48 protein-coding genes and 2 tRNA genes (2 of these 50 running past the window's edge) are annotated in these 57,671 nt (G+C 56.5%); 17 read left to right on the top strand and 33 right to left on the bottom strand.

From position 1 onward, the window contains the following. Both RQ935_RS01015 and RQ935_RS01010 read left to right on the top strand, forming a co-directional pair. On the top strand, positions 1–338 hold the 3' end of the coding sequence (locus tag RQ935_RS01015; RefSeq protein WP_311496817.1) for a DUF3320 domain-containing protein. It extends 4,762 nt beyond the left edge of the window; 338 of the gene's 5,100 nt are visible here — the last part of the coding sequence; its start codon lies off the left edge, out of view; it ends in the stop codon at positions 336–338. Between the two features lie 65 nt (positions 339–403). Beyond that, a complete protein-coding gene (locus RQ935_RS01010; protein ID WP_311496816.1) occupies positions 404–1,264 on the top strand; it encodes a hypothetical protein in 861 nt (286 codons plus the stop codon). A gap of 84 nt (positions 1,265–1,348) precedes the next feature. On the opposite strand, the gene msrB is transcribed toward RQ935_RS01010, so the two are convergent. Together msrB and uvrA are read right to left on the bottom strand one after the other, a co-directional pair. Continuing rightward, the gene (gene msrB / locus RQ935_RS01005; protein ID WP_311496815.1) at positions 1,349–1,741 is read right to left on the bottom strand and encodes a peptide-methionine (R)-S-oxide reductase MsrB; all 393 of its coding nucleotides are present in this window, start codon (positions 1,739–1,741) and stop codon (positions 1,349–1,351) included. Further along, positions 1,738–4,587, bottom strand: a complete 2,850-nt coding sequence (gene uvrA / locus RQ935_RS01000; RefSeq protein WP_311496814.1) for an excinuclease ABC subunit UvrA — start codon at positions 4,585–4,587, stop codon at positions 1,738–1,740. Before uvrA ends, msrB begins: the two co-directional genes overlap by 4 nt. 82 nt (positions 4,588–4,669) lie before the next feature. Here uvrA and RQ935_RS00995 point away from each other — a divergent pair, with 82 nt between their 5' ends. Both RQ935_RS00995 and RQ935_RS00990 read left to right on the top strand, forming a co-directional pair. Continuing rightward, a complete protein-coding gene (locus RQ935_RS00995) occupies positions 4,670–4,954 on the top strand; it encodes a YciI family protein (RefSeq protein ID WP_311496813.1) in 285 nt (94 codons plus the stop codon). Positions 4,955–4,988: 34 nt separating this feature from the next. Next, complete coding sequence (locus RQ935_RS00990) at positions 4,989–5,978, top strand: bile acid:sodium symporter family protein (protein ID WP_311496812.1); 990 nt, start codon at positions 4,989–4,991, stop codon at positions 5,976–5,978. A 6-nt stretch (positions 5,979–5,984) separates the two neighbouring features. On the opposite strand, the gene RQ935_RS00985 is transcribed toward RQ935_RS00990, so the two are convergent. Both RQ935_RS00985 and RQ935_RS00980 read right to left on the bottom strand, forming a co-directional pair. Beyond that, positions 5,985–7,700 (bottom strand): cell wall-binding repeat-containing protein, encoded by a 1,716-nt coding sequence (locus tag RQ935_RS00985; RefSeq protein WP_311496811.1) that lies wholly within the window; start codon positions 7,698–7,700, stop codon positions 5,985–5,987. Positions 7,701–7,732: 32 nt separating this feature from the next. Continuing rightward, positions 7,733–8,755, bottom strand: a complete 1,023-nt coding sequence (locus tag RQ935_RS00980) for a TerC family protein (RefSeq protein WP_311496810.1) — start codon at positions 8,753–8,755, stop codon at positions 7,733–7,735. A 289-nt stretch (positions 8,756–9,044) separates the two neighbouring features. On the opposite strand from RQ935_RS00980, the gene putP reads away from it, so the two are divergent. Both putP and RQ935_RS00970 read left to right on the top strand, forming a co-directional pair. Then, positions 9,045–10,700: a sodium/proline symporter PutP gene (gene putP / locus RQ935_RS00975; RefSeq protein ID WP_311496809.1), complete on the top strand. Its 1,656-nt coding sequence runs from the start codon at positions 9,045–9,047 to the stop codon at positions 10,698–10,700. 126 nt (positions 10,701–10,826) lie between these two features. Beyond that, positions 10,827–14,336 carry a bifunctional proline dehydrogenase/L-glutamate gamma-semialdehyde dehydrogenase gene (locus RQ935_RS00970; protein ID WP_311496808.1) on the top strand — a complete coding sequence of 1,170 codons (3,510 nt, stop codon included), beginning with the start codon at positions 10,827–10,829 and terminating at the stop codon, positions 14,334–14,336. Positions 14,337–14,523: 187 nt separating this feature from the next. Here the strand turns inward: RQ935_RS00970 and uvrB are convergent, their stop codons facing one another. From uvrB to rpsA, 4 genes are all read right to left on the bottom strand, one after another. Continuing rightward, positions 14,524–16,695, bottom strand: a complete 2,172-nt coding sequence (gene uvrB, locus RQ935_RS00965; RefSeq protein ID WP_311496807.1) for an excinuclease ABC subunit UvrB — start codon at positions 16,693–16,695, stop codon at positions 14,524–14,526. Continuing rightward, entirely contained in the window at positions 16,692–17,387 is a 696-nt protein-coding gene (gene coaE, locus RQ935_RS00960) for a dephospho-CoA kinase (protein ID WP_311496806.1), read from the bottom strand. The genes uvrB and coaE overlap by 4 nt, the downstream gene beginning before the upstream one ends. After that, positions 17,380–18,555, bottom strand: coding sequence for a glycerate kinase (locus RQ935_RS00955; protein ID WP_311496805.1), 1,176 nt, complete (start codon positions 18,553–18,555; stop codon positions 17,380–17,382). Before RQ935_RS00955 ends, coaE begins: the two co-directional genes overlap by 8 nt. A gap of 224 nt (positions 18,556–18,779) precedes the next feature. Further along, the gene (gene rpsA, locus RQ935_RS00950) at positions 18,780–20,252 is read right to left on the bottom strand and encodes a 30S ribosomal protein S1 (RefSeq protein ID WP_296179783.1); all 1,473 of its coding nucleotides are present in this window, start codon (positions 20,250–20,252) and stop codon (positions 18,780–18,782) included. Between the two features lie 286 nt (positions 20,253–20,538). Between rpsA and RQ935_RS00945 the strand changes: the two genes are divergently transcribed. Then, positions 20,539–21,801 carry a dicarboxylate/amino acid:cation symporter gene (locus tag RQ935_RS00945; protein WP_311496804.1) on the top strand — a complete coding sequence of 421 codons (1,263 nt, stop codon included), beginning with the start codon at positions 20,539–20,541 and terminating at the stop codon, positions 21,799–21,801. A gap of 56 nt (positions 21,802–21,857) precedes the next feature. Here RQ935_RS00945 and polA read toward each other — a convergent pair whose 3' ends face one another. Further along, a complete protein-coding gene (polA, locus tag RQ935_RS00940; RefSeq protein WP_311496803.1) occupies positions 21,858–24,653 on the bottom strand; it encodes a DNA polymerase I in 2,796 nt (931 codons plus the stop codon). A 33-nt stretch (positions 24,654–24,686) separates the two neighbouring features. Between polA and RQ935_RS00935 the strand changes: the two genes are divergently transcribed. Next, positions 24,687–25,082 carry a PaaI family thioesterase gene (locus tag RQ935_RS00935; RefSeq protein ID WP_311496802.1) on the top strand — a complete coding sequence of 132 codons (396 nt, stop codon included), beginning with the start codon at positions 24,687–24,689 and terminating at the stop codon, positions 25,080–25,082. A 39-nt stretch (positions 25,083–25,121) separates the two neighbouring features. Here the strand turns inward: RQ935_RS00935 and RQ935_RS00930 are convergent, their stop codons facing one another. Then, positions 25,122–25,730 carry a response regulator gene (locus tag RQ935_RS00930; RefSeq protein ID WP_311496801.1) on the bottom strand — a complete coding sequence of 203 codons (609 nt, stop codon included), beginning with the start codon at positions 25,728–25,730 and terminating at the stop codon, positions 25,122–25,124. 107 nt (positions 25,731–25,837) lie between these two features. On the opposite strand from RQ935_RS00930, the gene RQ935_RS00925 reads away from it, so the two are divergent. From RQ935_RS00925 to RQ935_RS00910, 4 genes are all read left to right on the top strand, one after another. After that, positions 25,838–25,914, top strand: a tRNA-Leu gene (locus RQ935_RS00925). 142 nt (positions 25,915–26,056) lie between these two features. Continuing rightward, positions 26,057–26,995 carry an ABC transporter ATP-binding protein gene (locus tag RQ935_RS00920; protein WP_311496800.1) on the top strand — a complete coding sequence of 313 codons (939 nt, stop codon included), beginning with the start codon at positions 26,057–26,059 and terminating at the stop codon, positions 26,993–26,995. A gap of 1 nt (position 26,996) precedes the next feature. After that, positions 26,997–28,271 carry an ABC transporter permease gene (locus RQ935_RS00915; RefSeq protein WP_311496964.1) on the top strand — a complete coding sequence of 425 codons (1,275 nt, stop codon included), beginning with the start codon at positions 26,997–26,999 and terminating at the stop codon, positions 28,269–28,271. Beyond that, entirely contained in the window at positions 28,258–29,406 is a 1,149-nt protein-coding gene (locus tag RQ935_RS00910) for an ABC transporter permease (protein ID WP_311496799.1), read from the top strand. Before RQ935_RS00915 ends, RQ935_RS00910 begins: the two co-directional genes overlap by 14 nt. A gap of 75 nt (positions 29,407–29,481) precedes the next feature. On the opposite strand, the gene RQ935_RS00905 is transcribed toward RQ935_RS00910, so the two are convergent. Next, entirely contained in the window at positions 29,482–30,699 is a 1,218-nt protein-coding gene (locus RQ935_RS00905) for a DUF4032 domain-containing protein (RefSeq protein ID WP_311496798.1), read from the bottom strand. Between the two features lie 72 nt (positions 30,700–30,771). On the opposite strand from RQ935_RS00905, the gene RQ935_RS00900 reads away from it, so the two are divergent. Continuing rightward, positions 30,772–32,265 (top strand): DUF1846 domain-containing protein, encoded by a 1,494-nt coding sequence (locus RQ935_RS00900; RefSeq protein WP_311496797.1) that lies wholly within the window; start codon positions 30,772–30,774, stop codon positions 32,263–32,265. A 99-nt stretch (positions 32,266–32,364) separates the two neighbouring features. Here the strand turns inward: RQ935_RS00900 and RQ935_RS00895 are convergent, their stop codons facing one another. The 14 genes from RQ935_RS00895 to RQ935_RS00830 all read right to left on the bottom strand — a co-directional run bounded on the left by RQ935_RS00895 (position 32,365) and on the right by RQ935_RS00830 (position 46,770). Further along, the gene (locus tag RQ935_RS00895; protein WP_311496796.1) at positions 32,365–33,480 is read right to left on the bottom strand and encodes a Zn-dependent alcohol dehydrogenase; all 1,116 of its coding nucleotides are present in this window, start codon (positions 33,478–33,480) and stop codon (positions 32,365–32,367) included. Between the two features lie 178 nt (positions 33,481–33,658). Beyond that, positions 33,659–35,029: a Y-family DNA polymerase gene (locus RQ935_RS00890; RefSeq protein WP_311496795.1), complete on the bottom strand. Its 1,371-nt coding sequence runs from the start codon at positions 35,027–35,029 to the stop codon at positions 33,659–33,661. After that, a complete protein-coding gene (locus RQ935_RS00885; protein WP_311496794.1) occupies positions 35,011–35,451 on the bottom strand; it encodes a translesion error-prone DNA polymerase V autoproteolytic subunit in 441 nt (146 codons plus the stop codon). The genes RQ935_RS00890 and RQ935_RS00885 overlap by 19 nt, the downstream gene beginning before the upstream one ends. Before the next feature lie 100 nt (positions 35,452–35,551). Next, on the bottom strand, positions 35,552–35,791 hold the full coding sequence (locus tag RQ935_RS00880) for a hypothetical protein (protein ID WP_299294144.1): 240 nt from the start codon (positions 35,789–35,791) through the stop codon (positions 35,552–35,554). 162 nt (positions 35,792–35,953) lie between these two features. After that, a complete protein-coding gene (lgt, locus tag RQ935_RS00875; RefSeq protein ID WP_311496793.1) occupies positions 35,954–37,036 on the bottom strand; it encodes a prolipoprotein diacylglyceryl transferase in 1,083 nt (360 codons plus the stop codon). Then, complete coding sequence (locus tag RQ935_RS00870; RefSeq protein ID WP_311496792.1) at positions 37,036–37,884, bottom strand: indole-3-glycerol-phosphate synthase; 849 nt, start codon at positions 37,882–37,884, stop codon at positions 37,036–37,038. The genes lgt and RQ935_RS00870 overlap by 1 nt, the downstream gene beginning before the upstream one ends. After that, complete coding sequence (gene hisI / locus RQ935_RS00865) at positions 37,884–38,306, bottom strand: phosphoribosyl-AMP cyclohydrolase (RefSeq protein ID WP_311496791.1); 423 nt, start codon at positions 38,304–38,306, stop codon at positions 37,884–37,886. The genes RQ935_RS00870 and hisI overlap by 1 nt, the downstream gene beginning before the upstream one ends. 127 nt (positions 38,307–38,433) lie before the next feature. Beyond that, positions 38,434–39,225: an imidazole glycerol phosphate synthase subunit HisF gene (gene hisF / locus RQ935_RS00860; protein WP_311496790.1), complete on the bottom strand. Its 792-nt coding sequence runs from the start codon at positions 39,223–39,225 to the stop codon at positions 38,434–38,436. A gap of 9 nt (positions 39,226–39,234) precedes the next feature. Beyond that, positions 39,235–40,896, bottom strand: coding sequence for a hypothetical protein (locus RQ935_RS00855; protein WP_311496789.1), 1,662 nt, complete (start codon positions 40,894–40,896; stop codon positions 39,235–39,237). Beyond that, entirely contained in the window at positions 40,893–42,296 is a 1,404-nt protein-coding gene (locus RQ935_RS00850) for a proteasome accessory factor PafA2 family protein (RefSeq protein WP_311496788.1), read from the bottom strand. The genes RQ935_RS00855 and RQ935_RS00850 overlap by 4 nt, the downstream gene beginning before the upstream one ends. 3 nt (positions 42,297–42,299) lie before the next feature. Beyond that, on the bottom strand, positions 42,300–42,497 hold the full coding sequence (locus RQ935_RS00845; protein ID WP_311496787.1) for a ubiquitin-like protein Pup: 198 nt from the start codon (positions 42,495–42,497) through the stop codon (positions 42,300–42,302). 45 nt (positions 42,498–42,542) lie between these two features. Next, a complete protein-coding gene (locus RQ935_RS00840; protein WP_311496786.1) occupies positions 42,543–44,126 on the bottom strand; it encodes a proteasome accessory factor PafA2 family protein in 1,584 nt (527 codons plus the stop codon). 12 nt (positions 44,127–44,138) lie between these two features. Then, positions 44,139–45,722 carry a proteasome ATPase gene (gene arc / locus RQ935_RS00835; RefSeq protein ID WP_311496785.1) on the bottom strand — a complete coding sequence of 528 codons (1,584 nt, stop codon included), beginning with the start codon at positions 45,720–45,722 and terminating at the stop codon, positions 44,139–44,141. Then, a complete protein-coding gene (locus RQ935_RS00830; protein WP_311496784.1) occupies positions 45,715–46,770 on the bottom strand; it encodes a tRNA (adenine-N1)-methyltransferase in 1,056 nt (351 codons plus the stop codon). Before RQ935_RS00830 ends, arc begins: the two co-directional genes overlap by 8 nt. A 90-nt stretch (positions 46,771–46,860) precedes the next feature. Between RQ935_RS00830 and RQ935_RS00825 the strand changes: the two genes are divergently transcribed. Together RQ935_RS00825 and RQ935_RS00820 are read left to right on the top strand one after the other, a co-directional pair. Continuing rightward, positions 46,861–47,718, top strand: coding sequence for a PD-(D/E)XK nuclease family protein (locus tag RQ935_RS00825; RefSeq protein WP_311496783.1), 858 nt, complete (start codon positions 46,861–46,863; stop codon positions 47,716–47,718). Positions 47,719–47,754: 36 nt separating this feature from the next. Next, complete coding sequence (locus RQ935_RS00820; RefSeq protein ID WP_311496782.1) at positions 47,755–48,762, top strand: aldo/keto reductase; 1,008 nt, start codon at positions 47,755–47,757, stop codon at positions 48,760–48,762. Between the two features lie 59 nt (positions 48,763–48,821). On the opposite strand, the gene RQ935_RS00815 is transcribed toward RQ935_RS00820, so the two are convergent. The 7 genes from RQ935_RS00815 to RQ935_RS00785 all read right to left on the bottom strand — a co-directional run bounded on the left by RQ935_RS00815 (position 48,822) and on the right by RQ935_RS00785 (position 55,433). Further along, positions 48,822–49,190 (bottom strand): DNA primase, encoded by a 369-nt coding sequence (locus tag RQ935_RS00815; RefSeq protein WP_311496781.1) that lies wholly within the window; start codon positions 49,188–49,190, stop codon positions 48,822–48,824. Between the two features lie 157 nt (positions 49,191–49,347). Continuing rightward, positions 49,348–50,442, bottom strand: coding sequence for an FAD-dependent oxidoreductase (locus RQ935_RS00810; protein WP_311496780.1), 1,095 nt, complete (start codon positions 50,440–50,442; stop codon positions 49,348–49,350). A gap of 126 nt (positions 50,443–50,568) precedes the next feature. Then, positions 50,569–51,057: a nucleoside triphosphate pyrophosphohydrolase family protein gene (locus tag RQ935_RS00805; RefSeq protein WP_311496779.1), complete on the bottom strand. Its 489-nt coding sequence runs from the start codon at positions 51,055–51,057 to the stop codon at positions 50,569–50,571. Between the two features lie 16 nt (positions 51,058–51,073). Beyond that, positions 51,074–51,757 carry a GNAT family protein gene (locus tag RQ935_RS00800; protein WP_311496778.1) on the bottom strand — a complete coding sequence of 228 codons (684 nt, stop codon included), beginning with the start codon at positions 51,755–51,757 and terminating at the stop codon, positions 51,074–51,076. A 49-nt stretch (positions 51,758–51,806) separates the two neighbouring features. Continuing rightward, positions 51,807–51,891 (bottom strand) — tRNA-Leu (locus RQ935_RS00795). A 130-nt stretch (positions 51,892–52,021) separates the two neighbouring features. Beyond that, positions 52,022–52,384: a hypothetical protein gene (locus tag RQ935_RS00790; protein WP_282921536.1), complete on the bottom strand. Its 363-nt coding sequence runs from the start codon at positions 52,382–52,384 to the stop codon at positions 52,022–52,024. Between the two features lie 88 nt (positions 52,385–52,472). Further along, on the bottom strand, positions 52,473–55,433 hold the full coding sequence (locus RQ935_RS00785) for a DEAD/DEAH box helicase (protein ID WP_311496777.1): 2,961 nt from the start codon (positions 55,431–55,433) through the stop codon (positions 52,473–52,475). A 71-nt stretch (positions 55,434–55,504) separates the two neighbouring features. On the opposite strand from RQ935_RS00785, the gene RQ935_RS00780 reads away from it, so the two are divergent. Together RQ935_RS00780 and RQ935_RS00775 are read left to right on the top strand one after the other, a co-directional pair. Then, complete coding sequence (locus tag RQ935_RS00780) at positions 55,505–55,969, top strand: tRNA (cytidine(34)-2'-O)-methyltransferase (protein WP_311496776.1); 465 nt, start codon at positions 55,505–55,507, stop codon at positions 55,967–55,969. Between the two features lie 103 nt (positions 55,970–56,072). Next, positions 56,073–57,179 (top strand): DNA adenine methylase, encoded by a 1,107-nt coding sequence (locus RQ935_RS00775; RefSeq protein ID WP_311496775.1) that lies wholly within the window; start codon positions 56,073–56,075, stop codon positions 57,177–57,179. Positions 57,180–57,266: 87 nt separating this feature from the next. Here RQ935_RS00775 and RQ935_RS00770 read toward each other — a convergent pair whose 3' ends face one another. After that, a protein-coding gene (locus tag RQ935_RS00770; RefSeq protein ID WP_295026639.1) for a transposase family protein crosses the window boundary here: on the bottom strand, positions 57,267–57,671 show its 3' portion. It continues 51 nt past the right edge of the window; 405 of the gene's 456 nt are visible here — the last part of the coding sequence; the start codon falls outside the window, past its right edge; it ends in the stop codon at positions 57,267–57,269.

Genomic DNA, 57,671 nt, shown 5'->3' with positions numbered 1-57,671 from the left:
AACTGCTCGATTCCGAAGTTAATCAAACAGTCACGAAATTCGGTACCTTCGTTTGGCCAGCCGGAACTTCGGTTCAGGATTTCACCGTTTTTAGAACCGGATCGATTTATGGCCAACGCGCCCTGATAGACATCTGTGATGAGGAATTCAATAACGCATTGACCTGGGTTATTGACACGCAACATCCCCTTGAAGAGGAAACCTCAGAAGCGGTGGCGCGCGTGTTGGATTTGACTCCGGCTCGCACCGATATTCGTCAACGTATGCAAGCCGGACTGAAATCTTTGGAGCAGGCCGGTCGTCTGCGGCGTCAGGCGGGTCACCTGTACCTGCAATAATTTGCAAATGTTGAAACGTTGTCGCCTCTCAGGGTTTAATGGCTGTAAGTGATTGGAGTTCACAGATGTCAAAACAGAAAAAAGGATCATCTAAGCCGAATCTGACGGTGTCCAAGCCCAGTAATCGTTCCGGCGCCGTTCTGGCTATCGTATTGGTTGCCATTGTGCTGGCTTTGGTTATCGTCTTTATTAAGATTGCGACCACGAAACACGAGCTAGAGGCTCAGCCTACGGACACAATCGCCGGCACGAAAACAATGATTGGCTTCGCCGAACCCCAAACCTACGAGACCGGACGGGGGATTTGGCTCAAAGGCGGCAAAGTCTTGACGAACGAAGAAATTACCGACGAAGCGAAAAAAGGTACCAAAGTCCTCGAACTGTACTATGACTACTTGTGCAACATCTGTAATGACGTCGAAGCCCAGCTCAATCAGGGTCAACAGCTGAACGATTTGGTAGAGGGCGGGAAGGCGATTGTAGTATTGCGCCCGACCCTGACCCATGCCCAGCAGTTGAAGTTCCCCAACATTGCTTATTCCGCTAATAACCTGATGTACTGGACAGCTGAAAATCAGCCCGACAAACTGTGGGAGCTCAGCAAAGATTTGACCGGGTTCGCGATGGACAACTACAAGTCGGCCGATTACGACAAGAACCAGAACAATACCGAATGGGCGCAGACTATCCGCGAACCTGACGCCGAGCTGGCTAAAATCGCTGCCGCACACGGCATCGATTACAAGTCCGTTCCTCCAGCTACTCCCGAATCCGGCTTAGAGTCGATTAATATTCTGGCCGAACAGCGGGTCAAGAGTCTCGGACGTGACAGTGCCGGAACCCCGCTTTACATTGCGAACGGTCGGGTCGTGGACCTCACTGGTCTGGGGTCAGATGATAAGTTGCTAGAAAAAGCGACCCTTTAAAGTCTTCCCGCGGATTTCGGGAGGGATTTAGTACACGTTTCGCCTTTTTGGTCAGATACGCCAATAAGCAGTCTGCGGGCGAGGTTATTCCTGTGGTTGGAAACTCAATGCCACCGAATTCATGCAAAACCGGTTGCCGGTTGGAGTTTGGGGCGCATCGGGAAACACGTGTCCCAAATGGGAACCGCAGTTGGCGCAGCGAACTTCGGTGCGCACCATACCGTGGGAGGTATCAGTGACTTCGCACACCGCCCCCGGTTTCGCCTCGAAGAAACTCGGCCATCCGCACCCGGAATCAAACTTTGTATCGGCATCGAACAGCGGCTCACCACACGCGCCACAACTGTAGATTCCAGAACGCGATTCATAGAGCAGTTTCCCGGTGCCCGGTCGTTCTGTAGCGGCTTGCCGTAATACTGCATAAGCGCGGGGGGTCAGCCGTTCTTTCCATTCCTCGTCGCTGACGTTGATAGTCATTTTTTGCCTTTCGGTTTCAGGATTTTTGCCAGGTATTGCCCGGTAAACGAACCGGGCACTTTCGCCACGGCCTCAGGAGTGCCCTCAGCCACGACCGTACCGCCGCCTTTGCCTCCCTCAGGGCCAAGGTCTATTACCCAATCGGCACACTTGATGACATCTAGATTGTGTTCGATGACCACAACGGTATTGCCTTTCTCGACCAGTCCCTGCAGGATGGCCATAAGTTTGCGGATGTCGTCGACGTGCAGTCCGGTAGTCGGTTCGTCGAGGACGTAAATGGCGCGGCCATTCGTCCGTTTATGCAGTTCACTGGCCAGTTTGACCCGTTGGGCTTCCCCGCCAGACAGCGTAGTCGCGCTCTGGCCAAGTTTCACGTATCCCAAGCCGACCGCGGTCAAAGTGTCCAGGTAGCGTGACACGCTGGGAATAGCGGAAAAGAACTCGGCAGCCTGAGAAATCGGCATGTCCAGGACATCACGTACATTTTTGCCGTGATAGAACACCTCCAAAGTTTCCCGGTTATAGCGCGCTCCGCCGCAAACCTCGCAGGGCACATAGACGTCGGGCAGGAAGTTCATCTCGATTTTCAGGGTACCGTCGCCGCGGCAGGCTTCACAGCGCCCGCCTTTGACGTTAAAGGAAAACCGACCCGGTCCATACCCGCGAATCCGCGCTTCTTCGGTCTGTGCGAACAGTTTTCGGATGGCATCCCAAACGCCGGTATAAGTTGCTGGATTGGAGCGCGGAGTGCGGCCGATGGGCGATTGGTCCACGTGAATAATCTTGTCCAGCAGAGCGGTGCCCTCAATCTGCTTGTGACGTCCCGGAACCACGTGGGCACGGTTCAAATCTCGGGCTAAGGCCTGGTACAGAATGGAGTTGACTAGGGTCGATTTTCCGGATCCTGACACCCCGGTAACCGCGATGAGACACCCCAGAGGGAACGACACGTCGATGTTTTGCAGGTTATTTTCTCGCGCGCCACGTACCGTCAGAATACGCTGGGGGTCAGGTTTGCGGCGTTGACGTGGGATTGCAATAGATTTTCGTCCAGCTAGATAGTCCGCAGTCAGCGAGGACTGGTTTTTCAGCAGATCCTTCACCGTCCCGGAATGGACGATTTGTCCGCCGGACTCACCCGCTCCGGGACCGATGTCCACCACCCAGTCCGCCGACCGGATAGTGTCCTCATCGTGTTCCACCACGATGAGGGTGTTGCCCAAGTCGCGCAGACCTTTCAAGGTGTCGATGAGACGTTGGTTGTCGCGTTGGTGCAGACCAATGGAAGGCTCATCCAACACATAGAGTACTCCTACCAGTCCGGATCCAATCTGGGTAGCTAAACGAATGCGCTGAGCCTCACCCCCGGAGAGGGTATTTGCCGCTCGCGATAAAGTCAGATAGTTCAACCCGACATCAATGAGGAAGGACAAACGCGCCCGCACCTCTTGCAAAATCGGCGTAGCTATTTGAGCTTTCATACCAGATAAAGGAATATCTCTTAAATAGGATTGAACTTCATCGATGGCTAAATCGGTGAGTTCAGAGATATTAAGTTTCCCGATACGAACCGCTAAAACTTCCGGCTTCAAACGCCGCCCCTGACACGTCGGACAGGGCACCTCCCGCATATAACCTTCATATTTAGCTTTGGAAAAATCAGAGTCAGTTTCATCGTAACGACGCTGAATATAGTTTGCAGCTCCTTCAAAGCCCGTGGTGTAGACCCGTTCACGTCCCCACCGGTTGCGATACTTCACCCGTACCTTATAGTTTTTGCCCCACATCAGGTAGTCACGCACCTGCTCGGACAGATCCTGCCACGGAGTGTCGAGGTCGAACCCAACCTCGTCTCCCAGTCCCTTTAGGATGCGTTGCATGGTGTCTTTGGAACTCGTCCAGGGGCTGACAGCACCTTCACGCAGGGTCAATTCAGGGTTTGGCACCACCAGCTCCGGGTCAATGACCAGCCGGGAACCAATCCCCGAACAGTCGGGACAGGCTCCGTAAGGCGCATTAAAGGAAAACGTGCGCGGTTCGATTTCTTCCAAAGCCAGCGGATGATTATTCGGACAGGCTCGTTTTTCCGAAAATCGACGGCTACGTTGGGGATCCTCCGGGTCGCGGTCGACGAAATCGACGACCACCAGCCCTTCTGCCAAACTCAATGCAGTCTCGATAGAATCCGCCACTCGCGAACGGGAACCCTCCCGGATGACCACCCGGTCAACGGACACCGAAATATCATGTTTCAGCTGTTTTTCCAGTGTTGGGGGTTCTTCCAGGCGATGATTTTCGCCGTCCACTCGCATCCGGGTAAAGCCTTTGGCGGCCAGCTGCGCAAACAGTTCCGAGTACTCGCCTTTTCGTCCGCGGACCACCGGGGCCAAAACCTCTAACCGCGTCCCTTCCCCCAAAGTGAACAGCCAGTTCACGATCTGTTCGGCGGACTGGGCAGTAATTTCCTCGCCGCACACCGGACAGTACTGGGTCCCGGCTCGCGCAAACAGCAGGCGCAGGTAGTCATAAATCTCGGTAATAGTACCCACCGTGGAGCGCGGGTTGTGAGAGGTGGACTTTTGGTCAATCGACACCGCGGGAGACAGGCCTTCAATGAAGTCCACCACGGGTTTATCCATCCGCCCTAGAAACTGCCGAGCATAGGAAGATAGGGACTCCACGTAGCGGCGCTGCCCTTCGGCAAAAATCGTGTCAAAAGCGAGCGATGACTTGCCAGAGCCGGACAATCCGGTGAACACCACTAAAGCATTCCGAGGGATTTCAACGTTGACAGCCTTGAGGTTATGTTCGCGCGCTCCGTGGACTTTCAAAGTTTCATGCACCTGTTCAGTTTAATGCCCAAGTGTGTTTCTGACGATTCGGGGTCGGTTTTCGTTGCACGTGACGCGCGCCTAGAATCGACCTATGAGTAAAGTTGTCGTTATCTACCACTATGACCCCACCCGTGAAGCCGACCGGGCCACGATTCGCCCCGAGCATCTGGCTTACTTGGGGAACTTAGAAAAATCCGGGAAACTTCAGGCCGCTGGTGCCTGGATGAACGAAACCGAAAAACCCGGCGCGCTGATACTGATGAACGTCGAGACCCCGGAAGAAGCGTTGACGTATCTGAAACACGATCCGAACCAGGTTCACGGCATAGTGCAGGAAATCGAGACGCATCAGTGGGGACCGGCTATTGGTTCCTAACTGCTGAATTGCTATAGCTGGCTGGCACGGTCCCATGTCTTTCATTCGTTGGTTCTTTACCTACGTAGACTGGTTTGTTTTCACCCTGTTGTTGATTATGATTGCGGGGATTTTTATCCCTCTGCCCGCCGCGGTAGTAACCTTCGTGGGTGCCGTCAGCCACTACGCCATCGCCGTACTGTTCTTTGTTTATGGAGCGCGCCTAAAAACCGCCGAGGTCATGGGCGGACTAAAGAACTACCGCCTGCAGCTGGTCATTTTGGCCTCCACTTTTGTGCTTTATCCCCTGCTGGGAATGTTGAACTATCAAGTCTCCGGGTGGTTTTTGGGACCGAGTTTCGCACTGGGGATGTATTACACCTGCCTGCTGCCTTCCACGGTGCAATCCTCTATCGGCTTTACGTCCATCGCCGGGGGTAATGTCGCCGGAGCGGTCACCGCCGCCACCATCTCTAACTTGGTAGGGACGTTCGCAACTCCCCTGCTGGTCCTGTTTCTGCTGGGCAAGGCCGGTACCGTCTCGTTGACGACGTTGCGCGATATTGCCGTGCTGATTCTGTTACCTTTCGTGCTGGGCCAGCTCAGCGGGCGATGGACCCGCACGTGGTTGAACGCCCACCCCATCATCACGAAAACGGTGGATAAAGGCACGATTTATCTGGTGGTCGTCTCGGCGGTTTCCAGTGCGAAACTGCACGGCTTGTGGGATACCGTGGGGGCTTTAGACTTTGTGCTGATAGGCGCCGATGCCTTGGTCGTTGTCGGTATCATGCTCATCTTGACCTGGTTCGGGTGGGGGAAGCTCTGCGCTTTGAATCGCGCTGACCGCATCGCCGCCATGATGTGCGGTTCGAAAAAATCCCTCGCTACCGGTCTGCCGATGGCGATGATTATTTTTCCGACTTCCCTGTTCGGCGCTATCGCGGTGCCCATCATGCTGCTGCACTTAGAGCAGCTCATCATGTGTTCAGTCATTGCGTCGCAGCTGGGACGCGCAGCTGGTTCTCGCCAGGCTGATTTCTAAAAATCCCTAGCCGCGCACACCCCAAGCTACGGCCTCGCTGACCGCTCCCGGCCCTCCCATAACCACGGAAAAACCACGGTTGGGTAGCTGTGCCAATCGGGCTGCGGTAGGTGCGGACAGGACATTGGGATTGGTCAGCAGCAGACAGGCGTTGCGGTGCGCGGCCAAAGCTGCGCCGGCCAGACCATCGGGAAAGTTCACACCGCTAGCCACCACGGCCGAAGTTGCCGCGGGAGAAAATGCTTGTGCCACCAGCTGAGCGGTTTGATAGCGATCCAAGCCTTGAATGGGTTGCGACTTAAAAGCAGCTAATCCTGCCTGGTTCCACGCCTGCACCGCCGGCCCACCGATGGGAAATATACTTCCCCCCGAGTGGGCTTGGTGGTTTTCAATAAAACCAACCGTTTCTGGCGGAAGGGAAGCTCCGGCGTTCAGCACCACTACGCCATGTGCGAACGCAGCGCCCGCTCCCGAACTCAGCGCATCAGCAAATGAAAGACCGCCTGCCAAGAAAATCGGTGTTTGGACGATACCCCGTTGATTCCATTCCGCAATAGTTTGACCGGCAACCGCCGTCGCAGTTCCGTAGCGATTCATGCCGTAAATGTGACTGACCTGGACCCCACGTGCTTGTAAGGCTCCTAACGTGGCAGAATCAAAAGCCACCTGACCTCCCACCAATCGCACGTCACGAATTCCCCTGGCCTGGATTTCGGCGACCGTACCGGGTTCCACAAAAGGACCGTTAGACAGAACCAGCGGAGCACCCAAAGCCGCGGCCAAGGGGCCGGCGCTCAAAGCATCGGGTGCCGCTCTACCGGTGGCGATGACCAGGGAAGGCCCGGTAAACCCGCCTTGTCGCCAGGCGGCAATAGAGGTGGCGACCCGGTCGGGTCCGAAAACGCGACCCGGCGCGGGGTTGGCGGGTAGCGCTGCTTGGGGCCGCTGGTTGGGAACCTGATTTTGGCCGGGATTGGCAGAAGGATTCGGTTGCGCCGGCACTATCCAAGGCGTGCCTTCCCAGGGAACCGCTTTGATTGACTCAAAAATCCACCTGGCGAAAGCAGCGCTAGGGACAAATTTGTAGTCCTCAGGCTGCAAGTATCCCCGCGGCGCTTGCACCGCCGCGGACAACACACCATAGACCACCCCACTGCTGACCAGAGGACCGCCAGAATCCCCGACTTCTGAAATATTTCCGCTCCCGGAACGAGCGTAAAGAAACCCATCCCCCGGGGAACCCAAGGAACTCAACTGCCCGACTTTCAAATCCACCCCGGTACCAAAACCGTAAAATTGGGACGGGGAACCAGAACTCAGGTTTTGGACGCTAAAAGGCAAGGTAGCTTTACCAGGAGCATTGAGTTTCACCAAAGCTACGTCAAGATAAGGGTGACCCACGATATTGGTGACTTGGTAAGGCCAGTTGTAGTTCACGTGCGCGCCTACGGAAGCATAGGCGTGCTGAAGATCCGCGTTGGCCACACAGTGTCTAGCAGTCAGCACCCAGTATGGGGCGACAAACGTACCGCTGCACTTCATCCACCCGGAATCTATACGGTTCACCATCTGGAGAGCCACAGCCCAATCTGTGCTAGAGCCCCCGGCTAGGTTGCCCCCCTTGATGGCTTGAGCAGGAACCGGAACAGTGAGGAGACTGGCAGAAAAGAAAAAGACAGCAAGCGCGGTCCACAAGTGATGAAGGTTTAGATATCTGCTCACAAAGATAATTTATCGGCGAGTTTGTGAAGTTTTTAGATTTCCGTACTGTTCGGCGGCAAATCACGGCATTCTTTTTTCACGCGATGTCTGCTGACCAGCAGAGAAACTACCGTGGTAATAATTAATACCCCGACGATATAGCCTAAAGACACCGGGATGGTCGCTTCGGGCAGTCCCGTAAAGGGCTGGCCGCCGTTGATGAACGGAATTTCGTTCGTACTCAAAGCATGGACTATAAGTTTGCCCCCGATGAAAGCCAGAATGGCAGCTAAACCGTAATGCAGGAAAATCAGGCGTTCCATCAGACTTTCAATCAGGAAGTACAGCTGCCGCAGGCCCATCAGCGCGAAAGCGTTGGCGGCGAACACGATGAAAGCTTCTTTAGTCAGACCGAAAATGGCGGGAATGGAGTCTACTGCAAACATCACGTCTGCCGTCCCCACCGCCACGACGACCAACAGAAAGGGCGTAATGTGACGTTTGCCATCAATCTTGGCAAAGTATTGATGGCCGACGTAATCGGGCGTAACCGGGAAAATCCGGCGAACCCAGGAAACAAAAAAGTTTTCTTTGTACTCTTCATCCTCATCGGAGCCGGCGCTCCCTTCGCGAACCTGTTGAAAAGCTGTAAACAGCAGGAACACCCCAAAGATATAGAAAATCCAGCTGAAATGTTCGATGAGGGCGGCCCCCAGGAGGATGAAAATCAGACGGAACACCAGCGCCAAAGTGATGCCGACCGCAATAATTTTTTGCTGAACCTCACGCGGCGCTTTAAAGGCAGAAATGATGATGACAAACACGAACAAATTATCCAGAGACAGCGACCACTCGGTGACCCAACCGGCGAAGTACTGTCCTCCTAAGTCCCAGCCCAAAGTTAGGCCGATGACCAGTCCTGCCACCACCGCTATGGAAATGTAGATGGCAGTCCACGTCGCAGATTCCTTCATGGAAGGGAAATGGTCTTTGCGGACGTGGGCGAAAAAATCAAAGGTCAAGATGCCGATAATAACGACAAACAGAATTATCCAGGCCAGTAGGGGAATATGCATACGTAAACGTTCCTCCGGTACGAAAATAGTCGGGTACCGAAGGTCTCTCCCCGCCTGACGGTTCGCAGGCCGGTGGCACCGAGTTTCGCGGTTCCGCGGCATGTGCGGCGGACGGCTTCACTGTGATGACGATGCCCTCGTTAGTGGGAATACTCCCCCTCGTACCTGCGATTCTATCAGGAGTCAGGACACGTTTCTTAAATGTGGGACTTAAGTACTATGATGTCGCTTGTCGATGTACTCGGCTCGCATCGTTGCAGGCCGAATTATTTTCAGAAAGGTTCAGTTTATGAGCATAACTACAGTTGTACCCGCAGGAGCCGCTGGAACCACGGCTAATCCCGCAGGCATCGCTATCGCGATGATTATCTATTTCGTAGCCATGATTATGATTGGTATCTATGGCTATACCCGTTCCAAGAGCCTGGACGACTATATGCTGGGCGGGCGTGATCTGCCCCCCTTTGTAGCCGCCCTTTCCGCTGGTGCGGCTGATATGTCCGGCTGGTTGATGATGGGTCTGCCCGGCGCCATGTACCTCAGCGGGATTTTCAACGGCTGGATTGCGATTGGTCTGACCGTCGGAGCCTGGATTAACTGGCTGGTTACTGCGCCGCGCTTGCGCGCTTACACGGAAGTCGCCGGCGACTCGATTACGGTCCCGTCGTTCTTTTCCAACCGTACTCACGATAAGTCAAAGATCATCCGCTACGTAGCGGGCATTATCATCGTGGTGTTCTTTACCCTGTACGTGTCCTCCGGCATGGTGGCCGGTGGAACTTTCTTCCATTCGACCTTTGGCTGGGACTACCACGTCGGCATGGTGTTTGTGGCCGGCATCGTGATTCTCTATACCCTGGTCGGCGGCTTCCTGGCCGTGTCTTGGACAGATATGGTGCAAGGTCTCATCATGATGGTGGCCTTGATAGCGGTGCCGATCATGGGCCTAGTGGTGATTGGCGGATTTAGCGGTGTCGCCGAAGGTTTGTCGACCACCGGAGATAACTCCCTGCTGAACCCCATGGGCACCGGACTTGACGCAGTAGGGTGGATGGACTGGATTTCCAATGTGGCATGGGGCTTTGGTTACTTCGGAATGCCCCACATCATTGTGCGTTTCATGGCGTTGCGTTCCCCGCGCCAAGCCACTCCCGCCCGGCGCTTCTGGCTGGGTTGGATGGTATTCTGCCTGCTCGGCACCGGCATGACCGCAATTATCGGCCGTGCCATGAGCGAAAAGGGCATCATTCCCGACCTGATGCCGAAAGAGGGCGTGGAGGGCAACCCCCAGGAGACCGTGTTCCTGGTTATGGGTACCAGACTGTTCCCGGCTATTCTGGCTGGCTTTATGTTGGCCGCTATCCTAGCCGCGATTATGTCTACCGTGTCCTCGCAACTGTTGGTGACGTCTTCAGCCATGGTGGAAGACATCTACCACGGGGCCACTAAGAAAGAACTCAGCGACTACAAGGGCGTGCTGTTGGGTCGTATCACGGTTCTGTTGGTGTCTGTGGTGGCTGCTGTGCTGGCCATAGATCCGTCAAACTCCGTACTGGGACTGGTGTCCTTCGCTTGGGCAGGTTTCGGGGCCGCCTTCGGTCCCATCGTCATCTTGTCGCTGTATTGGAAGCGACTGACCTGGCAAGGAGCGGCTTCCGGCATGGCCGTGGGTGCCGTGGTCGCGATACTGTGGAACAAGGCGTTCAACAACGGCGATGCTTCGTGGATCGCTTATACACACCTGTATGAAATCGTGCCGGGATTCCTGCTGTGTCTGCTGGTGGCTTGGCTAGTTTCCAAAGCGACCTGGCGAGACGACCCCGTTATTCTCGAGGAGTTTGAACGTGCGGTGGCCATCGCTAAGGGGCAGCCCGATCCGAAAGGTCTGATTAAGACTCTTGAGGAAAAACAGTCTGAATCCGCGGCTGAGAAACAGAATTCCTGATTTCTTCGCAAAATAGACAGTTAAAGACTCTGCAAAACGTGTCAGTAAATGATAGGTAAAAGGTGACGGAATTGCTCTGGTGAGCAACGAGTACCCCGAGCGAAAACACAACCCAAAGGAGACAAGTTGAAACCGCTCAATGAACAAGAATTAGCTGAACTGAGGGAAGTCGGTCAGCTGGCTGTAAAACGAGCTCAGAAGTGGATTGAGGCCTCAAAGAAATACCCGGTCGATTACGCTTCTAAGCTGCTGTCACGCACTTTAAAAGATCCGCGTGGCTTGGACTTCACCGTGGCGTTCGTCGATGAAGTCGTGCGTCCGGAGGATATCAAGATTGCCGGCGAGAATCTGGCAGCATTGGTGAAAGAAAATAAGCCGTCTTTCCTGCCTCCCTACCTGAAGTTGCCGGCTGTGTACGGCGGGGCTTTGGGTACGGTCATCCCCGATATTGCGGTTCCGGCGGCCCGGCGAGTGTTCCGTGAACTGGTGGGCGACTTGGCTATCGATGTCACCAACAAGTCCTTGGGGCGGGCTATTGCGAAGCTACGCGCGGACGGATCCCGGCTGAACATGAACCTTTTGGGTGAAGCGGTGCTGGGCAACAAGGAAGCCTCTCGACGTCTGAGTGACGTGGTGGAACTGCTGCAGCGTGACGATGTGGACTACGTGTCTATCAAAGTGTCCGCGGTAACCGGCCCCCACATCGCTTGGGACTACCAAAAGATGGTGGCATACGCGGTCGAGAACCTGGTGCCGCTGTACCGGGAAGCCAACAAGTTCAGCCCCAAGAAGTTCATTAACTTGGACATGGAGGAATACCACGACCTGCACATGACCATCGATGTGTTCAAGCAGTTGCTGGACCGCGAGGAATTCAAGGACCTGGAGGCGGGTATCGTACTCCAGGCTTACCTGCCGGATTCGCTGGGAGCCATGCAAGACTTGCAGGCTTGGGCGGCGAAACGTGTCGAAAGCGGTGGAGCGCGAGTCAAGGTGCGTGTGGTCAAAGGCGCGAACCTGTCTATGGAGCACGTCGACGCCATGATGCACGGCTGGCCGATGACCCCGCAGCCCTCGAAACAGCACACCGACGCAAACTATATGCGCATCCTCAACTATGCGTTGACACCTGAACATACTCGGAACATCCGTATCGGCGTGGCTGGCATGAACGTGTTTACCGCCGGTTTCGCTTACGAGTTGGCGAACAAGCGCGGGGTGTTCCAGTCCCACGGCTGCGAGTTTGAGATGCTGACGGGCATGAACAGCTCCATGGCTCGCGCAGTCATGGGAGACACTGGCCCGCTGCTGTACTACGTTCCGGTGGTTCACCCTGAGGAGTTTGACGTCGCCATCAGCTACCTGGTGCGTCGTCTGGAAGAAATCGCCGCGGAAGAAAACTTCATGAGCGCGGCTTTTGAGTTGACCACGAACCAGGCTATGTACGAACGGGAACGCAACCGTTTCGAGAAAGCCATTTCTATGGTCAACGACCTGGAGTTCGGGCCGCGCCGTCACCAGGATCGCAATAACGAAACCGCTGAGGAACTGGCCAAACTCGTCCAGGACGACTCCGGTAAGTGGGCGTTCCGCAACGTTCCGGATTCCGATCCGTCCCTGCCGGCTAACTTGGCTTGGGGCGAAGCGATTGCCGCCAAGATGCAGGATTCTCAGATTGGTAAGGACACAGTAGAGGCCTCCAAGATTAATAACGAAGACGAACTGCAGGGTGTACTGCATCGTGCTGAGGAAGGCGGTGCGAAGTGGTGGGCACTCAGCCCGGAGGAACGCGGCGAAATTCTGCACCGCGCCGGTGTCATCATGAGCCAACATCGCGCCGAGTTTATCGAAGTGATGGGTTCCGAGGCCGGTAAAGCCATCGACCAGGGCGACGTGGAAGTTTCCGAGGCTGTTGATTACGCTCACTACTACGCCGAAGAAGCTGTGGCGATGTCTCAGGTGGCGGGTGCCAAGTTTACTCCCGCCAAGATTACCGTGGTGACTCCGCCGTGGAACTTCCCGGTGGCGATTCCCGGTGGTTCGACCATTGCCGGTCTGGCGGCAGGTTCTCCGGTTATTTTGAAGCCGGCCTCCCCCGCTCGCCGCTGCGGAGCGTTGCTCGCAGAATGCCTGTGGGAAGCGGGCGTTCCCAAGGACGTGTTGCAGCTGGTGACGCTGGCCAACCACGGCTTGGGCAAGATTTTGGTCACCGATCCGCGGGTGGAACGCGTTATTCTGACCGGCGGTATCGAAACCGCGCAAATGTTCCGCTCCTGGCGTCCCGACCTGGGTCTGCTGGCTGAGACTTCTGGCAAGAACGCCATCATCGTCACTCCTTCGGCCGACCTTGACTTGGCGGTAAAGGACGTTGTCACCAGTGCGTTCGGTCACGCGGGGCAGAAGTGTTCGGCCGCGTCTCTGGTCATTTTGGTGGGTACGGTTGGTACCTCCAAGCGTTTCCACAACCAGTTGATTGACGCGGTGCAGTCGCTGAAAGTTGGTTACCCGTGGGATTTGGGTATCCAGATGGGGCCGGTCGTGGAAAAGCCCGGCGAAAAGCTGCTGCGCGGCTTGACCCAGTTGGAGCCTGGCCAGAGCTGGGCGGTGAAGCCGAAGGAACTTGACGATTCCGGACTGTTGTGGAGCCCGGGCGTGCGCGCCAATGTGAAACCCGGCAGCGAATACCACATGACTGAGTACTTCGGCCCGATTTTGGGTGTGATGCGTTGCGACACTTTGGAAGAAGCCGTCGAGCTGCAAAATCAGGTCGAATACGGCTTGACCGGCGGTATTCACTCCCTGAATCCGGACGAAATCAAGTACTGGCTGGATCATGTTCAGGTCGGTAACGCTTACATCAACCGTGGTATTACCGGTGCCATCGTGCGGCGTCAGCCGTTCGGCGGCTGGAAGCGTTCCGTAGTGGGTGCCGGTTCCAAGGCCGGTGGCCCCTCCTACCTGTACGCTTTGGGCGAATGGAGCCCGGATGACGCGACCTTAGGTAGCATTGCCGGTTCGGCTTCTGGCGATTTGGCACGGGAATTGACCGCGCTGGCCGATGAAATCGGAGACAATGACAAACTCGAAAAGTCTTTGGCTGGCGATGAAACCGCTTATGCCCAGGAATTCCAGGTCAATCGCGATCCATCCCAGCTTGGTGTGGAACGTAACATCTTCCGTTGCCTGCCGGTTCCGGTGGTCGTGCGGATCGGTGAAAACGTCAAGAACTGGGAGATTGCCCACGTGTTGCACTCCGGCTTGCTGGTGGGTTCCAAGATTACGGTTTCTACCGTTAAGCCGTTGACCCCCGGTTTGGCTGGTTTTGCCTCCAAGCACGGTGTCAGCGTGATGGTTCAAGATGAAGCCGCCTGGTTGAACTGGGCCAAGAGCTGGGCCGCTCACGATGCCGGCTTTGACGGGCGGATTCGTATCATCGGTGAAAGCCGTACCAAGGTCGCTGAAGCTATCGACGGTTCTGTTGATGTTGCCATCTGGGATCACCCGGTCACCTATTCCGGTCGGGTCGAAATGATCCCGTTCCTCCACGAACAGGCGGTTGCTTTGACGAACCACCGCTTTGGCGATCCCACGCCAATCACCAACGGCATTCTCGAGGACCACGTGGTGGACTACTAATCCGCCCATTGGGCTTTGAGCTCATAACTTAATCCATCCGGTGGCTGCTGAAACACAGCAGCCACCGGTGTTTATCGTGCATTTGCAAACTTAGACTCCGCAATTCCGAGTGCGCCAAAGCGGGCGAAACCAAGCCAACCCAGCCGCCCTTGTGCGCATGCTTTGACCTGAAACACAACCCGAAACGCTAGTTGCCCAAGGCTTTCCCGCGGCGGATTTCTTTCTTTAGGTCAGCGATTTCATCGCGCAGCCGAGCCGCCAGCTCAAACCGCAACTCGCTGGCGGCCGCGTGCATCTGTTCGGTCAGTTCCGTGACCAGCGAAACCAAGTCCACGGTATCGTCGTGCTCGCCAGCCTGAGCTGACTGGTCATCTGCTGCATTGGCTCGCGCTCGATTGATGACCTCCAGAGCCGCGCGGGCTGCTGCCGCGTCCTGAGCCGCGCTCCGGGCGGCGGGGGAAGGCTTTTGGTCAGGCTGACGATACCCGGTTCCCAACAATTCTGCGGTGTCGATGTCCTCGCGTGCCAACATATCGGTCACGTCAGAGATTTTCTTGCGCAGCGGCTGCGGATCAATACCGTGGGCTTCGTTATAGGCAATCTGCTTTTGGCGGCGCCGCTCAGTTTCGTCGATGGCTTCGCGCATCGCGTCGGAAATCGCGTCGGCGTACATATGAACTTCCCCGTGGACATTTCGGGCGGCGCGCCCAATCGTTTGAATGAGCGACTTCGCGGAACGCAAAAAACCTTGCTTGTCGGCATCCAAAATCGAAACCAGCGACACTTCGGGCAAATCCAACCCCTCGCGCAGCAGGTTGATGCCCACCAGCACGTCGAACTCACCTTGACGCAACGATCGTAGCAGCTCCACCCGACGCAGGGTATCTACATCCGAGTGCAGGTATTCAACCCTAATCCCGCGCTGAGCCAGGTATTTGGTCAAGTCCTCCGCCATGCGTTTGGTCAGGGTAGTCACCAATACCCGCTCATCCGCTTCGGTGCGCAGGCGAATCTGTTCCATCAGGTCGTCAATCTGACCCTCTACCGGTTTCACCACAATCTTGGGGTCAACCAGGCCGGTGGGGCGAATGATCTGTTCCACTACCCCATCGCTCAGACCCAGTTCATAATCCCCCGGTGTCGCGGACAGATACACCGTTTGCCCGATACGGTCTTGGAACTCCTCCCACTTTAGAGGACGATTATCCATCGCGGAAGGCAACCGGAACCCAAAGTCCACCAGCGTGCGTTTGCGCGACATGTCGCCTTCAAACATGCCCCCAATCTGGGGCACCGTGACGTGAGACTCGTCAATGACCAGCAGAAAATCCTCCGGAAAGTAATCCAGCAAGGTGTGCGGCGGTTCGCCGGGCTGCCGGCCGTCAATATGCAGGGAATAATTCTCAATGCCCGCACACAACCCAATCTGGCGCAGCATCTCTAAGTCGTAGGTGGTGCGCATCCTGAGGCGCTGTTCTTCCAACAGTTTGCCCTGGTCATGAAACCACTTGCAGCGTTCCTCTAGTTCGCGCTCGATTCCGGCCAAAGCGCGTTCCATGCGTTCGGGACCGGCGACGTAGTGCGAGGCGGGGAACACATAGATTTCGTTCACTTCGTGCAAAGTCGCCCCGGTCACGGGGTGCAGCAAGGCCAGGGCGTCAATCTCGTCGCCAAACATTTCCACCCGCACCCCGAGTTCTTCATACATGGGAATGATGTCAATAGTGTCCCCGCGCACCCGAAAATTGCCGCGCGTGAAATCCACGTCATTGCGGTTGTACTGCATCTGCACGAATCGCTTGATGAGGTCTTGACGTCCAATCTGCATCCCTCGAGTCAGGTGAATGCCGCGCGACACGTACTCTTCCGGTGTGCCCAAACCATAGATGCAGGATACCGAGGAAACGACCACCACATCGCGGCGTGTCAGCAGGGAGTTTGTCGCCGAGTGCCGCAGACGTTCCACTTCATCGTTGATAGAGGAATCCTTTTCGATGTAGGTATCGGTTTGCGGCACGTAGGCTTCGGGCTGGTAGTAGTCGTAATAAGACACGAAGTATTCCACGGCGTTTTTCGGCAGCAGTTCCCGAAACTCGGCGGTCAGCTGGGCCGCCAACGTTTTGTTTGGTTCCAGCACAAGGGTGGGGCGCTGCAGTTTTTCGATGAGCCAAGCGGTGGTGGCGGTCTTGCCGGTGCCGGTCGCCCCCAACAGCACGACATCTTTTTCACCAGCATTGATTCTCTCAGCAAGCTCCGCGATGGCTTCCGGCTGGTCCCCGGAAGGGGTGTATTCGCTGACGACTTCCAGCGGAATCGGATTTTCCACCAAATCGCGAGGCAGCGCCTTTGTTTCAGTCATAGTCCCAGTGTAGGCAAATCCGAGTCACCGTGCTTTGCAAAGTTTGAAAGCTCCGGCACCGAGCGGGCGGACAGAATCTTCCACAGCGCTGCCGCGTCCGCTTCCAGATCCTCGCGCGTACCGCAGTTTTCCACCCAAAACGTCGCGATGGCTTCCCGCTGGTCACGGCTGGCTTGTGCGTCAATCCGCTCGCAAGCTTGCGCCTCGGTCAGCTGACGATCCCGGGTGAGGCGCGCCAAGCGCACTTCCAGGGGGGCATCCACCATGACACAGCAGTCAAAACGGGTGTGGTTACCGGTTTCGGTTAACAGAGGTATCTCGGCCACCAGCACGTCTTGCGCTCCCAATTGAGCTAACAACCGGTCCATTTCCTGCCAGACGAGGGGGTGCAAGATGCCTTCCAAGCGGGCTTTCGCGGCGGGGTCAGAAAAAATGAGCTGTGCCAGGGCGGCCCGATTCAGCTGTCCCCCCGATTCCCACACCTCCGTGCCAAAAGCTTCTCGGATTTGTGCCGTGGCACATCCCTGCGGACCGGTGGCAGCGCGCAACACTTCATCGGCATCAAAACGAACTCCGCCGAGAGCAGCCAAACAGTTGGTGAACTCCGTCTTTCCCGAACCGATGCCACCGCTGATAGCAACTTTTAGAGCGCGATTATCCGGAACGGAAAACGCACGCAGCTGTTTAATCATCAAGCGCTTTCAGCAAGATGTCGCTGATGGCGGGATTCGCCCCCACCGTCATCAGCTGCAAAGTCAAAGTTACCGCGTCCTCCAACAAGATAGATGCTTTGTCGATGGCAGCTTTTTCACCGGTCATAGCCTGGTGCATGATGGGAATAATCGCGGTGAATCCGTCCTGCAGCAAAATCTCATGTCCCAAGCCCAGGCGCGCGGTGAATGCCAAAACTGGAATGTCGTGTTGGCGAGCCAGTTGGGCCACTCCCCAGGGTGTCTTGCCGCGTTGGGTTTGGCGATCGAGCTGACCTTCGCCGGTTAGCACCAGGTCGGCGCCTGCCATAGCTGCGTTGAGATTCGTCGCTTCAGCCACGACCTCGAAACCGCGACGATTTTCCGCGCCCAAAGCGAGGAAAGCGGCTCCCATACCTCCGGCGGCACCGGCCCCTTCCACGTCCGTCACTTTGACGCCGGTGGTTTCCTCCAACAGTCGGCCCCAGTTCTTAAGGCAGCGATCGAGCTTACCCAACTGCAACGGTTTGGCGCCTTTTTGCGGACCAAACGAGGCCGAAGCCCCGCTGGGGCCGGTCAGGGGGTTACGCACATCGTTTGCGGCGACAATTTTTACTTTACTCAAACGCGGATCCAACCCCGACAAATCCAGCCGAGCGGCGTTAGCCAGAACGTGAACTTTCGGTTCGAGCTCGTGACCAGCCTCGTCAAACAGTTTTGCACCGAGATTGTGCATCATGCCCCAGCCGCCATCATTGGTCGTCGAACCACCCAAACCGACCACTATAGTCTCGGGCTCCAAGTCCAAAGCGGCTTTCAGCAACATCCCCACACCTTCGGTGTTGGAATCCATAATGTTGCGTTCCAGCATGGAAATGTACATAATTCCGCAGGCCTCGGCGGTGTCCAAGACGACCATCCGTCGCGCGGGAATCCAAGTAAATTCGCCCTGACGTTCACGACCCAGGGCATCTACTGTCTGAGCAGTTTTCACTTCCCCGCCATAAGCATTGAGCATGACCGCGGCGGTCCCCTCCCCACCGTCAGCCACCGGCACCGCGACCGTTTCGGCGTCAGGGAATATGGCCTCAACGCCGCGCTTCATCGCAGCTACTGCTTCCTCGGCGGATAAAGAACCCTTGAACGAATCCGGGGCAATGACAATTTTCACGGCAGTTACCTCTCTATGCTGCGCTCAAAAATCTGGCGGTGCTAAATATTTCATCCGGTCATCGAAAACCGCGGTATTTCTCAGCTTAAGCCACCCCGCAGGGAAATGTGGCTGAATGCCGGAGCAAAAATTCGGGCATAAAAGTGATGCGGAAACCAGTTCGTTTCCGCATCACTATTAAAATTGTTGCCGGCTCTGTAGCCGCGCCGGGGCTAACTGGAGTTTTACTCTCCGGCCAGCTTGTCGCGCAGCGCCGCCAAAGCCTCGTCATCCGCCAAGGTACCAGAGGTATCGGCTTCTTCCTCAGTGGTGGAGCTGTAAGAAGTCTGTTCAGCTACGCCTTGAGCGATAGCAGCTTCCTTGTCGGCTTCCTGAGCGACCTTGACCTGTTCCTTGTGGGCTTCAAAACGAGCCTGAGCCGCAGCGTAGGAGGCCTCCCAAGCAGCGCGCTGTTCCTCGTAGCCATCCATCCACTCGTTCGTTTCCGGATCGAAGCCTTCGGGGTACTTGTAGTTGCCCTCCGCGTCGTATTCGGCGGACATACCGTAAAGGGAAGGATCAAAGTCATCAGAGGTCACGTCCAGACCCTCGTTGGCCTGCTTCAAGGACAGCGAGATCCGGCGGCGTTCGAGGTCAATGTCGATAACCTTGACAAAGATTTCATCACCAATCTTGGCGACCTGTTCGGGAACCTCCACGTGACGAGTGGCCAACTCGGAGACGTGCACCAAGCCCTCGATACCGTCTTCGACCCGGACAAACACACCGAAAGGCACCAACTTGGTAACCTTACCCGGAACGATTTGACCGATCTTGTGGGTACGAGCAAAGGTCTGCCACGGATCTTCCTGAGTAGCCTTCAAGGACAGGGACACGCGTTCACGATCAAAGTCAACGTCAAGAACTTCCACGGTGACTTCCTGGCCGACCTGAACCACCTCGGAGGGGTGATCAATGTGCTTCCAGGACAGCTCGGACACGTGCACCAGGCCGTCCACCCCGCCCAAATCGACGAACGCGCCGAAGTTGACGATGGAGGACACCACGCCCTTGCGAACCTGACCCTTTTGCAAGGTAGACAGGAAGGTGGTGCGCACCTCGGACTGGGTCTGTTCCAGGAAAGCGCGACGGGACAAGACCACATTGTTGCGGTTCTTGTCCAACTCAATGATCTTGGTTTCCAGCTGACGGCCGATGTAAGGCTGCAGGTCGCGCACGCGGCGCATCTCCACCAGGGAGGCCGGCAGGAATCCGCGCAGGCCGATGTCGATGATCAAACCGCCCTTGACAACCTCGATAACGGTGCCGTTGACGACCCCGTCTTCCTGCTTCACCTTTTCGATGTCGCCCCAAGCGCGTTCGTACTGAGCGCGCTTCTTGGACAGCAGCAAGCGGCCTTCTTTGTCTTCCTTTTGGAGGACCAGAGCTTCGATTTCGTCACCAACTTTGACTTCCGCGTCGGGGTCCACATCATGCTTAATGGACAGTTCGCGGGAAAGAATAACGCCTTCGGTTTTGTAACCGATATCGAGCAAAACTTCGTCGCGATCAACTTTCACGACGGTTCCGGAGACAAGATCGCCATCGTTGAAGTACTTGATGGTCTTGTCGATTTCTTTGATGAGGTCCTCGGTCGAGCCGATGTCATTAATGGCAACCTGAGGAACGGTAGTAGGGACATTAGTAGTATTGGACATTTAGTTGGTGACTCCAAGGTCAGGTAGTAGGAATAATTACCGGTGCTGCCTCGCTCCTAGAAGGCTCAAAAAACCACCTGAAAGCGATAAAACACCAAGCATCCATCTTACTGGATAGCGCCAGCGTGTCCAAATTAAAACCGAAATAGACCCCCAGAATTTACTTTCCGAGACTCTCCGGCAAGTACTGCGACCAAAAGCGGGTTTTTCGCGGGGCCAGCCCGGGTCAGCGGGCGAGAGTCAACCAGATGAAAGAGGTATGTGAAAAGTGTGGTTTAATGCAGGAATGCAGTCTCTAGTTAATTTTTTCAAAAAGGGTGGCATCTTGCTCTGGGTTGTCATCGCGATTGTCCTGGGCATTATTTTTGGGTTTTTCGTTCCCAAGACCGTCGTTGTGGTTTTTGCCACGTTCAACTCTTTGTTCGGCCAGTTCCTGAACTTCTGTATCCCGCTGATCATTATCGGTTTGGTGACCCCCGCTATTGCTGACCTCGGTTCCGGTTCAGCGAAGTGGCTGGGACTGACCGCTCTGGTCGCCTATATCTCGACTATGTATTCCGGTTTCCTGACCTATGGCATTTCCGAGAACGTCTTGCCAAACTTCTTGCGCAAGGGTTCTCTGGCCTCCGTTGCGGATCCTTCGGCGTCAAGCATTGCCCCGGCGGTGACTTTGGAGATTCCCGCCCCGATTTCCGTGCTGGGCGCGCTCATTTTGTCCTTCATTATGGGTATCGGTTTGTCTATGGTGTCCCGCGGCACGTTGCGTCGCGCCTTCGTGGAGTTCCGCGCCATCATCATCAAGTTGATTGAAAAAGTTATCATCCCCCTGCTGCCGATTCACATCTTTGGTATCTTCCTCAACATGACAAAGACCGGCGAGGTTTACAACGTCATTGCCGTGCTGGCAGTGGTGGTCATCCTGGTCTTGGTGCTGGAGGTCGTTATCCTGGTCACTCAGTACCTGGTCGGCGGTTTGGCTTTCGGGGTCAATCCTTTCAAGGCTCTGTTGACGATGCTGCCTGCCTACGCGACCGCTCTAGGGACGTCTTCGTCTGCCGCCACGATTCCGGTGACACTGCGTCAAGTCAAGAAGATTGGGGTTCCCGACCCGGTCGCATCGTTCACGGTGCCGCTGTGCGCCACGATTCACTTGGCGGGATCGACCTCGAAGATTACTGCTTTCGCGCTGGCTATCATTATGACCTCCGATATTAAGGTTACTGTCGCCCAGTTCGTCGGGTTCATCTTTATGCTGGGTGTCACTATGGTGGCGGCTCCGGGCGTTCCCGGCGGTGCGATTATGGCGGCGACCGGCATCTTGTCCTCCATGCTGGGATTCAACGATGCCCAAGTTGCGTTGATGATTGCTTCTTACATCGCCCTCGATCCGTTTGGGACAGCTACGAACGTGACCGGCGATGGTGCTATCGCTATGCTTATGGCGCGGTTCTCGAGCGGCAAGATTGACGACAACGACAAAGAAATCGCCCAGAGCTTTGCCAGTGAAAACAACTTCGACACCGATAAATATCTGGAAGACGTGAAGTAACCGATTCCAACTTACCGCGGACCGGTGCCGGGTCTTCCGGTGCCGGTTCCTGGTTTTTAGTGCGCTGCAGCTCTCCAGTTAGGTCCGATGCCCACCGAGACTTCCAACGGAACCCGCAGTTTCGCGATACCCGTCATCGCTCTACGTACCAAGGTTTCCAAGCTCTCCTCTTCTCCGGGAGCTACCTCTAAGACGAGTTCATCGTGGACTTGCAGTAAAACGCGAGACTGCAAATGTTCACGTTGCAAATCAGCATCAACCTGAAGCATCGCTTCTTTCATAAGGTCGGCCGCACTGCCCTGGATGGGGGCGTTTAGTGCCGCGCGTCGGGCATTATCAGCCACGTTACGATTCGGAGAACGCAAATCCGGCAGGTAACGGCGCCGTCCGCGCATGGTTTCCGTGTAACCGACCTTAGTGGCAGCAGCGACAATGGAATTCAAATAATCCCGCACCTTTCCGAACCGCTCAAAATAGGTGTCCATCAGCTCCTTGGCTTCCCTCTGAGAGATATTCAGCTGACCGGCCAAACCAAAAGCGCTCAATCCGTACGCCAGCCCGTAAGAAGTCGCCTTAACGTGGGAGCGCTGGGTGGAGGTCACTTCATCGGGTGTCACTCCATAAACCAAAGCCGCCACCGAACGGTGCAGGTCCTCGCCGGAAGCAAACGCCGCCAACAGTCCCTCGTCTCCGGACAGATGCGCCATAATCCGCATCTCAATCTGTGAATAATCCGCTGTCATCAGCGCGGTGTAGGGTTTCTGAGGCACAAAGGCTTCCCGAATTTTTTGCCCGTCCGCGGTGCGCGCCGGAATGTTTTGCAAGTTCGGATCAATGGAGGACAACCGTCCGGTCGCAGCCACGGTTTGCCCAAAAGTGGTATGAATCCTGCCGTCATCGCCCACCCGGTCGTGCAGATTGCGCACAATCTGTAAAAGTTTTATCCGATCACGATGGTATAAAAGTGCTTCGAGGAACGGGTGTGGGTTGTACCGCGCAAGTTCCTCCAATGCTTTCGCATCAGTTGTATACCCTGTTTTAGTCTTTTTAGTTTTTGGTAACTCGAGCTGGGTAAACAGAACATCCTGCAGCTGCTTTGGGGAGGATAGATTGACCTCGCGACCAATGGATTCGAAAGCGGATTGCTCAGCCATAGTAACTTCAGATTGCAAACTCTGAGCAAATTCATCAAGGCAAAAAGTATCAATACCTATCCCGGTATATTCCATTTTTTCTAAAACCAGGGACAGTGGGTTCTCCAATTCCAGTAACCCGTCGACCCTCCGGAAACGCGCCAGCTGCTGGAGCATGGGCTGCATCCGCAGCAAAGCGTAAGCATAGATACCTTGATTAATCAGGGTTTGTGGCCACGGTTGAGCCGCGGACTCTCCGTCCAGTTCCATACCCAAGTCCAAAGTCATCTGTTCACTGATCTTGCTGATGTCGGAGGGTTTCTCATCAATTTCCCAACCCAGCAGGCGCTTCGTCACCCCGGCGAACTTGGTACGGTTCCCGTCGGGATTGACCAGGTAATCGAGCATATTCACGTCCGTGACCGCGCCGTGTAATTCCCAGCCGTGGGCGCGCAGCGCGTGACGCAGCGATTTCGCGTCATATACGGTTTTTTCCCGGTTTCCCATCATAGCATCGCGCAGCATACGTTCCGTTTCCGGTGTCAGCTCGTCAGGGACAATCAACACGCACTGCCCCTGGGGAGTTTGGTCTGTAGCCAAAAACAGCCAGTCAATCCGCGGATTGGTGACCCCGATGTTGCCCACTGCCCAAATACCTAAACTGTTTTTCTCCGTACTTTGCAGCCATTGGGCAAACTGTGCCGGGGTGAAGTCACTCCCCAGACGGAACCGCTCAGGATTCGGTATCACCCCAAAACCGTCAGCATCCTGTGGTTCAGGTTCCTCTATCTCGCTGGACGCACCACCGGAGGCTACTGCATTGGCGGACGTCATCCCGAGAGTTTGACCAAGTTTCAGTATCTGGGTGCGCAGCTGATTGAACTCCAGCTCATCGCACACGGCTTTTACTGCCTCAGCATCGAAGCCGGTCCAGTGCAAGTCCTCTAAACCGACCCGAAGCTGCAGGTCGGTGCGTAGCCGATTGAGCTGGCGATTCCGCAAGACGTCTTCTATGTGTTGACGCAAATTTTCCCCACGTTTGCCTGTGAGCTCGTCGCGATGCTCCAGCAAAGCGTCCAGGGAACCGTATTCATTAATCCAAGCCGCAGCGACTTTTTCCCCGACCAAAGGAACGCCCGGCAAATTATCGGCGTGCTCGCCCACCAGGGCGGCGATTTCCGGGTACTGCTGGGGCCAGACATCGTATTTGTCTTTTACTGCTTGGGGAGTCATCCGTTTTGTGTCCGCAATACTGCGTCCCGGGTAAAGCACGGTGACGTTGTCGGAAATAAGCTGAAAAGTGTCGCGGTCCCCTGACGAAACCAATACCTCCATGCCGTTTTTAATCCCTTTTGCCGTCAAAGTCGCCAAAATGTCATCGGCCTCAACGTTGGGTTCTGTCAACCACTTAATCCCCATTGCGGTCAGCAGCTTTTGAATATTTTCGACCTGTCCAATGAATTCTTCGGGGGTGTCGCTGCGTCCTCCCTTGTATTCAGGATAAATATCAGTACGGAAAGAATGACGCGACAAATCGAAGGCCGCCCCGATATGGGTCGGCTTTTCGCTGCGAATCATTTTTAGTAACATAGAGCAAAATCCGTGTACTGCATTGGTATAGACACCCGTGGAGGTGCGGAAACTTTCCGGATCCCGCGAAAAGAAAGCGCGGAACGCGAGGGAGTGTCCGTCCAATACCAGTAAACGTTTTTCAGCCATGACTTAAGGCTACCAGTAACCCAGGAGGCGAAAATGGACGAGAACAACATTGGTGCAGCGATTGCGAAAATGGGCATCACTTTCCGTGAGATTACGCCCGAACACGCCGTTGGAATTATGCCGGTGGAAGGCAACACCCAGCCTTTTGGAATTTTGCACGGCGGCGCGGCCGCTTTGCTGGCTGAGACAGTGGCGTCATTTGCAGCCTATAAGTGGGCCCAAAAGTCCGGAAAATCCACTGTGGGGGCACACCTTGACATAACCCACATTAAACCGGGATTGGGCGGAAACATTGTTTGTACCGTAGACGCGGTACATTTGGGGCGACGCACTGCGGTTTACCGTTTTGAGAACGTCAGCGAAGACAGCGGCAAGGTCATTTCCACCGGGGTGATGAGCTGCGCAATCGTCGAACACCTGGAAAAGTGACCTTTTCCAAATGGTGAGGACGCAAACTATTGAACGGAACTAATCCCCCAGCTGGTCAATGACCGCGTCGGCAACCTCCCGCATGGACAAGCGGCGATCCATCGAAGTTTTTTGAATCCAGCGGAACGCTTCTGGCTCGGTCAGCTCCATTTTTTCCATCAAAAGACCTTTGGCGCGGTCGACCTGTTTGCGGGTGCTGAGCCGGTCTTGCAGGTCCGCGATGGAATCTTCCAAAGAGAGCAGCTCCTGGTGGCGCGACAGGGCTACTTCCACCGCGGGCAGTAAATCTTTGGGGTCAAAGGGTTTCACCAGGTACGCCATGGTGCCGGCATCTTTGGCGCGTTCGATGAGTTCCTTATCGGAAAAAGCGGTGAGCATCACGATGGCGCAGGGGGCTTCCTTCATGATTTTTTCAGCTGCCGCGATGCCATCTAGTTTCGGCATTTTTATGTCCATGACAATCAAGTCAGGTTCCAGTTCCAAAGCCAAGGTTACGGCTTCCTCGCCGTCGGCAGCTTCGCCAACGACTTCGAAGTCGTTTTCTTTCATGGTTTCGATAATGTCGAGACGAATTAGTGCCTCGTCTTCGGCCACAATTACTCGCCTGTGTACTTTGGTGTCCTTTGCTGCAGATGCCGTCTTCGCCATCTTTTCAGATCCCCCTCATGAGTGGACTCGATTTGCTTTTCTCGTTAGATACTTTAGTATATATGAAGTCTTTGCGACGGGTTATTTACCAAACCTTCACAAAGCATGCCCTGGTAGCCCAACTGGTAGAGGCGGTCGGCTCAAACCCGGCTTGTTAAGGGTTCGAATCCCTTCCGGGGTACCAAAAATTACCGATTATCCGAGGATAATCGGTAATTTTTATTTTGCGAAAAAGTTGCGTTAAGTTCTGGTAAATTCACGAATTTGCACTTTGGGGCGGGTCTACGATGTTGGAGAACTCATAGGCCACGGCGCAAGGAAACATAGTGTCAAACGTGATTGAAGTCCAGGGACTGACCAAGGACTACAAGACATTACGAGCCCTAGACGGACTGAGCTTGGAAGTCCGCCAAGGCGAGATTTTGGGACTACTGGGGCCCAATGGCTCCGGCAAATCTACCGCCATCAACTGTATGTTGTCACTGTTGAAATTTCACAGCGGGACAGTCAAAATTTTTGGAAAAGAAATGCGCCCCGACGCTTATGACATAAAGCGCCGCATTGGTGTGGTGTTTCAAGACGTGGCAGTGTTCAACGAACTTAGCGTGGCGCAAAACCTGGAGTACTTCTGCGGTCTGTACGTGTCAAACAAGGCGAAACGTGACCAAATGATTGCCGCTGCGGTAGAGCTGGTGGGGCTCCAGGATTACCTGAAATTCCGCCCCAAACAGCTTTCTGGCGGCCTACTACGCCGACTGAACCTAGCTTGTGGCATAGCCCACGAACCGGAACTCATTTTTCTCGATGAGCCGACTGTCGCGGTAGACCCGCAAAGCCGCAACAACATTCTCGACGGTATCGTCACCCTGCGTGACCGGGGTGCGACGGTGGTTTACACCACGCACTACATGGAGGAAGTCGAACAGATTTGCGACCGTATCATCATCCTCGACAAGGGAAAAATCATAGCTCAGGGCAGCGTCAACGAACTCAAACAACTGTCGAATATCGAGGAAAAGATCACTCTGCAAGGCGCGGAACTGCCCGAAGCGCTGTTGGAAAAACTGCGCAGTGATTCCCAAATCCAATCCGTCGAGACCAAGAACCGCAGCGTGGAAATCATCTATGGACACGGTCAAAACAATGTCTCGGCGCTGATTCACGACCTCGTGGAATCAAAAGTTGCCTACGAGTCAATCTATTCCGAACGCCCCACGCTGAACGACGTGTTTTTGCAGCTCACCGGCAAGGAACTGCGTGACTGAGATGGGACACCTGGTTTTATATAACGTCAAAGTCCTGGTCAGCAACCGCTCTTTAGTGTTTTGGACCTTGGCTTTCCCGATTCTTTTAGGGATATTGTTCAAGGTGGCTTTGGGCGACATTGTCAACAAGGAAGCTTTTGACACGGTGCCGGTAGCGGTCGTAAACTCCCAGGTCTACAAGGACAGTGCCTTTAAGATTGCCTTCGCCGAGTTGGCGAAGACCGGAGATTCCAGCGTGACCGGCAGCGACAAACCTCTTCTGAAGGTTACGGAAGTGTCCAGCCTAGAGGCAGGCAAGGAGCTGCTCCAGAATGAAAAAGTCGACGGAATCGTCGAAATTACCGGCACCCCTAGCGAAGGGATGGTCAAAAACGCCCAAGCAAAACTGACCATCGCCACCAACGGCCTAAACCAGACCATCCTCAAGATAATTCTTGACGAAATTACCCAACGGGTGGATATGATTTCCACTCTCACCGAGCGAGAAATCACCGCGCAGCAGGGCGCATTGACACCATCCGCGACCGGCATAGTTGATGGCCCTGCCGGTCCTCCGCCTGGGACGCCCGCTTTCAACCCCGGACAAATAGCCAAATCCGTCCAAAACCAGCTCAGTTCCAGCGGCTTTACCCTGCAAGACCGCAGCCCCAAGTCGATGGACCTGTTAATGGCGGAGTTCTTTTCCCTTGTAGCTATGGCGGCTCTCTACGGGGGAATGTTTTCGCTGACAATCATGAATAACGCTCAACCACCGCTGGGGGTTATCGGTCGGCGCATCGCCGTGTCCCCGACCAGTAAGTCTAAGCTGATTATTTCCGGCATTATCACCAGCTACCTGGTGGAATTGATTGGACTGCTGGCGCTGCTAATGCTGTGCCATTTCCTATTCCAGGTCGATTTTGGCGCAAACTGGGGGTTAACCGTGTTGCTGGCCTCAGTGGGAGCCCTGGCAGGTCTGAGTTTCGGGGCGGCCATTTCCACGTTGGTTCCCGGCGGAGAGAACGCCAAGATTGGCGTCCTCATCGCGGTGACCATGTTGGGGGCGATGTTGGCAGGCATGATGGGCGGAGCGATGCGCTACGCGGTGGATTTCCGCTTTCCGATGGTCAACAAGTTTAATCCGGTTGCCCTCATCACCGATGGCTACTATAACTTGTTCTTTCACCCCGGATACGACGGATACTGGCAGGATATCGTCATTCTGCTGGTTATTTCCGCGGTCTTGCTCGGTGCTTCCGTTATTGTCCTGAGGAGGCAGCGCTATGACAGTCTTTAAAGGTTTCGTGCGGGTACTGCTCCGCAATCTCGGTTTTGTCTTTGTCTTTACCGCCATCATGGTGGTGATAGGTCTGACGGCTTACCAGGCGCCTGCCGGCGGTGCCGCAAACTTTACCGCCGATAAGCCCAAAACGATACTGATAAATCAAGGTTCAGAAACCCCCCTGACCCGCGCATTTGACAGCTATCTGCGTCAGCGGACCAGCAAAGCCGATGTGAAAAGCAGCGAACGCGAAATTGACGACGCCCTGTATTACGAGGCGCTGGCCTACGCGGTTTATCTGCCGCCGGACTTCACCGACAAGATTCTGAAAGGTCAAGAACCGACGGTCGGAATCAAGTCGCGCGCCTCCGCGCAGAGTGCTTCGGCAGAGGCGCTGGTGACGCGTTTCCTGCGTTTGGCCACCGGCTACGGGAAATACCTTAACGACGAAGACGAGCTGGTCAAAGCAATTGAGTCCAGCGCGAAGCTCTCGGCGGATGTCGTCCTCACCAGCCAACTGGACACTAAAACCTTGATGCTGACGGCGGGGCTGTACAACTTCGGCAGCTACACCCTCATGGCCGGTTCCATCTATGTCATGACCATGGTGCTGGCAGCGTTCGCGGAGATAAACGTCCGCCGGCGCACCGTTGTTTCCTCAGCGAAACCACTACGAATAGACCTAAATCTTAATATCGGTTGCGCCATTATTATGCTGCTGCTGGCAGCCTTGAACGTGGGGCTGGTGTCGGTGTTGATACCAGCGTCCTGGTCTACGGGACGCGGAGGACTTTTTGCCCTAAACACTTTTGTCTTTGGTCTGCCGGTGCTGGCTTTGGGATTCCTCATGTCAAAGATTACAACCAACAAGCAGGCCTTGAGCGCAATCGTAAACGTGATAGCTCTGGCCAGCTCGTTCCTGTGTGGTGCTTTCATTCCCACGCGCCTGATGCCCGAGGCGGTCGTTGCTGTCGGACAGGTGCTGCCCGCCTTTTACTACATCGACAACAACAATACCCTGGCGCAAATGACAACCTTCAGCGGGGATGACGCCAACCATTTCTGGATTAATATCGCCGTCCAGATTGGATTCGCGATTGTGTTCTGGATAGCTTCTCTGGTCCTGGAACGCTATCGACGCAGGGTCTAGGTTTTGGCACTCGGTAAGGCAAGTTTTGGTTTTTGGCTAAACCAGATTTGGCTGTGTTTTCATCATGAAATGCGTTTACTGGCCTAAAAGGCTGATTTCATCGGGTTTCTCAGGTAAAACTTTGCGAATGTAAGAGTCAATGGCCTCGTGTAAACTGACCCGCTTCCCGCGGTTTTCCGACAGATACCAGCGGTGATCCAGAATCTCGTGAAACACCTGAGCCGGCTCCAGCTTAGAGAGCAGTTCCTCCGGGAGGGCCGCCAAAATCGGCTCATACACTTTGGTCAGCCAGCGGTGCGCCACTACGTCAAGCGGCACGTTTTCGAGATGATTGAGCATTCGGAAAGTCTGCATATCGTTAATCATGCGCCGCCCCTGGTTTTCCTGAACATCAAGACCTGTCAGGCGCATTACCTGGCGGTGATAATGCCCCGAATCCACGACCTTGGGCTGAATCAGCAGTTGACGCGCCCCGTCCGTGGTGTCGGTCTTCATCTTAAGCTCCCCCACGTCAAAGCCCAGATCATTCAAACGCCGAATGCGGTCCTCGATACGCCAGGTTTCATCCGCATTGAACGTTTCCACAGAGGTCAGTTCCTCCCACAAGGCGTCGTAGCGGTCTTGTAGCAGATTACCGATTTCAACGGTGTCGGCGGCTTCGTCAAGAGTGCCCCCGGCCTGGAGATCCATCAGCTCACCGATGATGTTCACGCGAGCGATTTCGACATCGTAGGAACGTTGCCCGTAAGTCAGGCCTTCGGGATGTAGTTCCCCGGTTTCCGCGTCGACCAGGTAAGCGGCAAATGCTCCGGCGTCACGGCGAAATAACGTGTTCGAAAGCGAAACATCGCCCCAATAGAACCCCAACAAATGCAGTCTGACCAGCAACACAGCTAGAGAATCTATGAGGCGAGTGGCGGTCTCGGGACTCATGTTTGCGGTAAACAGAGTTCGGTAGGGCAGGGAAAACGGCAGGTGATAGGTCACAAGGGCGCTGTTCAGCTCTTCCTCGGCAGCATCGGTACGGTGGGTGACGTAAGCCAGCGGTTGCACCACCGGCTGTTCCAAACGAACTAGATCACGCAACAGGGAATACTCGTGACGGGCCTTTTCCTCAGAGATTTCCTTCACCGCTATGATTCGCGGTCCGAGGTTCACGAAACGCACGATGTGGCGTGAAATTCCGTGCGGGAAAGAGGCAATATAGCGTTCTGGCCATTCCGCGAGGGGCAATTCCCAAGGCAAATCCAGTAAAGCGGGTTCCGCGGTGGCCGCGGTCACTGAGAACGTCACTCCCCTAGTGTAAGCTAAGACAATAATTAATTAACGATGCCTGGCTGAAACATTTGGGAAAGTGAAGTATTTATGAGCCGAAAAATTGGGTTTGACCATGACTTATACATTAAGATGCAGTCCGCACACATTGCGGAGCGCCGCGAAGAAATCGGGGGGCGACTCTACCTAGAGATGGGTGGCAAGCTCTACGACGATATGCACGCCTCCAGAGTGCTGCCGGGGTTCACACCAGACAACAAAATTTCGATGCTGCGCCAGTTAAAGGACGAAATTGAGATTTTGGTTTGCGTCAGTGCCTTGGACTTGCAGCGGCAAAAACGGCGCGCCGATTTAGATATTACTTACGAGGACGACGTGCTGCGACTCATTGACGTGTTCCGCGAAGGCGGTTTCCTGGTAGAAAACGTGGTGATGACCCAGCTCGCGGACGACAACGCCCTGGCTTTCGCGTTCAAGGAGCGCCTGGAACGACTGGGGTTGAAGGTCGCCAGACACCGTATTATAGAGGGGTATCCCTCAAATACGAAGCTGGTTTTGTCCGAGGATGGTTTCGGTCGGAATGACTATGTGGAGGTCAGCCGCGACCTCATTGTAGTTACCGCCCCCGGCCCGGGGTCCGGCAAACTGGCAACCTGCCTCTCTCAGGTCTACCACGACAATAAACGCGGTATCGAAGCCGGCTACGCCAAGTTTGAGACCTTCCCAATCTGGAACCTGCCCTTGGAACATCCGGTGAACCTGGCTTACCAAGCCGCCACCGCGGACTTGGAGGACATCAACCTCATTGACCCCTACCACTTGGCGGCACACGGCGTGCAGGTCACCAGCTACAATCGCGACACCGAAACGTTCCCACTGCTGAAAACCATGTTGGAACAACTCACCGGTAAATCCCCCTACCAAAGCCCTACTGACATGGGTGTAAACATGGCGGGCTACTGCATCAGCGACGACGAAGTGTGTAAGGAAGCCTCTCGTCAAGAAATTATCCGCCGCTACTATAAAGCCTTGGTTGAACAGGCTCGGGACGGCAGAGATTCCGAGGAATCCAACCGGATTGCGGTGTTAATGGCAAAAGCGGGCATCTCCACTTGGGAACGTCGCGTAGTGGGAGCCGCCCTGGAAGTCGAAGCCGCCACCAACCAGCCCGGCAGCGCTATTGAACTGCACGACGGCACGATTATCACCGGCAAGACCTCTCCCCTGCTGGGCTGTTCCGCCGCGATGCTGCTGAACGCGCTGAAATACCTAGCGGACATCGATCCGGAGCTGGACTTGCTGTCACGCGAGTCGATTGAGCCTATTCAAACCCTAAAGACTCAGCATTTGGGTTCGCGCAACCCCCGCCTGCACACCGATGAAGTGCTGATTGCCCTGTCCGTTTCGGCTGGGACTTCCCCCGAAGCCCGCGCCGCCCTGGGGATGCTCAAGGAACTAGAGGGCACGAACGTCCACACCACCACCATTCTGGGGTCGGTGGACGAAGGGATTTTTAGAAACCTCGGAATTCAAGTCACTTCGGAACCGAAGTTCCAGCGCAAGCGCCTGTACCGCAAACGCTAACCCTTACCCAATCGCGGCGTGCGCTAGGTCACAAAAAACCGATTCCGGGTGAGTCCCCGCGGACTCACCCGGAAAACGGAACTAAACGACAATCTGGGTTTAGAACTCGGTGATCACCGAACGGATGACCTCGCCGCGCATGAGTTGTTCATACGCTTCGGTAATCTGGTCCAAACGGATGCGCTGGGTGACGATGTCGTGCATATTGAGCCGGCCGTCCACCGCCAGGTCCGCATAATAGGGAATGTCGTGCTTCGGGTTTGTCGCCCCCATCCACACGCCCTTGAAGCCGCGCTGCATAAACAGCAGGTTGATGGGGTCAATCTCTAAGGAAACCGTGGCATCCGGTTTCGCCAAGCCGATGCAGTAGGCGGTGCCGCCCTGGGCCAGCATATCCCAGCACTGTTTCATCGTTTCCGCAAATCCGATGGCTTCGAAGGACTTGTCCACCCCGCCGCCGGTGATGCGGCGCACAGCCTCGACCGGATCTTCTTTCTTGGCATTGACCACGTGGGTGGCACCGAACTTCTTGGCGAATTCGAGCTTGTTGTCGAACACGTCAATAGCAATGATGGTGCGCGCGCCGCACACCCGCGCTCCGGAGATTACGTTCAGTCCGATGCCGCCGGTGCCGATAACCGCAACCAAATCCCCTGGCTGCACTTTCGCCGAGTTCTTCGCTGCTCCGAATCCGGTGATGGTGGCGCAGCCGATGCAGGCGGCCTCAGCCATATCCACCTGATTGTTCACGACCGCCAACTGATTTTGGTGAATCAGGGACTTGGAAGCGAAACCGCCGATCCCCAGCGCTTGGGTAATCGGACGCCCATCAGGGAACTTGAGACGCGGCGGCTCCCCCGGCTGACGCACACATTCTTCCTGGTGACGGCAGGAATGCGCTTTTCCTCCCATGCATTTATCGCAATGTCCGCAAATTTGCTCCAGGGTGGCCACCACGTGGTCTCCCGGTTTAATCCCCACGACCTCCGGGCCGACGGCTTCTACCGTACCAGCGACCTCGTGACCTAAAACAGCCGGGAATTCAAACATCTTGTCGTCGTCTTCCACCAGGTGTAAATCCGAGTGGCACAGGCCGGAAGCCTCGATATTGACCAGCACTTCGGCTTTGATGGGATCATCGAGGATGAGTTCTTCGGGTTTAGAAAACCCTTTACCAACGCCATACGCGATGGAGGCGCGAATCTTTTGAGGCATGACTTTCTCCTTTGATAGTCCGTTGGGTACTTGATTGGAATCTCCAACCTTATACTCAATTCTTTCGCCTCTCTGTTTTTTCACAAGGGACCGGGGTCCTTTTTTTGTAAACTATTTCACCTGTTTTTCCGCGAGTAAGGATTGCTTTGCTTAATATTTCCGCTTTTGCGCCGCTGTGTTAGCGCACCAGAGCCAGCTCGGACCAGTGCGTCGTGCCGCGGTTAGACAGCATCTCTCGTTTCATGGTCCAATCCGGGGCAGCTTTCAGACCCGCGAGACCCAGCCCTACAGAGCCCTCTCCCACCGCCGCGTTGACCCGGTCAATAATTTTCCCCCGCCGCCGCGTTGCCGGGTCCGGGGCAAACATGGGCAGCGGCTCTTGCGGGTCAGGTTTGCCCAGGTCTGTCAGGCAGATGCCCGCCCGCACGTAATCAGCCTGCGGATCGACCTGTCCCAGCAGGACTTTCGCGGCTGCCCTCAAGACTGTCACCGGGTCGTCAGTGCGCGGGTGCAGCGGAGCCATCGCGCTGATCCGTGAGAAAGGCTCCTTGTACCAGGCAGTGGACGCAAAAGCCCACAGAGCTCCGGCGGTCATCTGTTGGCGGCGCAGACGGCGCGTCACATTTTGGGAATAGATGGACAGGACCTGATAAGCCTGGGTGACCCCGCGCACCGGCGTGGAAAATGAACGCGAATACATGACCTGATAAGTACGCACCGCATCCCGCTCAATAATCTCGATGCAGGGCACCCCGTTGAGTTCCAGCACCGTTTGCTGCAGATTTACGTTGAAACGGCGGCGAATTTCGCTGGGGTCAGCCCTCTGTAGTTGCAGCGCGTCCGTAATCCCCAGAGCCTCCAGGCGGCTTTTCAGGCGCCGCCCCACTCCCCATAAATCGCCAATCTCGGTACCGCGTAAAATCTGGTCGTGTTGGGCTGGAGTATAAGCGTCCCAGCTGGCCACCCCGCCTAGGGCCGGAGTATGTTTGGCGCCGTGGGAAGCGAGTTTTGCCAAAGTTCGGCTCGGAGCGATTCCGACCGAAACCGGCACCCCCAGGTCGTGCAGGATTCGGGACCGTAAGTTGCGGGCTATGCCCACGAACTCCGCGGGTCTGCCGTAGAGCGTCAGAAACGCCTCGTCGATGGAATAGACCTCTACCGAGGCGGAAAACTGACGCAAGATTTCCATAATTCGCGCCGAGATAGAGCCGTAAAGTTCGTAGTTGCTGGACCGTGCCACGACGCCGCAGGCCTCGGCCCACGCTCGGATTTGAAACCACGGCATGCCCATCTTAATGCCCAAAGCTTTCGCCTCCCGCGAGCGCGCCACCACGCAACCGTCATTGTTAGACAACACCACTACCGGACGCCCGGAAAGCTCCGGATGAAAAATCCGTTCGCAGCTGGCAAAACAGGAATCTACGTCTACTAAGGCAAACCGATGCACCAGCCCGCTCTGGTATTCCTCCGTCTCGCGGGCTGTTTCCCCGCAGCTGGGAGTGTACTCAAGTGCGCGGCGGACCCCTGGGCTCAGAGTCGGTGCAGACATCGCGTCACCACCCCCCAAATTTGCAATTCGGAGGGGTGAAGTATGGGATAGGTCGGATTAGCGGGGTGCAGTTCCGGACCGTGAGCCCCAAAGTGCAGGCGTTTCACTGTCATTTCACCGTCAATAACAGCGATAACGACACTGCCGTCCCCTGCCTCTAAGGAACGGTCCACAATGAGTTCGTCTCCATCGCTGATGCCCGCGTTAATCATGGAATCCCCCGCAACCCGCACCAGGAAAGTCGCGGGTCGATTGCGGATAAGGTGTTCGTTCAAATCAATGTCGCGGTCAAAGTAATCCTGAGACGGTGAAGGCCACCCTGCCGGCACCAAATCCGGCGCAAAAGGAAGGCCGGGGTGCGGCGCTGACTGCGCTAATGCGTAGGGGCGCCACGATTTCACAGACCGCACAGTATCGAACATATGTTCGATTTTAGCACGTTTTGTCCCATTTGGTCAGTAAGCCAAAAATTCGCGGCAAGCCTATGGCTTACCGCGAATTCACACTGAAAGTGCCTAGCTGTTAGGCAGCTGCCGAAACCAAATCCAATCCCAAGAAATCCAGGGCCCGAATCCGGCGAACACCGTCCTCGTTCAAGTCACGCAGAGCCGACTCAATCATCGGATCATGACGGTAAGCGTCAAACCAGGGACGCGCCACCTCGGACAGAATCGACCGCGGGGACAAGTTAAGAGCTTGACGATCAGAGTTACGGTCAAAAAGCGACCAAGTCAGATGATGTATAGATTCATTCATATTCATTATGTTTACCTTCTTCCTCTTCATCTTCTGAGGGGCTGACGCATAGGTTGCGCCGGTAACCCCCCGCAGTAAAACCCCCTAGGAATTACTGCTTCAATACAACCATTATACCGTAACATCCGTAAAATCGCTGTTTAAACGGGGTAAGAGTCAGGTACAAGTTTATTTTTTGGGGTTTTTTACAGTATCGGCGGTCGTTTTTGCCTCGGGTTCGGACTCGGGGTCACAAGGGGATTTTTCCTGGTTGGGTGCTGCGGGTTGCGTTTCCGGGGAATCCGGAGCTGGCTGGGGGACCTCGGTCAGAACGGCAGGCAGTTTCCGGTAGCGAGCCGCCGCAAACACGACTAACCCTACAACAGCGATGATTCCGGCGACGACTTGGAACCAGCGGACTCCCCCGGCCACCGTGTACTGGTAGTCGATACGCACGAACTCCAGGAAAAACCGTCCCAAACTGTACAGGAACAGGTACAGGCCGCCGATTTCCCAAGAACACAGGTGTCCCCAAGACTGGCCGGTCGCTCGGCAAACGTTGACTTGTTGGGCGAACTCGGAATCACGGGAACGTTTGCGAATTGTTTCATACAGCAGCAAGAGGCTCATGGCCACAAGGTTCCAGATGATTTCATAGAGAAAAGTCGGGTGGAACAGGGTGCCCGGTGCCGTGTTTGCCGGAGCCATCTGGGGGCTAATCTCTAGCCCCCAGGGCAGGGTCGTGGCTTTGCCATAGACTTCTTGGTTAAAGTAGTTGCCCAGGCGTCCTAAGGCTTGGGCGGCCAGGACCGTGGGGGCCAGGGCATCGAAGAACACTCCCAGGGGCTGTTTCTTGAAACGCAGGAAGCCCACGGCGGCGAGGAATCCGCCGATGAGGCCACCGTAGATGGCCAAACCCCCTTGCCAGATGGCAAAAGGTTTCCACCACGGGATACCCGGACCAAAGTAGTCGCCGGGATAGGAAAACACTGCCATGGCACGCGCCCCGACAATGCCCAGCAAGCAAATCCAAATCCCGATGTCACCCACGAGTTGAGGGTTTCCTCCACGGGCTTGGTAACGCTTGGAGGTCCAGAAAATCGCCAGTGCCATGCCCAAGATAATCCAAAAAGCGTACCAGCGAATCGTGAGCGGCCCCAGGCTGAGCAGGATTGGTGAAGGAGGGGAAGGAATACTGGTGCGAACGGCAGAAAAAAGGCTGTTGGAGGAAAACGGCACCGAAAGCACGGCGGCAAAAGTCAGGGCGGACATCAATCGGTGCCTTCGGTCTTGTGACGATACCGAGAGGCCCGGTCGGGACGCAAAGCGGGATGCTGCGCCGCGGAAGTCATCTTGCGCAACAGGCCCACGGGGTCCGGGGAACGGACCAGCGCCTCACCGACCAAGATAGCGTCAGCTCCGACCCGGGCATAGTCAAAAACCTCCTGCGGGCCGTGGACCCCCGATTCAGCCACCACGGTGATGTCGGGAGGAATGACGTCAATAGTTTGCTCGCACATGGACAGGTCCACCGCACCTGTTTCCCGGTCCCGAGCGTTGATGCCAATGAGACGCGCCCCAGCAGAAATAGCTTGGCGCGCCTCCAGACGAGAATGGCATTCCACCAGGGCACACATCCCCAGCGAATGAGTCCGTTCCACCAACGCCTCCAGCACCATCGGCTCCAGCAAGGCCACCATCAGCAGCACCATATCCGCGCCCATCGCCCGAGACTCGTGAATCTGGTAGGGGGTGACTACGTACTCTTTACGCAGCAGCGGCACGTCTAGCGCGCGGCGGACCTGCACGAAGTCTTCACTAGAGCCCAAGTAGTTCGGGTAATCGGTCACCACGGAGACCGCCACGGCGCCGCCTTCGACGTATTCCCTGGCTAACTCCACCGGGTCTTCGATGGGATTGAGAAAACCGGCAGTCGGAGTTTGCCGTTTGATTTCCCCCATGATGGCCACAAAACCGGGACGGGAGTGCAGCACCGCCAGGCCGTCTTTCGGGCTGAGAGCGTGGCGGGCCTGTTCTTTCACAAGTTCCAAAGGTACCGTGGCCTCACGCAGGGCGACCTCGGCTGTAGCTTGACGGTAAAACTCCTCATACGTCAGCATCAGCGTCCCGCCGTCTCTGTCTGCTGTTCGGCGGGAACGCACAAGGGAGCCGGGGTCGCCATATCGGCGTCCACCCGTGCCGGCTCGATGACCCCTCCAGCATCGAAGCAAGACTTGGTGCCGGTGTGGCAAGCCGCGCCTACCTGCTTGACCTGCAGCAGCAGCGCGTCTCCATCGCAGTCAATCTCGATGCGGCGCAGGAATTGAAAATGGCCGGAAGTATCGCCTTTACGCCAGTACTCCTCACGGCTGCGTGACCAAAAGGTCACTCGCCCTTCGTGCAGAGTGCGAGCTAAAGCCTCATCGTTCATGTAACCGACCATCAGCACACGTTTCGTGTCAAAATCTTGGATGACCGCGGCAAACAGCCCCCGGGCATCACGTTTTAGACGCCGGGACACATCATTGGGTAATTCGGTCACGGAATTATAATGCCAGCTGACGTGATATTTACCCAAATCGCTCAGAGCAAAATTATCCTCTGGAACTGCGGCGACTGACTGGGGCGTCAAATGGGTAAACCGAGATTTATCGAGATGACGCGAAAAGCTAGCGAACTGGGAAGCCGGCCGTCTCTAGGGCTGCCTTAACTTCAGCTACTGTAATCTCACCGAAGTGAAAGACGGAAGCGCCCAAAACCGCATCCGCCCCGGCTTGTGCGGCCGCCACGAAATGTTCGACAGTCCCCGCCCCGCCCGAAGCAATGAGGGGAACTGGACAGACCGGACGCACCGCCTGCAGCATCTCAATATCGAAGCCAGCCTTGGTGCCGTCAGCATCCATCGAGTTCAACAGCACTTCCCCGGCTCCGTGTTCGCAGGCCTGACCAATCCATTCCAACAGGTCAATCCCCGTCGATTGTTTGCCGCCATGCGTGGTGACTTCATAGCCCGAGGGGGTGCGTACCTCGCCTTGAACCCGCCGAGCATCGGCCGACAGTACCAACACTTGCACCCCAAAGCGGGACGCAATCTCAGAAATAAGTTCCGGGCGGGCAATCGCGGCGGTATTGATACTGACCTTATCGGCACCGGATTTCAGTAATCGTTCCACATCCGCAACGCTGCGCACGCCCCCGCCGACGGTCAGGGGCACAAAAATCTCACGAGCGCACTGCTGCACGACTTCGGCCATCGTCGCCCGGCCTTCCACGGAGGCGGACACATCCAGGAACGTGATTTCGTCTGCCCCGGCCACGCAGTACCGCGCCGCCAACTCGACCGGATCCCCCGCATCGCGTAAGTTTTCAAAGTTGACCCCTTTGACTACCCGACCCGCGTTCACGTCCAAACAGGGAATCACGCGCACCGTCAGAGTGTCGTCGGCATAACGATTCGGCATTTTGTTACCTCAAGATTCTTTCGTCATTTTAGGATTATCCCAAGCCGCCAAAATGTCTACCACCAGGATAGTTGCCTGATTGCCGGAGCCTTCGGCGGGCGGCACTTCCAGCAACATCCGTGAACCAATCTTGCGGTCCACAATGCCGCGCGCCACTCCCTGCTGCACTTTATCGTCCAGTTTTAGCTTCACCGGTTCGGACCAGTGGTCTTTCAGCACCGCGGGCGGATTCGAGTAGGAAAACTCCTGATATTTCACCAGTACGGTCTGACCGGGAGCAACCGTCGCGCCGGAGCCGGTAATCAAGGGGTAGGAACGAAAATCACCGCTAAAATCCGAGACAATAGCGAGGCGAACCTGTCCCTGATCTTCACTCACGGTCAGCCCAGCATCGGGGGGCAATGCCTCCATCTGGGCGTTCAGGGTGGTGGGAATGATATCTATAACCCCGATTTCCATGGTGGAAGTACCCTGCTGCTCGACAGGCTGTTTCAATAGATAGCGCGAGCCTTCGGTGGCACCCCGCACCGCGTTATACAGTTCCGTACCGAAAACCTTGGCCGAAAGCGGGCCTACCAGCACGGATTCATCGCCAGAAGTGGACTGCAGTTTTCCGGTCATTCCTGAAAAAACTGTGACTCGCAGTGCGACGATGGAGCCGTCCTGAATCTTTTGTCCGTCGCCTTTGATCAGGCGTTCGGTGGAACTTTTCTCGAGGGGGATGGGCTCGGACAGGGTCAGCACAGGTTGGGCACCAAGCGCTCCCAAGACTTCAATTTTTGATTTCGCGGGGTCACTGACCGCCACGGCACTGCGATACCACATAATCAACAGCACCAAAGCCACGCTCAGTGCCAGCAAAATCCCCAAGGTCAGGGCAACGGGCACAACTTTCGTTTTTGCCAGCGGTTTCGGCCTTCGGGGTAAAGATGCGGCTAGACGGAGTTTTGCCGCCCGGCGGGGACTGTGAGTTTTCGGCTTTTTTGGTTCCGTTACAGCAACGTTTTGTACGTCTTCACGGCGCAAGCTGACCGTGGGCACCATCTCGGGAGGAAGATTCAATGCCGAGTCTGGTGCCGGCGCTTGTGGTGGCGCAGACACCTGAGCTGGGGCGTCAGCGGTATCTATAGACGAGGCTGCTGGCGCCGCCGGGAACGTGTGAGGCGATGCAACATCAGGCACTCCAGGCGCTGGACGCGAGGGAAGATTTAGTTGGCGAGGAGCCGGGGCGGGAGTTTTCGTAGTGAGGCGTGTCCCCGAACGAGTGGCTCGGGACGGCAAGACGGCTGGCTTTACCGGTAGTGACGAGGGCGCCGCAAGATTCGTTGCGGCATCAGAAGCGTTCTTGGGTAGTTCCGCAGAACTGGGCAGAGAGGGGGTGGTGCTCGATGGTGGAGATGGGCGAAGTTGCGATTCAGCTTTCCGGGTCATTTCCTGGAAAGACTCCAAATCCTCGAACCCGTTGGCTATCAGCCAAGAGGACAGCAAGTCTTTGGCGCCCTCCGTAATCGGCGGAGCGGCCGGCGCGGACTGTTTCTCGACAGCTTGCGCCAGCATTTTGGCACGCCGACGCGGCGAAAGGTTCGGGTCGACCTCACGCCTGACGTAAGTTCCTCCATCAACCGGACCCGCGGCCCGGTGCGAGGAGCGCCGGGGTGTTTCTTCGCTCAAGCTGCCTCCATACTTTTCATAAGCATATCGACTTCCGCGCTGGTAATCGCGAAGGGGTCGCTGAGTGTCACGGTTCCCAATCCCGATTCCGGCAGACGTAAATGAGTCCAGTCCGCTTGCAAATCCGCCCGATGCTCCTGCGCCGCGGCAATCAACGCGCCACGCACTTTGGCGCGAGTATTTTGCGGAGGCACAGTTTTCGCAGCCTCGACCGCATCCGGACAGGTCAGCCGCGTTGCTAGGCCGCGTTCATCCAAGCGAAGCCCTCCGGGGGTGATGTCGTGGTAAGCCAAATCTATACGGGCTACCTTCGGGTCAGATAACGCCAAATCATGGCGCTCGCGCAGGCTATGGAGCAAAGACAGTTTTGTCGCCCAATCCAGCTGGCCAGTCAAAACCTGTAAATCCTGATTCCGCAGAGCCTCCAGCCATTGCCCCCACTGGACTAAAACCTCGCGGTAGTCCGCACCCAGCTCGGCTCCGGAAAACACTTCTAACAGGCGGTCGCAAAAAACCTCTTGCACCTCCAGGGCGCTGTAGCGCCGACCGTCCGTCAGTTCCACCCGGACTTGCCCCCCGAAACTTGTGACATCGTCAGTAATGTCGCGTAACGCGGCAATAGGCGAAACCAGAGATAGGTCGGAGAAATCCACCCCGGCCTCCAAAGCAGCCAGCAACAAGTTCATCGTCGCGATTTTGAAACGTGTCGGAGGCTCCAAAACGTTGGAATCACCGACAATGACGTGCAGACGGCGATACCGTTTCGCGTCCGCGTGGGGTTCGTCACGAGTATTCACCAAAGGTCGGGTGGAGGTGGTGGCCCCAGACACGGCGTCATCTATCTGGAAAGCGCGCTGTGAGAAGCAAAAACGGGTTTCGCCCTGAATCCGCAGCAAGGCACCGGCTCCGGTAATGACTTGGCGCGTCACCAGGAATGAGACGAGGGAATCCACTAGGGCACGAAACTTCCCGTCCCGGTAGAGCAGATAGTTTTCGTGGCAGCCACACGAGTGACCCGCCGCGTCCAAGTTGTTCTTAAACAGGTGTACCTGGGTTTTTGTACCAGTTTGGGCGCTCAGGCGCTCGCTGGCACCACCTGCCATTTCCGCCAGGATTTCCGCCCCGGCCCGATCCTGGTTCAGCACATCGTCCAAGCTCAAGCATTCCGCGGTAGCGTATTCGGGGTGTGACCCGACATCGAGATAGAGCCGCGCTCCGTTGGGGAGAAACGCCGAAGTGCTTTGGCTGCGTGCTAACACGTCATGAAATAACACTCGTCCGGCCGCGTCCGCGTCCGTCACCGGGGCGCCGCCCGAAACGGCCGCGGCGAGAATGCCGTATTCCGTTTCGATACCGAAAATGCGGCGCGGCAATTGGTCCAGGTGAGGATTTCGCGCCAAGATTCACTCCCCGCCCTTTTGCACGAACCCTTGCACGAAAGTCCCGGCGTCTTCGGCAACCAGGTCCTCGATTTCGTCGAGCAGGTCGTCCAGTCCGGCCGGTTCTTGAATTTGCCCTTGTCCGGCCGGTATAGCGCCCGGTTCAGATCCTTCGGGCAAAGCCGGATAGTTTGTCTGGTCTTGTTTCATAACAGTCTCCATTGTGCCACTTCGTCTAAAACCCTAGGGTATGCGTTATTTACGCAATCACGAAGTTAACGACTCATTTGAGAATGGATCGCGCAACTCAATTCGCTGTAGTCGATCCCACCCGGCACGGACCACCAAAGATGTCCAACTGGCCGCTACCAGGTCTTTTCGGTGGGTCACTGCGTTCCCGCGCACTTTCGCGCGGGTGCCGGTAGGAGGCTGGGTGGCCGCCATAATGATTTCGGTGGCGGGCGCGACGTCCTCAACGTGACCTTTGGCTCGCAACTTATCGACCGGGGACAAGCCGGGACGCAAATCTGCCCATTGAATGTCCAATGCCGCCAGTTTGGCGCTGGACCAGCCGCCGGGAATCCGCTCGCTCAAGGCTTGGAAAATCGTGCGTTTCGCTACCCATTCGACGCGCCGCGCCGCCGCTACAGGATCTTCGCGCAGCATGCGCACAGTATCTACCCAGGTCAAAGCGTCAGTAAGCGCGTCCGCCAGCAAAACGTCCCGGTCTTGGGAATGCAAGAAATCAGCTACCGTGTTCGCCGCGGCCCACTGCCACTCCAAAGCGCTGCGCTCTCTCCCATCGGCACACCGCAGTGTCGTAACAAAGTCAATGTCGTGGGAGACCTGCCACCCGGCCTCCACCGGATCACAATCCAGGAACAAGCCCTCTATCGGTGGAGCGCTGTGAGCGGTCTTCCACGCCGCTTCCAAAGCCGCCAGCCACGCCCGGCTCGAAGCAACTTTAGCCAGGATAGAGCCAGGGAACCGGTTGGCGTCACCGTTGATGACGTGCAGGCGGCGCCACTTTGAACCGGCGTGAGATTCATCACGAGTATTGACGATGGGACGGTTGAAAGTGGTTTGCAAACCAACCAAATCCCCCACAAAATCCGCACGCTGCGACATTTGAAAACCGCAAGTTTCGCTGTTTTTTCCGATGCCGACCCGGCCAGCACCGCAGATAACCGGGCGCGTCACCAAAAACGGCACCAGGCAGTCGCGCAGCAGCGCAAACGGCACCTCGCGCGCCAACAGATAGTTCTCATGCGAACCGTAGGCCAGTCCTTTGGAATCGGTATTGTTCTTGTACAGCGCAATCGGCGAACCGTAGCTGGCGGCGACCTTCATGGCACGTCTGGCTACGTGCTCCCCAGCTACGTCCCACACCACCGCATCGCGAGCGGTCAAAACTTCGGGGGTGGAGTATTCCGGATGTGCGTGGTCCACGTAGAACCGTCCCCCATTCGTCATCACCACATTTGTGAGCATGGGAGAGGATTGGCCCACCAGCTCCTGCACCGAAAACGTGTCGTCCTCGGCGCTGTGTGCCTCAGAGGACGCCGGGGCAAAACGGTGGGGATCATCGGTCAGCATGGTCGGGTCGGCGCTGGCACGATCCAACCGAGTACCGCGCAGGTCGTTCAAGGGGTCTTCCCCCTCCCAGTCCCAGCCAATGGCTCGTCCGTCAGGACGCAAACTGGCCTGCCAAGAACGCACGGCCTGCGCCGTGACTACTGACAAGCCCTCGGGAGTGTGCCGAAGATTGGGAATTGCGCCAACTTCCGTATCCGGGTCAAGCGCTACGCCGTACTCGGTCTCGATTCCTACCACACGCTGATTTGTCATCATCCCGACCCCTGACTATGAATATGACGGGTCGCGGACTACCCCACTGGCGACACAGTTGATTCCCAAATCCCGCGCCAGAGCCTCCGGGGGCAGCAGCGCCGTGAGCGCCGCGGTTTGAGCGATGGTGTCGGAAAGCGCGGCGTTGAGGTCCTCCAGACGAACCCCGCGACCCTCACCGTTCAATTCGCGGCCGATGGCCAGATTTTTGGCTTGGTTCGCGATGGACACCAGTAGCGCCCCAGAAATCATGTCGTTAAAGAACACTTTGCGCTCTTGCTCTTTGCCCCCTACCTCAACGTAGCGCAGGGTACACAGATACGTAGCTGGTTCCTGGACAAACAGGCGATTGACCGCGGCTTCCACCAGATTTACGGCAAAAATTGTCGCTCCCCCGGCCGCGTTCATCTGCGCCTCATCGAAAGGGGTCGCCGGACTGAGATGGTGTGCCAAAATGCTGCGCGCCGCCGACACATCGGGACGCCCCACGCGAATTTTGACGTCAAAACGACCGGGACGCAGCAGCGCCGGATCAATCATGTCCTCACGGTTAGACGCGCCGATGACAATGACATCGCGCAGTTCGTCCAAGCCATCCATCTCGGTTAATAACTGCGGCACCAGCATATTTTCCACATCTGAGGAAATGCCGGAACCGCGGGTGCGGAACAGGGCTTCCATCTCGTCAAAGAACACCACCACTGGGTGAGTACCCGCCGCCAACTCCCGGGCGCGGTCAAAAATGGCGCGAATCTGCCGTTCGGTTTCACCCACGAACTTGCTGAGCAGTTCGGGACCTTTCACGGAGAGGAACACACTGGGCTGATCGTATTGCACCGCCAAAGACGTGGCCACGGCCTTGGCCAGCATAGTTTTTCCGCAGCCGGGAGGCCCGTACAGCAAGACACCTTTCGGTGCGCTCAGGCCGTAAGAGGCGAACAGGTCGCGATGGGTGTAGGGCATTTCCACGGCAGCGCGGATATGGGCGATTTCCGTGTCCAGTCCCCCAATATCGTCATAGGTGACCCCCGGCACTTCGGGTTGCAGAGCCTGTTCCACGCCGGCGCTTTCCAGCAATTCCAAGCCCCAACCGGACCGCGGATCCATCAGCAGGGTGTCGCCGACTTTCAGGGTTTTGGCGAATCCGGCGCGCAGCCGCACCACAACTTCAGTTCCGCTGGACAGCCGCACGACCGCCCGGTCCATCTTTAGGTCGCGAATAACCGCCACGCTGCCGGACGGGGGTCTGGTCGCACTACCCACCACCACCGGGGTGGCGTCTATCCACACGGCATCCCCCGGCTGCAGCTGATCCACCCCCGCAAACTCCTGCACCGCCAAGCGGACGTGTTTGCCATCCCAAGCCACTTCGGCCAGCCGGGAGGGCTGGCTCGCGTCCGTACCGGGGACAGTGTCGGTGGAAAAGCCTTCAAAAATTGCTCGTGACAAGGGCGGTTGGCCGATTTGTCGCAGTTGGGAACGCAGGGACTCGAGTTGCGTTTTTGATTCACGCAGAGCGGTTTTCAGGCGAGCATTGTGTTCGCCTACGGAGATGACCTCGCGTTTCAGCTCTTCGATATTCGTGTCGGAATCATTCATCGTTTTCCTCCTCAAGCACGGTGCGGCGAGCCGTCTGTTCCCGCTGGTACGCAGCTTTTTCCGTGGCGTCCCTGATAACGCGACGCAATTTTTGGTCCGAAATCGGCCGCGAAGCTTCGTAGTCAAGGTCCTCGTTTTCCCACAGGGCGTCGCGGGGATCGAACTGCCCAACCGCCTCTTCGCCGTGACGAATGGAAGTTTCCCCATCAGCCAGACGACGTGCCGTAAATATGAATCCGGTGTGGGCAATCATGCGGTGATCGGGTCGTACCGCCAAACCGTCAACGTGCCAGGGCCGAACCAAGGACTCCCAAGAGCGTAAGGACGTGAATCCGCCGAAGTTTCGTAAGTCTTGCACCATCCGCGCCAGCTGCGTAATGGTAGTGAGATAGCAGGTCAGCACTCCCCCGGGCACCAGCACCCGATGAACCTGCTCCAGGTGTTCCCACGGTTTCAACATATCCAACACCACGCGGTCCACCGTCTGATCCGCCACGCCCTCGCGCAGTCCCTCACTGAGATCGGCTAGGCGCAACTCCCAGTTGCTCACATCCCCGCTGAACCACATTTCCACGTTGCAACGCGCTACTTCGGCAAAATCTGGGCGCACCTCAAAACTGGTGACGTGCCCTGATGACCCCACGGCTCCCAATAGGCTCATGGTCATCGCGCCGCTGCCCGCCCCGGCTTCCACCACATTCGCGCCGGGGAAAATATCGCCTTCCATCACGATTTGCGCGGCGTCTTTCGGATAGAGGATTTGCGCCCCGCGCGGCATGGACAGATGATAATCAACCAGCAGGGGACGCAGGGCGGTGAACCGGTGTTCGCCGCGTTCCGCAGGAACAATTGTGCCCTCCGGTTTCCCGATGATTGTCCGGTGATGCAGGGCTCCTTGATGGCACTGGAAATAGCCGTCTTCACGCAGCAGGGTCGTATGCACCCGGCCTTTTTCATCGGTCAGCTGGACCCACTCTCCACTGCGAAAAGGGCCGCGGCGACTCGCTGGACCGCCGGGGACGCATGGTTTTTCTTGAGATTGAGCCATAGACCTTATCTTAACCTATGGTTTTTCACCACGTCACAATCGGTTCGTAAACGGGAGGATTTTTGGCGTCCAGGCGATTAGCCTGAAAGCATGAGTGAGTCAGTTCCTGCCCAGGCCTCTCGTCCCCCGGCGCTCTCGGCATCTTCGGCGAAACAGTTTCAACAATGCCCCCTGAAGTGGCGTTTCAAATATGTCGATAAACTTCCTGAGCCACAAAGTCCCGCCGCCCTGCGCGGTAGTTTGGTGCATAAGGTACTGGAGGACATGTTCGATTTGCCGCCCGCCGACCGCCAAGCCCCCACGGTACGTGAAACCGTGGACAGTGCTTGGGAAAAAGTCACGGACGGAGCCTACAAACTGTCCGAAATACTGGCCCAGACATCCGAGGAGGAATTGAAAGCTGCGGCCCGACAGCTTATTGATGCCTATTTTTCCCTCGAAGATCCGCGTCGGCTGCACCCCAGCGGTCGGGAGCTGGGGGTGGAAACGGTATTATCCAGCGGTTTAAGGCTGCGCGGTTTCATTGACCGGGTGGAGCGCGCGGACAACGGGGACGTGCGCATCATTGATTACAAGACCGGCAAGGCTCCCGATATGCGCTTTACCGGGGAATATGTCTTTCAGATGCGGATGTATGCCCTGCTGTATCGGGAACAGTATCAGGTCACTCCCAAACGTACCCAGCTGCTGTTTTTGGGAGGCAGCCCCCAGGTCTTAACCTTTGACCCCACCGACACCGACGTGAGCGAATTCGAAACTGAACTCAACGACTTGTGGCTTGACATAGCCGCTCACCTGCAGGCGCAACGTTTTGAAACCCGGCAATCCCGACTCTGCGACTGGTGCTACTTTCAAAACCTGTGTCCCGCTTTTGGCGGCACGCCACCCAACGTTGACCCGGCGATGCTGGAAAAAATTTCAGAAATCGGTCCTGCCGCCGCGGGCTAGGTAGTTCCGGGCACTTCCTCGGTTAGGCTGGAAACCATGGAAATGCGTCGTCTGGGAAATACCGGTATGCGGGTTTCAGCTTTGGGACTGGGAACCCTGACTTGGGGTCGGGATACTTTAGAATCCGAAGCGGCTGCTCAACTGGAGGCTTTTGTCGAGGCCGGGGGGAACTTGGTCGATACGTCCCCGACCTACGGAGACGGCCAGGCTGAACAGGTGCTGGGGCGTCTGTTGAAGCGCTCCAGTTCAACGGCAACGGATGCCGCCGGCGCGGCCTGTCCCGCTGTGACCCGCGAGGATTTGGTTATCGTCTCAAAAGCGGGGGTTTCGCGGTGTCACGATGAATCTTTCGTGGATGCCTCGCGCCTCAACCTGTTAAGCAGCTTGGATCGCACCTTGGCGAACCTCGGCACTGATTACGTGGACTTGTGGCTGATTCAGGTCCCCGATCCGCACACGGACTTTGACCTGGTGCTGGGCGCGTTGTGGTCGGCGTGGTCGAGTGGAAAAGCACGGTTCGTAGGGTTGTCTAATCATGCGGGTTGGCAGTGTGCTTACGCGGCGGCACGCCTGCGTGAAGGCACCGTCAACGTGCCGGGTTTAGCGGCGGTGGAAAATGAATACTCGTTGTTGAATCGCCAGGCAGAAGCCGAAGTCTTGCCCGCCGCCCAGTCGCTCGGATTCGGATTTTTGGGGTGGTCGGCGCTGGGACGCGGGGTTCTGACCGGTAAATATCGCACCTCGGTGCCGCCGGATTCCCGCGCCGCCTCCCTTCATCTGCAGGGTTTTGTGCAGCCCTACCTGCAAGGACGTTGCCGCAGCATTGTGGAATCGGTGGCGACCGCGGCCCAGGGCCTGGAAGTTTCCCCACTGGCGGTTTCGCTTGCCTGGGCCCTGCAAAAGCCCGGTGTGTCCAGCGCTATCGTGGGGGCGCGCAGTGCCGAACAGTTCCACCAAATCTTGGGGGCGCTAGGCACAAAAGTGCCGCGTCAAGTCATGACGGCTCTGGATGAGGTTTCCGACCCGCGCCTCCCGGCGGCCTAGTGCTTTTGCACCCCGCAGCCCAGCGTGACCTCTCAGAGGCGACACCGAGACAGACGAAATCAGTCCTCGCCGTGCAGGTCAAAGTTTTCTAAATCGCCTTCATCGAGATAATCGTTATCATCGTCGTCATCACCGTCGAAGTCATCGATGAGATCATCTTCATCATCGAGGTCATCTACGAAATCATCGTCGTCGTTGTCATCATCATCGTAGTCATCGTCGTCCTCGTCTAAGATGTCGAAAGGCAACTCAACCCCGGTGGCGGTAAACAGCGCGTCGTCATAGGTAAAGAAAGCGTCGCGAAGTTTTTCTTCGGCGTCGCTCAGAACCGGCGAATCGTCCAAATCACTGTCCGCCGCAGACGCCACTTCCAGATGCCGCTGCAACGCGGCAATCAAATTATCTAACTCCGTACGAGGATCTTTCATAAGCTCAATTCTAATCGGCATGGCCCAAGCTTGCAGGGGAATTTTTACGAAACCAGCAAGCTCACCCCATCAATGTGAGCTAACCGACAACACTTCTGAACCGCCCTTGTATAACCCCGCCAGCAGCACCCGACTCGGTTGGGGGAACCAAAACAAACTATGGCAGGTGCAGCTGACCTCTGACCATGGTCACCATCAGGTCGGTGCCTTTGATTTCCGAAGTTTCATCGGGACCCACGATTTGAGATTCTCCGTTGGGACCGTTCAACTGGGACGCTCCCCCCTCGACACCCAAGGGCAAAACAATCCACATCTTGCCGGGAGTATAGGTGGTGGAAGGGGCTTGACCAGCGATTTCCGCTTTAATATTTGCCACGACTACCCGCGCGTGCGCCCGAGCGGCGTCAGCCCGTTTAGACTCGTGAACATCGGTAATGTCGCCAACTGCGTAAACGTGATTCTGGCCCTTGACCCGCAGGTACTCATCCACGGCGACCTGTCCCTCACTGTTCAGGGAATCACCGTAGTTCGCCCGCAGATAGCCAGAAGCCGTTTGCGCACCGTAGCACAGGAACCACATATCCGCATCGATTCCCACTCCGGCCTGGGTCTCGACGTGGAAAGGAGCCAACTCACCAATATCGGTCGGGGGCAGGTAAGCCAAAGGAGCACCCAAAACCAACTGCACTCCGGCCTGCTGCAGCTCCGCGGTCAAAACGCTACGCAGGTCTTCGGCATATTCGTTGGACCCCAAAATATGCGGGGAACGGTCCACCATAATAATTTCCATATCGGGGAAGTTCGTGAACAGCTCCCCGGCGAATTCGATAGCGACAGTACCCGCACCGACCAACATAACCCGCTTCGCTTGCGACAAATTATTCCGGGTTTCCTCCAGACGGCGTTTCGCCAACGAGGCCGTCGGGATATTGTGTTTCGCCGGATAAGGGTAGGTCGTGCCGGTGGCTAGAACCAGGTAGTCCGCTTCAATAGGGTCGTGATTTGCCAGGTGAACGGTGGTTCCCTCGACGCGGGTCGCTTCCCCGTGCACGACCCGGCCGTGCTTTAACAGGCGCGAATAGGGCATGAAAATGGTGTGGGTCCAAATATCATCAACCGCGGCGCGCAAAGCCGCCGCGTGATGCACGAACTGGTCTTTTTGTTCCACCAAAGTCACTTCGGCGACATCGTCCAAACCGCCGGCCACGGTGATTCCCCCGTATCCGCCGCCGACTACAGTAACTCGAACCACACTACCTCCCGCTTCGGCTGCCCTAGGATAGATAATTTTCAAACAAAACGTCTTAATCCTAACCTAATAGCCCGCCAGTGCACCGGTTTCGCGTCAGATATTTCTGCCCGCCAGACGTAGGCGTGTTTATAGTTCCGCGGCCAGCGGAACCTGCAAGGCTCGGGCGATATTCGGGGGAAAGAATCCCTCACCTTTCAGAACTTTGCCGTCTTCGCGATAAATCGGTTTCCCGTCCGGTCCCAGCTTTGACATATTGGATGCCTGAACTTCCTGCAATACTGCCGGCAGGTTGATGCCGGCTTCCAAAGCCATGCCGTAAACCACATAGGTCAAATCCGCCAAAGCATCGGCGACCTCGACAGTATCGCGAGCGCCCTCGTCCAGCTCGCTGATTCCGTCCATGACCCCGCGCAGGGCCGCATAGGCTTTCTGACCATACAGGGCGCGCACTAGCTCGGAAGTTTCTTCTAAAATCAGCGACAAGCGCATATGCATTCGCTCATTTTCAATATTTGGTCCGGTAGTCACCACCGGCAGACCATAAACTTGATGAAATTGCCGCACGAGGGCTTCGGGGTCGCGCGGGTCGGGGGCTGGCAGTGTTGGTTCACTCATTTTTGTACTTCTTTCCCTAGTCCGAGGCGTTTCCCCGGTGACTTTGCTGCAATAGTTTCATAAGGGCGGTCCACGAGGTCGCCGGTTCCAGCGGGTCCCCCGGCAGCAGCGTCGCCATGGCCCTGTCTTCCCGCTGGTCCTGATGCATTCCAATACCGCGCAAGATGCCGCCAAAACGGAATCCGCAACGCCAGGCAACTCGGATAGACGCCAGATTATCCGGATGAGCCTGCAAAGTCACGCATTGGAAACCCAACAGGTTAAACGCAGTGGTGACCGCCAGTTGCAGCACCTCGCGCATCAACCCGCGGCCCCGCCACTCTGGCGCCATCCAGTACCCGACATTGGCGGTCTTTTCCAACCCGACCCGCAAAGAAATCGTGCCCGCCACGTGGGGAGTTTGGAATTCATAAGTGCGGATGATCCAGCTGGCTCCCCCCTCGTCCCACAACTGGGGGCAAAGTTCGTTTAAAAAGTTATCCGCGTGTTCCGGGCCGAAAGGCACCGGGACCGTCGTAAAACGCTGGATTTCAGGATCCTGGCAAGCGGCCGCAACTTCGGGGGCGTCCGCAGCCCGCGGCACGTCCAAGGTCAGGTTGGTGCCATGCACCGGAAAGGGCCGATGGGCGCCGATTTCCCCCATTGCGGCACTGGTAGAAACAGATTTGGCGATTCCTCGAACGAAAGGTGTTTCAGACATACAACCTCCCGAACGAAAATACGACAAAGACCCGGATTTCCGGGTCTTGTGCGAGGAAAGGGACTTGAACCCTCACGACCGCAATTGGTCACAAGCACCTCAAGCTTGCGCGTCTACCATTCCGCCACCCTCGCTGGTGCTAAAGGCAAATCAAATTTAGCGGGTTTAGGCAACATTCTCAAAACGAAGTCCGCAACGCAAAAACACCGGTACGAAACTTTGGCGCAAAACCCCGGGATTGCCGGCTCGCGGAGCGAATTGAACTCAATCGGCTTCAGCGAACTGCCAAATCTCGACCATTGAAGCGGTCGGGGTCAGGAAAAAGGCATTCTCATCCACATCATCTTTGCCGGTTGCGCTGGCTTTCACCAACACGTAACCACTGGCTAACTTGATGCCAATCTGAGCTGGATCAGTCGCCGCTTCAGCGGAAAGCGTGCCATCAGGACGCATGAAACGAACCGTCTTTGCCGAGCCGCGCATCACCTCAGCGACTTCAGCGTTACCCGAGTACACCCCAATGACAATCAGACCCGAACCCACCAGTGGGTCGCCGCGTACCAAGGACTTCGCCCGGACGGCGGAACGTTGGAAATAATTACGCCCTTCAACAATGTCATCATTCATAGCTTCATTGTTTCATGCCCTTTCAGACAGCGCCGGAATTTGGGAAAAAATTACCGCGTGCCACCCCTCGGCTATCCTGCCGAAAGCCCTAGCCCAGAAGGCTGCGCAACTGTTCCAGGGTGATTCCCGCGGACATATCCCGGTTTTCTTGACCGGAGAGCACCGCCCCGATGAGATCGCGTTTCTTTTCTTGCAGCTCCAAAACGCGCTGTTCGATAGTGTCGGCGGCGACCAGCCGATAGACATTCACGAACCGTTTTTGACCCAGCCGGTGCGCCCGGTCGACTGCTTGGGCCTCCGCCGCCGGATTCCACCACGGGTCGGTGAGAAACACGTAATCCGCCTCAGTGAGGTTCAAACCAAACCCACCGGCCTTCAAAGAAATCAGGAACACGTCGACTTCCCCGTTTTGGAATCGTGCCACTTGCCGGTCGCGGTCGCGACTGGTGCCGTCCAGGTAGGCGTAATCAATTCCCGCCTCGTCCAGTTTTTCCCGCAGTATCGCCAGGAAAGAAGTGAACTGAGAAAACACCAGCGCCTTGTGGCGCTGCCGTGCCGTCACGCTGCTATCGTCGCGCAGGCCCTCCAACGTTTGCAGCAGATACGTGACTTTCGCACCGTCCTCGTGCGCGTGATGGTCGATGAGCCGAGCGCTCAAAGCGAGTTGCCGCAGGCGGGTCAGCGCCGTAAGTATGTTGATGCGAGGAGAGTTAGCGTCCGCCGCCTGGGCTCGGGCCGCCGTCAAATACTTGGCGTACCAGGTTCGCTGCACCGGCTCCAGGTCGATAGAGACTATCTGTTCGATCTTTTCGGGCAGTTCCTGGGCAACACTGTCTTTGGTGCGACGCAGCAGGAACGGTGCCACCCGATCCGAAAGCTCGGCAGCCGCCTCGCTGCGATCGCTGAGTGTCTCGGCGGCAAAACGGCGCGTAAATACCGGCAAGCTGGGCAGCACCGTAGGAACTGTCAGGGACATAATTGACCACAAGTCGGTGGCGGTATTCTCGATAGGTGTGCCTGTCAGGGCAAAAGCCCACTTCGCGCGCAGACGCACCAAGGCTTTATGGGTGGCGGTGGAAGGGTTTTTCACAAACTGGGCTTCATCGAAAACTAGACCCGAGAAACTCTGAGTTTGCCAGAAATCTATGTCCATTCGCGCCAGCGTATAGGTGGTCAGCACCAGGTCGGCTTGCTGAACCTCGCGGGCGACCTGATTCCAGTCCGCGGCGGCTTTGCCCACGCTCGTCCTTTGGGTATATACCCGCAAGTCCGGGAACCATCGCGAGGCTTGTTCCTCCCACGTCCCCATCAAACTGGCCGGGACCACCACGAACACCGCTGCGGCGTCCGCGGGACTACCCGCCAACTGCAGCTTTTGCCCAACAATGACCGCCAGCATCTGCATAGTCTTGCCCAAGCCCATGTCGTCAGCCAAGATGCCGCCCAAACCGGCCTCGGCCCGAGCCGTCATCCAACGGAAACCATCCTCTTGATACCCACGCCAAGTGCCTTGTGCCAACGCGGGAGTCGATACTTCGGGCGGATTCACCAGCAGATTGACGGCGTGTTCCCAATCGCCGGAAAACTGGCGCGTTGCGGCCATCGCATCCAATGCCGAAATTAGCCCGAAATTAGAAATCCCGACCGTAAAATCAGCGCTGCCGGAAAAATCGTTGAGCCCCAAATCGGTGAACTCGCGAATCAGGCGTTTCAGCTGCTGATTTTTTGCCGCATACAAATCCACCCAGTTGCCTCCGGGAGTTTGCCACCAGCGCTCCACCCGCCCCAGAGCCGCCAGAAACTCTTTCGTGTCCAAATCCTCCTGCCCCAGGCGCAACCCCAGGTTCAGCCCGTAACGCAGCCCCCAGCCACGCGGCTCGCCCTCGGGAGGTTCGCCTAAATCCGCGTCAAAGTCCGGGGCGTCGTCTGGCCGGGGTGTCCCTTGAGCAGAGGAAAGTGCCTGGTCAATCCGCAAGTCGAGCACGGGACCGTCAGAGAAAATCTGAATGTGTTGCAGTTCGGGGGAAATGTTGACTTCAGCGCGTTCGGAAACGTTGATGGTGTTGATAAACTCGCGAATCCGGTCCAACTCAAAAATGGGAAATTTTTTCGTAAAGAACGTCTGAATTTCGGATTCATTCCAGCCCCCCAGGGAGCCGACGCCCCGCATAGTTTCCTGAATTTCCAAATCGGGGGTGTCGGGGTCCAAAGCCACTTCTACCGCTGCGGCAGCCGAGCGGCGGCGCACGGTCCAGCGGATTTCAACCAGTTTGGGGTTCATTTCGTTCAGTCGCAGCAATCCGCACAATCGGGGAGGACCAAAAACGTGTTCGTGGGTCAGATGCATCGAGTCGCGGGACAGTACTCCCAGCTTCCCCAGACGTTTGGCGTAGTTGGCCCAAAATTCGTTGGCTTGCGCAGCCGGGATCTCCCATCGAGCCTGAGCCGCAGCCAACGCGTTCAGCTCCTCGTTCACACCAGCTTTTAAGCCGGCGCACGCCACGAAACGCCCGTGCAAGGCGTCCAGTCGCGGCCCGAGAGGCTGGCAGACGGCCTCTGTGTTCTCGGGCGCTTCTGAGGGCTCGCCAGCACTAGCAGTTTCGGCGCCGGCCGCCACCGTCACCGAGCCACCCTCGTGCTGGGTAATGACCAAGACAGTTTGAGGGTCGGGAGCCGCGGGACGCAACACGGTGGTGCGAGTAGTGTCAGAAAACACGCTAACTCCGCTGGTGATGCACTTTTCCAGGAGGTCCAGCCCGGTAGCGTCCAGGTTGCTCAACTTTACGAGCTGGGCTCGGGCACTGTGTTCAAAAAGATGGCGCATCGCGGCGAGTTGCGTCGCGTTCAGTCCCTTGGTGACCGAGGCCCAGCGCGAGGTCAGATCACGCCAAGTGGCACGCTTTTCTGACCAGTCTCCGGACGGGTTGATACGCAGGGGAACCAAGGTTTCTCCCTCTATCTGGATTGCCAGAGGCTGGTTCGTAGCATCAACCTCGCCAGCGTTGAGCAAGCTGCCGAGCCCCGCGCGCCAATCCATTTCGTAAGCCATTCTGTCTATTTTACAGATTTCAGCGCCGGATTTTCCGCTGCAGCGAAAAACCTCCCTAGAATAGGGACGTTATGTTGCACGTGATTTTCTTTCAACCTCGCATTGCCGGGAATACCGGTGCCGCTATTCGTTTGGCCGCCTGCACCGGCGCTACCCTACACGTGGTCGAGCCGACCGTGTTTGACCTGGATAACGACACCAAGTTGAAACGGGCAGGACTGGACTATCACGACCTGGCGCACCTGGAGCGTCACCCCAATTTGGACGACTGCTTAGCGCACGTGCCCGGAAACATTTACGCCTTTACCGGCCACACGGACATCCTGCTGCCCCAGATTCAGTTCCAGGACGGGGACGGCCTCATGTTTGGCCCCGAAGATACCGGGCTGCCGGTTGAAGTCATGGACGACCCGCGTGTCACCAGTCGGGTTCGGATTCCCATGTTGGAAGGGCGCCGTTCCCTGAACCTCTCTATTTCAGCGGCCATTGGGCTGTATTACGCCTGGGGTCAGCTCGGCTACACCGGCGGTATGTAGTTTCATTTTTCCTGGTCACAAGTCTCGATTTCCCGTTTTTCCGTGTGCCTGCGCGGTTTTTCCCGTTTCCTCATGTTAATCTCGAGGAAAAGAGGGAGCACGTGTGATTAAGTACCTGGGTTCAAAACGCACTTTGGTGCCGGCATTGGCACAGATTGCGGACCTGTCGGGCGCACGCACCGCCCTTGACGCCTTTACCGGGACGACCCGGGTCGCTCAGGCTTTTAAAGCCCTCGGGATTACCACCGCTGCCAACGATGTGGCCAGCTATTCGAGGGTACTCGCGGACTGCTATATCGCCACCGACAAACGTCAGATAAACGACCGCGAGCTGCGAACTCTCTTGTGCGATCTAGAAGCCACCCCCGGCGAGCCTGGCTACTTCACGGAAACGTTTTGCGAAAAGTCTCGGTTCTTCCAACCGCGGAACGGAGCGCGTATTGACGCTATCCGCGATCGTATTGAGACGGAGTTTGCCACCGACCCCCGCTACCCTATCCTGCTGACCTCCCTGATGGAGGCGGCGGACCGGGTAGACTCCACGACCGGACTGCAGATGGCGTACCTGAAACAGTGGGCTCCGCGCTCGTACAATGACCTGGAACTGCGGGTGCCCGAGCTTTTGGACGGTACGGGCACCACCTACCAGCGCGACACGAACGCACTCATCGCCGACCCTGCGACCCCGCGTTTTGACCTGGTTTACCTCGATCCGCCCTATAACCAGCATCGTTACTTTACGAACTATCACATTTGGGAGACGCTGATTCGCTGGGATTGCCCCGAGGCGTACGGCGTGGCGCAAAAGCGGGTGGACGCTCGGGATTCTGCCACGCATTCGGCGTATAACCGGAAACGCGAGATGCCCCAGGCTCTGCAAAGCCTGATTGCGCAGGTCGACACGGACACGCTGGTGCTGTCCTATAACAATGAATCTTGGATTGATTTTGACACCCTGTTTGACGCGGTGGCGGCTGGTTTTGAGGACTGCGTGGCGCTGGCTTTTGACTATAAACGCTACGTGGGTGCCCAAATCGGTATCTATAACCCGGAGGGAACCAAGGTCGGTAAAGTCACCCACCTGCGGAATCTGGAATACCTGTTCGTCGGCTGCAGCGCGCAGGTTGGCGCGCGTATCCGCGCCGCTTTCCACGTTCCCGACACCCCGGAAGCGCCCTCAGAAGCCCGTCTCCTCGCCCAAGTGGGCTAGCCCCGGCCGGATTTTTCTGTTACTTTTGCGTCTTTTTGAGAGACAGGGCGCGTGGTGCCTCATGTCATTTTGAGCGCGAAGTGGGGGTTAGGCGCTGCAGGTTTTGATGCCTTGGGTGAGTAGGGCTTTCAATTCTTCGGGTGTGTCATAACGGTAGTGGAAGCCGTATTTACGCACTACATGGTTGTTTTTAGATTCCACATGTGCCTGGTCGTTCTTCTTGTAAGGGCGTGAGCGTGTGAAGAATACGTCCAGGCTAGATGCCCGGTTAATGACTTCCCGGTTAATGAACTCGCTACCGTTATCACAGTCCAGGCCCTGGACATGGTACGGGATGGCTTCTATCGCAGAGTCTAGAGCTTTGAGCATATGCACCCGGGCATTATTCCGTAGGGCTTCTAAATGTATCCAGCCTGTGTTCACGTCGGTTAACGTCAGGGTACGGACGAACTCTCCCTTCAGGCTCGGCCCGCAATGCGCCACCGTGTCCAC

This window comes from uncultured Mobiluncus sp., assembly GCF_963511525.1.
Lineage (GTDB): Bacteria > Actinomycetota > Actinomycetes > Actinomycetales > Actinomycetaceae > Mobiluncus.
Note: the sequence above shows the minus strand (reverse complement) of the source record. Positions and strands in the feature narration are given on the sequence as shown.

Excerpts from the sequence above, each read along its gene's own strand:
- RQ935_RS01010 (WP_311496816.1), top strand. The coding sequence starts at position 404 with ATGTCAAAACAGAAAAAAGGATCATCTAAGCCGAATCTGACGGTGTCC.
- msrB (WP_311496815.1), bottom strand. The coding sequence starts at position 1,741 with ATGACTATCAACGTCAGCGACGAGGAATGGAAAGAACGGCTGACCCCC.
- RQ935_RS00995 (WP_311496813.1), top strand. The coding sequence starts at position 4,670 with ATGAGTAAAGTTGTCGTTATCTACCACTATGACCCCACCCGTGAAGCC.
- RQ935_RS00990 (WP_311496812.1), top strand. The coding sequence starts at position 4,989 with ATGTCTTTCATTCGTTGGTTCTTTACCTACGTAGACTGGTTTGTTTTC.
- RQ935_RS00980 (WP_311496810.1), bottom strand. The coding sequence starts at position 8,755 with ATGCATATTCCCCTACTGGCCTGGATAATTCTGTTTGTCGTTATTATC.
- putP (WP_311496809.1), top strand. The coding sequence starts at position 9,045 with ATGAGCATAACTACAGTTGTACCCGCAGGAGCCGCTGGAACCACGGCT.
- uvrB (WP_311496807.1), bottom strand. The coding sequence starts at position 16,695 with ATGACTGAAACAAAGGCGCTGCCTCGCGATTTGGTGGAAAATCCGATT.
- coaE (WP_311496806.1), bottom strand. The coding sequence starts at position 17,387 with ATGATTAAACAGCTGCGTGCGTTTTCCGTTCCGGATAATCGCGCTCTA.
- rpsA (WP_296179783.1), bottom strand. The coding sequence starts at position 20,252 with ATGTCCAATACTACTAATGTCCCTACTACCGTTCCTCAGGTTGCCATT.
- RQ935_RS00945 (WP_311496804.1), top strand. The coding sequence starts at position 20,539 with ATGCAGTCTCTAGTTAATTTTTTCAAAAAGGGTGGCATCTTGCTCTGG.
- polA (WP_311496803.1), bottom strand. The coding sequence starts at position 24,653 with ATGGCTGAAAAACGTTTACTGGTATTGGACGGACACTCCCTCGCGTTC.
- RQ935_RS00935 (WP_311496802.1), top strand. The coding sequence starts at position 24,687 with ATGGACGAGAACAACATTGGTGCAGCGATTGCGAAAATGGGCATCACT.
- RQ935_RS00930 (WP_311496801.1), bottom strand. The coding sequence starts at position 25,730 with ATGGCGAAGACGGCATCTGCAGCAAAGGACACCAAAGTACACAGGCGA.
- RQ935_RS00915 (WP_311496964.1), top strand. The coding sequence starts at position 26,997 with ATGGGACACCTGGTTTTATATAACGTCAAAGTCCTGGTCAGCAACCGC.
- RQ935_RS00910 (WP_311496799.1), top strand. The coding sequence starts at position 28,258 with ATGACAGTCTTTAAAGGTTTCGTGCGGGTACTGCTCCGCAATCTCGGT.
- RQ935_RS00900 (WP_311496797.1), top strand. The coding sequence starts at position 30,772 with ATGAGCCGAAAAATTGGGTTTGACCATGACTTATACATTAAGATGCAG.
- RQ935_RS00895 (WP_311496796.1), bottom strand. The coding sequence starts at position 33,480 with ATGCCTCAAAAGATTCGCGCCTCCATCGCGTATGGCGTTGGTAAAGGG.
- RQ935_RS00890 (WP_311496795.1), bottom strand. The coding sequence starts at position 35,029 with ATGTCTGCACCGACTCTGAGCCCAGGGGTCCGCCGCGCACTTGAGTAC.
- RQ935_RS00885 (WP_311496794.1), bottom strand. The coding sequence starts at position 35,451 with ATGTTCGATACTGTGCGGTCTGTGAAATCGTGGCGCCCCTACGCATTA.
- RQ935_RS00880 (WP_299294144.1), bottom strand. The coding sequence starts at position 35,791 with ATGAATATGAATGAATCTATACATCATCTGACTTGGTCGCTTTTTGAC.
- lgt (WP_311496793.1), bottom strand. The coding sequence starts at position 37,036 with ATGTCCGCCCTGACTTTTGCCGCCGTGCTTTCGGTGCCGTTTTCCTCC.
- RQ935_RS00870 (WP_311496792.1), bottom strand. The coding sequence starts at position 37,884 with ATGCTGACGTATGAGGAGTTTTACCGTCAAGCTACAGCCGAGGTCGCC.
- hisF (WP_311496790.1), bottom strand. The coding sequence starts at position 39,225 with ATGCCGAATCGTTATGCCGACGACACTCTGACGGTGCGCGTGATTCCC.
- RQ935_RS00845 (WP_311496787.1), bottom strand. The coding sequence starts at position 42,497 with ATGGAGACTGTTATGAAACAAGACCAGACAAACTATCCGGCTTTGCCC.
- RQ935_RS00840 (WP_311496786.1), bottom strand. The coding sequence starts at position 44,126 with ATGATGACAAATCAGCGTGTGGTAGGAATCGAGACCGAGTACGGCGTA.
- arc (WP_311496785.1), bottom strand. The coding sequence starts at position 45,722 with ATGAATGATTCCGACACGAATATCGAAGAGCTGAAACGCGAGGTCATC.
- RQ935_RS00830 (WP_311496784.1), bottom strand. The coding sequence starts at position 46,770 with ATGGCTCAATCTCAAGAAAAACCATGCGTCCCCGGCGGTCCAGCGAGT.
- RQ935_RS00825 (WP_311496783.1), top strand. The coding sequence starts at position 46,861 with ATGAGTGAGTCAGTTCCTGCCCAGGCCTCTCGTCCCCCGGCGCTCTCG.
- RQ935_RS00820 (WP_311496782.1), top strand. The coding sequence starts at position 47,755 with ATGGAAATGCGTCGTCTGGGAAATACCGGTATGCGGGTTTCAGCTTTG.
- RQ935_RS00815 (WP_311496781.1), bottom strand. The coding sequence starts at position 49,190 with ATGAAAGATCCTCGTACGGAGTTAGATAATTTGATTGCCGCGTTGCAG.
- RQ935_RS00805 (WP_311496779.1), bottom strand. The coding sequence starts at position 51,057 with ATGAGTGAACCAACACTGCCAGCCCCCGACCCGCGCGACCCCGAAGCC.
- RQ935_RS00800 (WP_311496778.1), bottom strand. The coding sequence starts at position 51,757 with ATGTCTGAAACACCTTTCGTTCGAGGAATCGCCAAATCTGTTTCTACC.
- RQ935_RS00790 (WP_282921536.1), bottom strand. The coding sequence starts at position 52,384 with ATGAATGATGACATTGTTGAAGGGCGTAATTATTTCCAACGTTCCGCC.
- RQ935_RS00785 (WP_311496777.1), bottom strand. The coding sequence starts at position 55,433 with ATGGCTTACGAAATGGATTGGCGCGCGGGGCTCGGCAGCTTGCTCAAC.
- RQ935_RS00780 (WP_311496776.1), top strand. The coding sequence starts at position 55,505 with ATGTTGCACGTGATTTTCTTTCAACCTCGCATTGCCGGGAATACCGGT.